Here is a 56,029-nt window from a genome sequence, read left to right on the forward strand (position 1 = left end):
CGTCGCCGTCGCGTGCCGCAGATGCGGCGAGGTGCTGCTGCCGTCCGAGACCTCGCAGATCAGCGCCCGGTCGTGGAGCAGCCGTACGCGCACCGGGTCGGCGCCGTACCGCACCGCGTTCGTGAGCAGTTCGCTGAGGACCAGCTCCGCCGTGAACGCCGCCTCCTCCAGCCCCCACTCCACCAGCTTCGCCGCCGCCGCGTTCCGCACCGGGGACACCGCCGACGGGTCCCGCGCCACCTCCCACTCCGCGATCCGCTCCCGGTCGAGCCGGCGGGTCCGCGCCACCAGGAGCGCGATGTCGTCGCGCGGCGACGACGAGAGGAGCGCCGTCAGGACGTCCGCGCAGGTCTGTTCCGGGCTCCGGTCCCGGTGGGCGAGCGCGGACCGGAGCAGCCCGTGCCCCGTGTCGAAGTCCCGCCCGCCGTCCTCCAGGAGCCCGTCGGTGAAGAGCACCAGCCTGCTCCCCTCCGGCAGCGGCAGCTCCGTCGTGGCGAACGGCGTCTCGCCCAGACCGAGCCCGAGCGGCAGCCCCGGCGACAGCCCGGGGAACTCCACCCGCCCGTCCGGGGCCACGAGGGCGGGCCCGGGGTGGCCCGCGCTCGCCATCGTGCACAGCCCCGACGCCGGGTCGTAGATCGCGTACAGACAGGTCGCGCCGGTGATCCCCTCCTCGCGCCGCCGCCCCTCACCGTCCGTCCCCTCCCCCTCCTCCCGGGCGTCGATCTGCCCCGTCAACTCGTCCAGGCGGGCCAGCAGTTCGTCCGGCGGCACGTCCAGGGTCGAGAAGTTGTGCACCGCCGTGCGCAGCCGCCCCATGGTGGCCGCCGCGTGCAGCCCGTGCCCCACCACGTCGCCCACCACCAGCGCCACCCGCGCGCCCGGCAGCGGGATCACGTCGAACCAGTCGCCGCCCACCCCGGCCTCCGCCGGGAGGTAGCGGTACGCGACCTCCACCGCGCTCTGCTCCGGCAGCGCCCGGGGCAGCAGGCTCCGCTGGAGCGACACCGCCATCGCGTGCTCCCGGGTGAACCGGCGCGCGTTGTCGATCGCGACCGCCGCCCGCGCCGCCAGCTCCTCCGCGAACGACAGGTCCTCCTCCCCGAACGGCTCCGCCGTGTCCGCCCGCCAGAAGTTCGCCATCCCCAGGACCACCCCCCGGGCCAGCAGCGGCACCGTGAGCAGCGAGTGCATCCCGTACGCCAGGGCCCGCGCGGCCCCCTCCGGGTCCTGCGCCCGCCAGCGCTCCGCCGCCGCCAGCTCCGGCTGCACCACCGCGTGCCCGGTGTCCAGGGCCGTCGTCATCGGGGTGCCGGGCGCGTCGAAGAGGATGGTGTCCCCGACCGGCTGGAGCGGCTGGTCCGACCGCACCCCGCTCAGCGCCGTCCGCCGCATCCCGGCAGTCGCGGCCACCGCCTCCGCCGCCTCGGGGGGCTCCTCCCCGCGCAGCACCGGCTCCAGGAGCTCCACCGTGGCGAAGTCCGCGAACCGGGGCACCGCCACCTCCGCCAGCTCCTCCGCCGTCCGTACGACCTCCAGCGTCGTCCCGATCCGGACCCCCGCCTCGTACAGCAGCTGGAGCCGGCCCCGGGCCACCGCCGCCCGGCCGGACAGCGCGGCCAGCTCGGTGGTGTCCCGCATCGTCATCACACAGCCGGCCCCGCCCGCCCCGGGGAGGGTGGGCCGCACGCTCACCGCGAGGAGCCGGTCGCCCGCCCGGTGCACCTCGTCGGTCGCCGTCCGCCCCGACTCCAGGAGTTCGACCGTGCGCGGCGCGAGACCCAGCTCCGACACGTGCCGCCGCTCGGCCTCCGGGCCGAGCCCGAGGAGCCGGCGCGCCTCGTCGTTGGCGAGCAGCAGCCGGTGGTCGGCGTCCACGATCAGGACCCCTTCCCGCACGGCGTGCAGCACCGCCTCGTGGTGCTCCTTCATCCGGGTCATCTCGGCCGGCCCGAGCCCGTGCGTCTGCCGCCGCAGCCGCCGGCTCACCAGCGCGGCCCCGCCCACGGCCACCACGAGGGCGCCGCCCGCCGCGCCCGCGAGCAGCGGCAGCCGGTCCCCCGCGGAGTGCGCGATGTTCCCCACCTCGATGCCGCTGGTCACCAGGCCGACGACACGGCCCCGGCCGTCCACCACGGGGACCACGGCCCGCGCCGCGTCGTTCGGCGCGCCCTCGAACAGCTCCGTGTACGACGCGCCGCGCACCGCCCGCGAGAGGTCGCCGGACGCCTTGCGGCCGATCAGCTCCGGCCGCGCGTCGGTGTACCGCACCCCGCCGGGGCTCAGGACCGAGACGAAGTCCACGCCCGCCGCCCGCCGGGTCGCCTCCGCCCGGCCCTGCAGCTCCGCCGTCGGATCGGACGACGTGAGGGCGGCTGCGGTGCCCGGGGCGTGCGCGAACGCCTCCGCGACCGCGAGCGAGCGCGCCCGGGCGTTCTGTTCGGCGTCCCGCCGCTCCTGCTGGAACATCACGGCGGCCGCCATCACGATCACCAGGAGCGCGATCAGCGCCTCCAGGGCGAACACCTGCCCGGCGACGCTCCGCAGCCCCGTGCCGCGCGTCTTCCCCCGCTCCCGGCGGGGACCGGTGCCGGAACCGTCCCGCCGCCCCCGCGCGGTCATCCCGTGCTCCGGGCGACCAGGAGCGCCACGTCGTCCGGCGCGCCCGGCCGCCGCAGCGCCCGCAGCAACTGGTCGCAGGTCTCCTCCAGGGGGCCGCGCGCCTCGTCGAGCAGGCCCACGAGCAGCGCGAGCCGGTCGTCGATCGCCTCGTCCCGGGTCTCGATCAGGCCGTCCGTGAAGAGCACCAGCCGGTCCCCGGGCCGGAACGGCACCCGGGCCGTGCGGAAGCTGCCGCCGCCCACCCCCAGCGGCACCCCCGTCGAGAGCCGCACCAACTCGGCGGGACCGTCCGCCGGGACCCGCACGGGCGGCAGGTGGCCCGCGTTCGCGATCCGGCACCGGCCCCGCACCGGGTCGTGCACGGCGAAGAGACAGGTCGCGATGTAGTGCTCCAGGCCCGCGGTGATGCGGTCCAGGTGCCGCAGGACCTGCGCGGGGGACAGGTCGAGGTCCGCGAACGCGCAGGTGGCCGTCCGCAGCCGGCCCATCGTGGCCGCCGCGTCGATCCCGCTGCCCATCACGTCCCCCACGACGAGCGCCGTCTTGTCGTCGGGCAGCGGGATCACGTCGTACCAGTCGCCGCCGACCTCGCTCGACGCCTGCGCCGGCTGGTAACGGGCCGCCACCTCCAGGCCCGCCCGCTCCGGCGGCACGCCCGGCAGCAGGCTGCGCTGGAGCGTCACCGCCGAGTTCCGCACGCTCTGGTACCACCGGGCGTTGTCGATGCTCACCGCCGCCCGCGCCGCCAGCTCCGTCGCCAGGAGCACGTCGTCCCCGTCGAACGGCAGCGGGTTGCGGTCCCGCTTGAGGTCCAGCGCGCCGAGGACCTCGCCGCGCGCGATCAGCGGCACCGCCAGGTACGAGTGGACCCCGGCCGCGGCCAGCATCTCCGCCGCCTCCGGGCTCCGTGCGATCCGGTCCAGGTCGTCCGGGCCGGCCCGCCCCACCAGGACCGGCAGGCCGGTGTGCACGCACCGGGTGACCAGCCGGTCCGCCCCGTACATCGCGACCTCCCCGGGCGGGTCGGCGGCCGGCAGCGCCTCCGTCGGGCCCGCCGCCTTCACCGCGAGCGCGCGGAACAGCTCGGGCCCCCGCTCCGGCGCGCCGGGCCTGCGCAGCGCCAGGACGGAGTCGAGGACGTCGACGGCGGCGACGTCCGCCAGCTCCGGCACGACCACCGACGCCAGCTCGTCGGCCGTCCGCTCCACCTCCAGGGTGGTGCCGACCCGGGCCGACGCCTCCGCGACGAGCGCGAGCCGCCGGCGCGCCCGGTCCGCCTCCGCGTCCGCCCGGTGCCGCTCGGTCACGTCGGTCACCGACGCCGCCACGCCCAGGATCCGGCGCTCGCCGCCTTCCAGGCGGTAGAGGGAGACCGACCAGACGTGGTCGCGGTCCGGGTCGGCCGGGGTCCGGCCCGTGAGGGAGAGGTCGAACAGCGGAGTGCCCGACGCCAGGACCGTGCGCATCGCCTCCTCCAGGGCCGGCGCGTCGAGCCCCGGCAGCACGTCGGAGAAGCGCCGTCCGGAGTGCAGCGCGGCGGCGATGCCGTTGATCCGCTCCAGGGCCGGGTTCACCAGGACGAAGCGCAGCTCGGTGTCGAGGACGGCGAGACCCGTGGGGGACTGGGAGACCAGCCGGTCGGAGAGGGCCAGCTCGGCCTCGGCCCGCTCGACGGCGGAGCGGTCGGCGGCGATCCCCAGGGCGTACAGGCCGCCCAGGTCGTCGGTGAGCCGCATGTTGCGGAACTCCACCGGCCGGACGGTGCCGTCCTTGTGCCGCACGGGAAAGGTGCCGGACCAGGACGCGCCGCCGGCCAGCACCTCGGCGAAGAGGCGCACCGCCTCCTCCCGGTGCTCCTCGTCCACGATCAGCCGGGCCACGTACCGGCCCAGGGCCTCGTCGGCGCCGAAACCGAACAGGGACTCCGCCTGCGGGCTCCACAGCACGATCCGGCCGCGCGCGTCCACGACGACGGCGGCCACTCCGAGCACGTCGAGCAGCCCCTCGCCGTCCAGGGGCACTCCGACCCGCCCCGCCGTCCCAGGGAAGGAACCGGCCGTCACCCTGCCCTCCTCCCGCCGCGCCCGTGCTTTCCTCCATGCTCCCCGCCCCCGGGCCGCCCCGCACCGCGAGCGGTGGGGCGCGGGGCGGACGACGGGGCGCGGCGGCGCGGTCCCCGCCGCCGGTCAGGCCGCCCCCTTCCGCCCCTCGTACCGCAGCGCGGCCCCCGTCACGACCGCGCCCAGTCCCTCCCACAGCCCCACGCCCAGGAAGCCCGACGGGGCGCGGCCGGTGACGACGGCGAGGGTGAAGACCGCGCAGGTGAGGAGGCGGAAGGGGACCGTCCAGCGGAAGAAGGGCTTCCAGTCCGCGAGCGCGGCCAGGACGTAGTAGACGCCCATGTTGAGCGCCGCCATCGAGGAGGCCGTCAGGAAGACCGGGGTGTGGTCGCCGTCCGCCCGCCCGCCGTCGGGCACCGGTTCGAAGCCCATGACCGTGAGCAGGACGTCCGGGGCGACCAGGCCCACCGCGCCGAGCGCGGCGGCCAGCACGCCGAAGACCGCCATGGTCCAGCCGGACAGGGAACGGGGCAGGCGCACGGTGGTCCTCCGCGGGATCGGGGCTCGGTTCGAAAACGCGCTCGGATGCGAGCGTGCCCCTGCATACCGTGAGAAGGGGGGCCTCGGCCAATCGGGCACCGGACCAACGGCCCCTCCGTACCCGCCACTTCGTCTCCCGGCGCGGCGCTCCGGGCTCCGCGCGCCCCTCCGTTCCCTCCTGCGCGTGCCTCCGCCTCCGCCGCGCGGGGGAGACGGCCCTCCGCCCCGTACGCGCTCCTCCCGTACGCGCTCCGCTCCCTTCCCGGGAGCCGGGCGGCCGGGGTACCGGTCCGTGGCCGCCGGTCCTGATTTCCCCTGTCCCGGGGCCCGTTGCCGCCCTAGGGTGGCGATCATGAACGAGACCGCGCCCTTCGCCCCGATCCTGACCCGCGCCGCCGACGCGGAGACCACCGCCGACCCGAGCAGCGTGATGACGCTGTTCGCCGACTCCGACGCCACCGGCGGCGGGCTCACCAGCTACCGCTCCTCGTTCGCGAAGGGGGCGGTCGGTGCCCCGGCGCATTTCCACACCCGGGCCTCGGAGATGTTCTTCGTGCTCGGCGGCTCCCTCCAGGTCCTCGTCGGCGAGGAGCTGACCGTCCTGGAGGAGGGGGACTTCCTCCTGGTCCCGCCGCACACCCCGCACGCCTTCGCCGCGGCGCCCGGCGCCGCGGCCGACGTGCTCTTCGTCTTCACGCCCGGCATGGCCCGCTTCGACTACCTGCGTCTTCTCGGCCGGGTCATGCGGGGCGAGGCGAGCCCCGAGGAGATCAAGGCGTCCTCGGAGCGGTACGACAACCACTACGTCGACAGCCCGGTCTGGCGGGCGGCCCTGGCCGAGCGCTGAGGTCCCCTCGGCCCCGGCTCCGGCTCCGGCCCCGGCCCCGGAACCGGCTTCCGGCGGCCTTCCGGGCCGGCCGCCCCGGGGCCCGGGGCGGCACCGCGGCGGGCCCCGGCCCGGCGGTCAGAGGCGCCGGGTCGCCAGGGCCAGCCGGTCCCGCGCGTCCAGGAGCGCGTCCCCGATCGAGCGCTCGTGGGCCGGGGTGAGCCGCGCCACCGGCACCGAGCAGCTGATCGCGTCCCGCGCCGGGGTCCGGTAGGGGATCGCGACCCCGAAGCAGCGCAGCCCCAGCGTGTTCTCCTCGCGGTCCACCGCGAAGCCCCGCTCGCGGACGGCGCCCAGCTCCTCGATCAGCTCCTCGCGGTCGGTGACCGTGTGTTCGGTCAGCGCCGGAAGGGTTTCCGGGAGCAGCTTGCGCACCTCCTCGTCCGTGTGGGTGGCGAGCAGGGCCTTGCCGAGGGACGTCGAGTGCGCGGGCAGCCGCCGTCCGACCCGGGTGAACGGCCGCAGGTAGTGCTGGGACGGGCGGGTCGCCAGGTAGACCACGCTGGTGCCGTCGAGCCGTGCCAGGTGGATGGTCTCGGTGGTCTCGTCCGCGAGCCGGTCCAGGACGGGCCGGGAGGCGGCCACCACCTCGTCGCCGTCGATGTACGAGGTGCCGACGAGCAGCGCCCGCACCCCGATGCCGTACCGGGTGCCGGTCGCGTCCGTCTCCACCCAGCCCAGCTCGACCAGGGTGCGCAGCAGCATGTACAGACTGGACTTGGGGTACCCGACGGCCTCCTGGACGGTGGCCAGCGCGTGCATGCCGGGACGCCCGGCGAAGTACTCCAGCAGCTCCACGGTCCGCACCGCGGACTTCACCTGCGCCCCGCCCGCGTCGGCAGTCGCCATGACCTTCCGCCCTTCTTCTCTCGCCCGGTCCCGGCCCCCGTCCGCCGTCCGGCGGTCGCACCGGCCGGACGACGCCCTTGTGGAGACGGGCGGACCGTCCCTAGAGTCCCGGAGACGCGTTCATCCACGGGAACGGCGTTCAGAATAGCGAACAGGGGTGTGGCGGTGGCGGAACCAGTGTGGAGTGTGGACCCCCGGACGGGGAAGCCGCGCGAGCGGGTGGCGGCGGAGGCCACGGCGGAGGAGGTCGACCGGGCCGTCCGGGCCGCGCACGGCAGCCGCGAGGCCCTCGCCGACCGCGCCGTACGGGCCGCCTTCCTCCGCGCCGCGGCCGGCCTCCTGGAGGAGGCGCGGGACCGGGTGATCGAGACCGCCGACGCCGAGACGGCCCTCGGGACCACCCGCCTCAGCGGCGAACTCGCGCGCACCACCGCCCAGTTGCGGTCGTTCGCCGACGTCGTGGACGAAGGGTCCTTCCTCGACGTCCGGATCGACCTCCCCGACCCCGGGGCGGTCCCGCCCCGGCCCGACCTGCGCCGCTGGAAGGTCCCGCTCGGCGTCGTCGCCGTCTACGCCGCCGGCAACTTCCCGCTCGCCTTCTCCGTCCCCGGCGGCGACACCGCGAGCGCCCTCGCGGCCGGCTGCCCCGTGGTGGTCAAGGCCCACCCCGGCCACCCCGCCACCTCCGCGCTCTGCGCCTCCCTGCTGCGCCGGGCCGCCGCCGGGGCCGGCCTCCCCGAGGACGTCGTGGTCCTCGTCCACGGCTTCGACGCGGGCGTCGCGCTGATCCGCCACCCGCTCGTCGCGGCGGCGGGCTTCACCGGATCGGTACGCGGCGGACGGGCGCTCTTCGACGCGGCCGCCGCCCGGCCCGTGCCCATCCCCTTCCACGGGGAACTCGGCTCCCTCAACCCGGTCGTGATCACCCCCGCCGCCGCCGAGGAGCGGGCCAAGGAGATCGGCGCCGGACTCGCCGGGTCCACCACCCTGGGCGCGGGCCAGTTCTGCACCAAGCCCGGCCTCGTCCTGGCCCCCCGGGGCGAGGTGGGCGACCGCTTCCTCGACGCCCTCGCCGAGGGCGTCGCCGCGACCGGACCGGCCGTGATGCTCGACCACCGGATACGGGACGCCTACGTGGCCGGGGTCGCGGAACGCGCCGCGCTCGCCGGGGTCGCCGCCCCCGTCGTCCCCGGCGCCCGCGACGGGCACGCCGTCGGCGCCGGCGTCCTCACCGTCGACGCCGCGCGGCTCACCGGGGACGGCCACCGCCTCCTCCTGGAGGAGTGCTTCGGCCCGGTCACCGTCGTCGCCCGCTACACGGACCGGGAGGAGGCCGCCGCCGTCCTGGGCCTGCTGCCGGGCAACCTCACGGCCACCCTGCACACCACCGGGACGGACGGGGACCCCGACCCCGACGCCGCCCCGCTGCTCGCCGCGCTCGTCCCGCTGGCCGGCCGCGTCCTCGTCAACGGCTGGCCCACCGGCGTCGCCGTCGCCGCCGCCCAGCACCACGGCGGCCCCTACCCGGCCACCACCTCCACCGCCACCTCGGTCGGCGCGACCGCGATCGAGCGCTGGCTGCGCCCGGTCACCTACCAGTCGACCCCCGGCCACCTCCTCCCGCCGGAACTCCGCGACGGCAACCCGCTGGGGCTGCCGAGGCGTTGACGGCGGCTCCGGCCGGGGCCGGGGCTCCGGTCCCGGTCCCGGTTTCGCGCCTTCCGGCTCCGGCCGGGACCGGACGGGGACGTCAGGCGCTCCTCAGCACCACGAGCCGCCGGGTCGCCCGCGTCATCGCCACGTACCGGTCCACCGCCCCCGCGATCCCGTCCCCGAACGCCTCCGGGTCGACGAGGACGACCAGGTCGAACTCCAGCCCCTTCGCCAGGGACGGGGTCAGCGACCGGACGCGGGACGTCGCGCGGAACGACGGGTCGCCGATGACGCAGGCGACCCCCTCCGCGTTCTCGGAGAGCCAGGCGCCGAGCACCGCGTCCCGCTCCGCGACGGTGCCGTACGTGACGGGGACACCGGTACGGCGGACGGACACCGGCACGTTGGCGTCCGGCAGCGCGGCCCGGACGACCGGTTCCGCCTCCGTCATGATCTCCTCCGGCGTCCGGTAGTTGACGCTCAGGGAGGCCACCTCGATCCGGTCGAGCCCCACCCGCTCCAGGCGCTCCCGCCACGACTCGGTGAACCCGTGCCGGGCCTGGGCCCGGTCCCCGACCACCGTGAAGCTCCGCGACGGACACCGCCGCAGCAGCATCCGCCACTCCGCGTCGGTCAGCTCCTGCGCCTCGTCCACGACGACGTGCGCGAACGGCCCGGCGAGCAGGTCCGGTTCGGCGGCGGGCAGCGCGCCCTCGTCGATCAGGCTGTCCTGGAGGTCCCGCCCGCGCAGCATCCCCATCGCGCCCTCGCTCTCGTCGATCACGACGTCCTGCAGCAGGCTCGCGGTGACCTCGGCCCTGCGCGCGCGTTCGGCGGCGACGGCGGCCTCGCGCCTCCGCTCGCGCAGGGACGCCTCCGGATCGCCGAGCCGCTGCCGGGCCGCGTCCAGGAGCGGCAGGTCGGAGACCGTCCACGCCCGCGCGTCCGCGCGCCTCAGCCGCCGCACCTCGTCCGGGCCGAGCCAGGGGGCGCACAGCCGCAGGTAGGCGGGGACCGTCCACAGGTCGCCGACCAGGTCGGCGGCCTCGACCAGCGGCCACGCGCCGTGCAGGGCGGCCGTCAGCTCCCGGTCCCGGCGCAGGGCCGCCAGGAACGCGTCCTCCGGCACGCCGTCCGCGTCGTCGCCGTGCCTGTCCCGCAGGATCCCGGCCAGCTCCTCCCAGATCTGCTCGCGGGCCTCGTTGTGCGGGGTCCCCGGCTCCGGCGCCTCGAACGCCCGCGCCCAGTCACGGGCGCTCAGCCGGACCTCGGACCAGGGGGTCGTGACCGTCATCCCCTCGGAGGGAGGCGTCTCGTAGAACCTCACGGCCGTCTCGATCGCCCCCACCATGGCCGCCGACGACTTCAGGGCGGCCACCTCCGGGTCGCTCTCCGGCACGGCTTCCGCCCCCTCCGCGACGAGGTCCCGCAGCGTGCAGGTCCGTACGCCCTCCTCGCCGAGACCGGGGAGCACGTCGGAGACGTAGTTCAGATAGGGCTGGTGCGGGCCGACGAACAGCACCCCGCCCCCGCGCCGGCCCAGCCGCGGGTCGGAGTGGAGCAGATAGGCGGAGCGGTGCAGGGCGACGACGGTCTTCCCGGTGCCGGGGCCGCCGTCGACCACCAGGGTGCCGCGCGACCCCGCCCGGACGACGGCGTCCTGGTCGGCCTGGATGGTGCCGAGCACGTCCCGCATCCGGGGCGACCGGTGGGCGCCCAGGCTCGCGATGAAGGCCGACTGGTCGTCGAGCGCGGCGTGCCCCTCCAGCCCCTCGGCGGTGAACACCTCGTCCCAGTAGTCGGTGATCCGGCCGCCGGTCCAGCGGTACCGGCGACGGCTGGCCAGACCCGCCGGGCGGGCGTGGGTGGCCGCGAAGAACGGCTCGGCCGCCGGGGAGCGCCAGTCGATCAGCAGCCGGCGCCCGGCGGCGTCGGTGAGCCCGAGCCGCCCGACGTACACGGGTTCCGAACCGTCCGCGCCGACGATCCGGCCGAGGCACAGGTCCAGCCCGAAGCGGCGCAGGGTGCGCAGGCGCGCGGTCAGCCGGTGGATCTCCGCGTCCCGCTCCATCGCCTCGCGCCCGATGCCGCCCGGCGCCTTCCGCAGGGCGTCGAGCCGCCCGGACAGCTCGCGCACGGACTGCTCCAGGCTCTCCGCGACGGCCGCGAAGTGCCGCTCGTCGGCGGCGATCAGTGCCGGGTCGGCCTTGGCGGAGAGCCGGTCGGGAAGGTCGAACGCGCTGGGCGCGGTGGTGGGGTGCGAGTGGACCGGTGAAGACGTGGGCACGTGGTGGATCTCCCGTTTCCGCAACTTCTGACCTGGGCGTTCCCGGTGCAGACCGGTGATTCTGCGGTACGGAGGGGGCCTTGCCGCAAGCCCCCCGGTGCGCTATAAGTTAAGAGTGGCGAGGGGTGGGTCTTCCCCCGGTGTACGCCCTTTCGCCGGTCCCGCGCGGTGAGCGACGGGGCCGGAACTCCCGGAACCGCCCTCCCCGTTCCCGCGTCCTGGACCTTCGTGATCAGACTCGCGACCGCAGCCGACCTCGACGCCGTCGTCGCCCTCCACACCGAGGCGCGCTCCACCTACTACCGGGGCCACCTCCCCGACGAGGAGTTCGCGGGCCCCGCCGAGCTGGCCCGCTCCCGGGCGGGCTGGGAGGCCGCCGTCGGGCGCGGTGCCGTGCTCTGCGCCGAGCACGACGGCGAGCTCGCGGGTGTCGCGGCCCACCGCGTGGACGACGGCGTCGCGGTCCTCTCCCAGCTGCACGTGGCCCCCGCCCGCTGGCGCCGGGGCGTCGGCACCCAGCTCCACGACGCCTGCGTCGCCGCCTGGCGCGCCGCCGGGGCGTCCCGGGCGCGCCTGGAGGTCTTCGACAGGAACGAGCGCGCCCGGGCCTTCTACGCGGCCCGGGGCTGGCTCCCGGACCCCGACGGCCCGCGCGACGGCGACCACCTCGGGCTCGTCCTCGCGCTGGCGCCGTAGCCGTCCCCGCCGCGGGGGCCTCGCGGTCGGCCGGTTCATTCCGGAGCGACCCGCTCCGGAATGAACCGGCCGACCGCGGCGTTGCCGGGACGGAACGACCCGTCCGCACCCCCCGGAGAGAGAACCCCCATGCGCGTCGAGATCTGGAGCGACATCACCTGTCCCTGGTGTTACGTGGGAAAGGCACGTTTCGAGAAGGGCCTCGCGGCCTTCGCGCACCGTGACGACGTCGAGGTGGTGCACCGCTCCTTCGAGCTCGACCCCCACCGCCCCAAGGACGACACCGCCCCCGTCCTGGAGATGCTGGCGAAGAAGTACGGCCGCACCCTGGACGAGGCCCGTGCCATGGAGGCGCACGTCGCGTCCAGCGCACGCTCCGAGGGGCTCGGTTACCGCACCGAGGGCCGGGACCACGGCAACACCTTCGACGTCCACCGGCTGCTCCACCTCGCCAAGGCGCGCGGCCGGCAGGGCGAACTCCTGGACCTGGCCTACCGCGCCAACTTCGCCGAGGAGCGCTCCGTCTTCGACGCGGAGACCCTGGTGGCGCTCGGCGTGGAGGCCGGGCTGGACGAGACCGAGGTCCGGTCCGTCCTCGCCGACGGGTCCGCCTACGCCGACGACGTGCGGCAGGACGAGCGCGAGGCCGCCGAACTCGGCGCGAGCGGCGTGCCGTTCTTCGTCCTCGACCGCCGCTACGGCGTCTCCGGCGGCCAGCCCGCCGAGGTCTTCACCCAGGCCCTCGAACAGGCGTGGCAGGGCCGCGCCCTCCAGCCGCTCGGCGGCGCGGAGGCCGACGCCTGCGGCCCGGACGGCTGCGAGGTTCCGCGCGCCTGACCCCGGGACGGCTCCGTGAACCGCTCCGGCCTGCGGAGATAAGAATTCCTTGGGGGATCGCCGCTGTCTCGCAGGATTGACGGGGGGTCGCGGAGAACCCAGGGTGGGGGCATGGATTCCCTCGACGTCTCCCTCGACCGGCCGCTCGGCGGCTCCGAGTTCGCGCCCAAGAAGACCTACCTCAACACCTCCACCTGCGGGCTGCTGCCCCGCCGTACCGTCGAGGCGGTCGTCCTCCTCGCCGAGGAGACCGCCGACGGGCGTCCCGACGGCTCCGGGAGCTTCGAGATCGTCGGCGAGGCCCGCGCGGCCTTCGCCCGGCTCGTCGGGGTCGCCCCCGAGCGCGTCGCCCTCGGCAGCTCGGTCGCGGTGCACTGCGGGATGATCGCCCAGTCGCTGCCCGCCGGGTCCGAGGTCCTCTTCCCCGAGGGCGACTTCTCGTCCGTCATCACCCCCTTCACGATCCGCGGCGACCTCAAGGTCCGCTTCGCGCCCCTGGAGCGGCTCGCCGAGTCCGTCCGCCCGGAGACCGCGCTCGTCGCCTTCTCCGCCGTGCAGTCGGCGGACGGGCGGACGGCCGACCTCGCGGCGGTACGGGCGGCGGCCGCCGCCCACGGCGCCCGGACGCTCCTGGACGCCACCCAGGCGGCGGGCTGGCTGCCGCTGCGCGCGGGGGAGTGGGACTACACGGTCGCCGGCGGCTACAAGTACCTGCTCTGCCCGCGCGGGGCGTCCTTCCTCACCGTCACCGAGGAGGCGCAGGACTCGCTCCTCCCGATCCACGCCAACTGGGTCAGCGGCGAGGAGCTGTGGGTGAACAGCTACGGCCCGCTCCGCGAACTCGCCCGCTCCGCACGCCGTTTCGACGAGCCCATGGCCTTCCTCCCGTACCACGGGGCCGCCCGTTCGCTCGCCCTCCTCGAAGAGGTCGGCGTCGAGCGGATCGAGGCCCACGCCAGGGGACTCGCGGCCCGCTTCCGCTCCGGCCTGACCGCTCTCGGCCACGCGCCGGTCGCGGACGACTCGGTGGTCGTCGCCGTCCCGGGCCTCGGGGACCGCGCGGACGCCCTGCGGGAGGCCGGCGTCCTCCTCTCGGTCCGCGCGGGCAACCTGCGGGCCTCCTTCCACCTGTACAACACGGCGGCGGACGTGGACCGCGCCCTGGACGTCCTGGCGGGCTGAGCCCCGGGACCCCGGGGCCCCGGCGGTTCGGCAGCCCGCCGGGGCGGACGGGTCCCGGCGGCGGGGTCCAGCGACGGCCGAACCCCGGTGGGCGGCCGGGCCGCGGTGCCGGCCGGGTCTCAGCGGCCCGCCGGGGTGGACGGGCAGGCGTCCGCTCCGCCCTCCCCGTCCGTCTCGTCCGCCTCCTCGCGCAGGTTCTCCGCGACGAGGCCGAGCAGGCGGGCCAGCTCCGCCCGGTCGGCCGGGGCGAGCCCGCCCAGCGAGAGCGACTCCAGGTCCCGCCAGGCGCCCTCGACCCCCGCGCGCAGCGCCTGCCCCTTCTCCGTCGCCTCGACCAGGACCGCGCGCCGGTCCGCCGGGTCCGGGCCCCGGCGGACGTGACCGGACTGTTCGAGGCGCTGGAGCGTCTTCGTCACCGTCGACGGGTCCAGGCCCAGGGACCGGATCAGCTCCGACTGGCGCACCGGACCGCAGTCCCACAGGCGCATCATCATCAGCTCCTGGCCCGGGTAGAGGCCGAGTTCGCGCAGGCGCCGGCCCATGGCGATCCGGTGCATCCGCGAGACCCGGGCCAGGGCGTGGCCGACCGGCCCGCAGCGCAGGGCGACGGCCGGGGGCGCGGTACAGACGGGGTCGGTTCCGGACACGGTGGCTCCTCGGTACGTGGTCGCCCCACATTACCTTGGCCGACCAATCAATGGGATACAGTGACGTCCGGACCAGATACTTGGCCGACCACATATGGGCTCACGGGACCCGTGAGGGCCCCGTGACGACCGTGCGGGAGCCGCGCGGTCGTCACGGAGTCCGACGCCCGGCCGACCGTGCCGGACGACGTCCGGTCGGCCTTCACCTCGCGCGAAGGGATCGTCATGACCACCGCCTTCGACCCGATCGACCTCGCCGGCACCCGGCTCGCCAACCGCATCGCCATGGCCCCCATGACCCGCAGCCGCGCCGAGGGCGCGAGCCGCACCCCCACCGCGCTCGTCGCGGAGTACTACGCCCAGCGCGCCTCCGCCGGCCTCATCGTCACCGAAGGCATCCAGCCCACCGCCGTCGGCCAGGGCTACCCCGACACCCCCGGCCTGCACAGCGCCGAGCAGATCGCCGCCTGGCGCCGGGTCACCGACGCCGTCCACGAGAAGGGCGGGAGGATCTTCGCTCAGCTGATGCACGCCGGCCGGATCAGCCACCCCGAGGTCCTCGGCGGCGGCCTCCACCCCGTCGCCCCCTCCGCCGTCGCCCCGGCCGGAAAGCTCTTCGCCGGCTCCGGGCTCATCGATTTCGTCACCCCGCGCGCCCTCACCGCCGCCGAGATACGGGAGACGGTCGCCGGCTTCGCCGCCGCCGCCCGCAACGCCGTCGAGGCGGGCTTCGACGGCGTCGAGATCCACGGTGCCAACGGCTACCTGATCCAGCAGTTCCTCGCCACGGGCTCCAACCGCCGCACCGACGAGTGGGGCGGCCCGGTCGGGAACCGCGTCCGCTTCGCCGCCGAGGTCGTCGAGGCCGTCGCCGCCGAGATCGGCCCCGAGCGCACCGGCCTGCGCGTCTCCCCGGCCAACACCTACAACGACATCGCCGAGACCGACACCGAGGACGTCTACCCGGCGCTCGTCGCCGCGATCGAACCGGTCGGCATCGCGTACCTGCACGTCACGGAGGCCGTGCCCGGGTTCCGCGAGCTGACCCTCGCCCTGCGCAAGGCGTTCTCCGGCGCCTTCGTCCTCAACCCGGCCACCGAGGGACCCACCGGCCCCGAGGCCCTCGCGCTCGTCGAGGACGGCACCGCCGACCTCGTCGCCTTCGGGGCGCTCTTCCTCGCCAACCCCGACCTGCCCGCCCGGCTGAAGGCCGGCGGCCCCTACAACACCCCGGACCCCGCCACCTTCTTCGGCGGCGACCACCGGGGTTACACGGACTACCCGGCGCTGTAGCCCGGTCCGGGCACGCGGAAGGGGGCGGGCTCCCGGCACCGGGACCCCGCCCCCTCCTGTCGTGCTGTCATGCTGTCGTGCGCGAATCGTGCGCGGACCGGTCCGGAGAGCCGCACGCGATCCCCCACGGGCTACGCCCAGGCGTCCGCGACCGCCCGGCGGGCGGCCTCCGGGTCCACCGCGCGGCCCGTCCCGCCGAGCGCCGCGCCCAGGGCGGCGAGCGAGGACCGCACGGCCTCCGGCGTCGCGTCCACCCCGTAGTGGTTGACCCGGATCATCTCCCCGGACAGCGCGCCGCCGCCCGCGATCAGCGGCAGCGACGGATCGGCCGCGAGCGCCTTCGCCACCAGCTCGGCGGCGTTCACGCCCGCCGGGGTGCGCAGCGTCGTCGCCACCGGGGCGGCGTCCCGCGCCTCGTACACGTACGGCTCCAGGCCGCCGCCGAGCGCGAGCGCGCCCGCGCGGGTCGCGGCCGCCGCCGAGGCGTGCCGCGCCATCAGCGCGTCCAGGCCCTCCGCCTCGATCCGCTCCAGGCACGCCTCCAGGGCCAGCATCTCCAGCTGCGCCGGCGCGTGCAGGAGCGTCTTCCGGCCGCCGTCGATCCAGCGCTCCTTCCAGTCCAGGAGGGAGAGGTACGAGCGGCGCGGCGCGGCCGGGTTGGCGGCGAACCGCTCCCAGGCCCGCGCGCTCACCGACACGGCGGACACGCCCGCCGGGCCGCCCATCGCCTTCTGGGCGCCGATGATGCACATGTCCACGCCCCAGGCGTCCGGCAACACCGGCTCCGCGCCGATCGACGCCACCGCGTCCAGGTAGAACAGCGCGCCGTGGGCCCGTACGACCTCGCCGATCTCCGCGACCGGGTTGGTGTTGCCCGTCGCGGCCTCCGCGTGCACCAGGGACACGAAGTCGATCTCCGGGTGCGCGGCGAGCGCCCGCTCCACCTGCTCCGCCGTCACCGCCGTGTGGAACGGCACCTCCAGGTCCACCACGGTCGCGCCGCAGTCCCGCAGCCAGTTGCCGAAGGTCTGCCCGTAGGGGCCGGTGACGACGTTCAGCGCGGTCGAACCGGCCCGCGCCCCGCTCCGGATGCACCCTTCGAGCGGCAGCAGCGCCTCGCCCTGGGTGATCACCACGTCCTGCTCCGTGGAGAGCAGCGCGGCCACCCGCCGCTCGATCGACGCGAAGTGCGCGGCGGTCAGCGGGGCCAGGTCCAGGAGCGGGTGTGTCACGGTCACGGCGGTGCCTTCTTCGGTTCGGTTCGGGTGCGGTGCGGCGCGGACGCCGCTACGGGCCCCGGTACCGGGGCGGGCGCGGTCCCGGCGCGGGAGAACTCCCGATCAGGGTACCCAGCGGCACCGGTCCGGCCCCCGGGCCCGCCCCCTTCCCCGCCCTCGTACAGTGCGGGCATGAGCGATCACGCGGTACTGCACGTGAAGGGGCGGGTGCTCGTCGGCCCCGAGGACGTCCGGGACGAACTGTGGTGCGTCGGCGGGCGGATCACCTTCGACCGGCCCGCCGCCGAGGCGGTGACCGTCGAGGGCTGGGTCCTGCCCGGACTGGTCGACGCCCACTGTCACGTCGGCCTCGACCGCCACGGCCCCGTCGACGCGGAGACGGGCGAGAAGCAGGTCCTCGCCGACCGGGACGCCGGGGCCCTGCTGATCCGGGACGCCGGTTCGCCCTCCGACACCCGCTGGATCGACGAGCGGGAGGACCTGCCGAAGGTCATCCGCGCGGGGCGGCACATCGCCCGCACCCGGCGCTACATCCGCAACTACGCCCACGAGATCGAGCCCGCCGACCTCGTCGCGTACGTCGGCCGGGAGGCCCGCAGGGGCGACGGGTGGGTCAAGCTCGTCGGCGACTGGATCGACCGCGAGGTCGGCGACCTGACGGCCTGCTGGCCGCGCGCCGAGGTGGAGGCGGCCATCGCGGAGGCGCACCGGCTCGGCGCCCGCGTCACCGCCCACTGCTTCGCGGAGGACTCGCTGCGGGACCTGGTGGAGGCGGGCATCGACTGCGTCGAGCACGCCACCGGGCTCACCGAGGACACCGTCCCGCTCTTCGCGGAGCGGGGGGTCGCCATCGTCCCCACCCTGGTCAACATCGCGACCTTCCCGCACCTCGCGGACGGGGGACAGGAGAAGTTCCCCCGCTGGTCGGCCCACATGCGCCGGCTGTACGAGCGCCGCTACGACACGGTCCGCTCCGCCTTCGACGCGGGCGTTCCGGTCTTCGTCGGCACCGACGCGGGCGGCTCCCTCGCCCACGGCCTGGTCGCGGAGGAGGTCGTGGAGCTGACCCGGGCCGGCATCCCGCCGCTCGACGCGCTCTCCGCCACCGCCTGGGGGGCCAGGTCCTGGCTGGGCCGTCCCTCCCTGGAGGAGGGCGCCCCCGCCGACCTCGTCGTCTACGGCGAGGACCCGCGCGCGGACGTCCGGGTCCTCGCGGCGCCGCGCCGGATCGTGGTCAACGGCCGGGTGGTGGGCTGAGCGGGGACGGGGTCGGTGGACGGGAGCGGAGGGCACCACCGGGAGACCCGGGCCCGCTCACGGCCCCGGCCCACCGTTCCCTGGGCGCGAAAGTCAGGTTAGGCTTACCTGAGTTAATCCACGGTAACCGAGGGGGAGGGGATCACGGTGGGTCACGGCTGGCAGGGCGCCGTCCTCAAGTTGATGCGCGGCAAGGACTTCACGTTCACCGTGACGGGGGCCGAGCAGGTCACCGGGGACTACCGGCGGCTGCACTTCACGGACGGCGGGCTGCTCGCCGCCGCCGGGGTCCACCCGACGATGTGGGTCCGCCTTTGGTTCGACGACGGGGGCAAGCCGCACCAGCGCGCCTACACCCTCGTCGACCCCGACGCGGAGGGCGGCACCTTCAGCCTGGAGTTCGCCCTCCACGACGGGGTCGCGAGCGACTGGGCCCGCACCTGCGCGGTCGGCGACACCGTGGAGGCCGCCCTCCAGGGCACCGGATTCGAGACCCCCGACCCGCTCCCGGAGCGGCTGCTCGTGGTCGGCGACGCGGCTTCCCTGCCCGCGATCAACTCCCTGCTCGACGCCTTCCCGGACCTCCCGGCCACCATCTGGTTCGAGACCCGGCACGCCTCCGACGAGGGGCTGCCGTTCCGGACCGACCTCGCGCGCCACGACCTGCGCCGGGTGCCGCGCGAGCGGGGCGGCGCCGGACTCGTCGCCCGCGTGAAGGCCGAGCTGCCCGCGCTCGCCGGCTCCGCCCCGTACGTCTGGATCGCCTGCGACACCTCGACCACCCGCGCGCTCGGCGGGTACGCGCGCAAGGAGCTGGCCCTGCCGAAGGAGCGCGTCCACGCCCTCGGGTACTGGCGGGACGGCTGACGCGCCGGGTTGACGATGTGCCGCCGGGCCGTCACCCGGAGCGGAACGGATCGTTCACACTCTCCCCGATCGCCCTCGCCGCCGCCCGTACTCGACCTCCTGTGCGAAACGGGAGGGGCGGACGAGGACGGTTGTGGGGAAAGGAATCGAAAACGAAGGCGGAAACCACCCTTTGGGGTGAACTCGCTTCAGGTGACCGCGAGTTCACTCTCCGTGCGTAAAGATTCCGGTGTCCCAAGCCGCCGGGACCGCGCCGCACCACCGTCCCCGTGGTGAGCGGCCGACGGCGCCGTGTCTTTCGTGGGGGTTCCACCACCTTGAACAGCACCACCTTCCGCATGCCCGCACGCCGTTCCGCGGCCGCCGCGGCCGTGGCCGCCCTGGCCGCCGGGCCCGTACTCCTCGCGGCCCCTCCGGCGCACGCCGCGGGCGGCGAAGGGCGCGCCACCGCCGTCGTCCTGCGGGCCGGCCTCGACGTCTCCCTCCTCGGCGAGGGGGTGACCGTGCCGGTGCGGGCCTCCCTCAACGAGGTCGAGGCGCCGGGGACCGCGAGCGGGACCGCGCTCTCGCTGAAGGTGCGGGGCGCCGAGGGCGGCCGGCCGGTCGATGTCCTCACCGCCGACGTCGCCACCTCCGGGGCGACCGCCGACGAGGAGGGGGCCGAGGGGCACGTGAACCTCGCCAAGGCGCGCGTGCACGTCCCCGGCCTCCCGCTGCTCTCCCTCGTCGAGGTCGAGAAGGTCGCCTCCAGGGCGCTCTGCGTGGTGGGCGCGGAGCCGGTCGCAGAATCGAACGTCCTCGGCCACGTGACCGTCCTCGGCCGGAAGACCACCCTCTCCACGGCCGGCCGGACCCGGGTCGCGGTCCCGGGCGTCGGCGAGGTCACCCTCGACCTCTCCCGCACCTCCACGACCTCCCGCACCGCCGCCGCGACCGCCCTCGAACTCAGGGTGCGGGTCGATCCCCTCGAACTGGGCGTCGCCCGGGTCGAAGGCACCGTGACGCTCGCCGGGGCGACCTGCGAGACGCCCGCCGGCGCGATGCCGACGGAGAAGCCCACGCAGCGGCCCACCGGACGGCCCTCCGAGCAACCCGCCGCGCCGCCCGCCGCCGGACCGGGCGACGGGGACGGCGGCAGGACCGGCAGCGGCGGCCCCGCCCCCGCCGGACACCTCGCCGAGACCGGGGGCGGCTCCGCCACCCCCTACGTCGCGGCCGGGGCGCTCGCCCTCGTCGTGGCCGGCGGCGGCGCTCTCGCGCTGACCCGTTCGCGCGCCCGCTCGCGCGGCTGACGGCCCGGGGGAGGCGGAGAGGCGGAAGGGGCCCGGGGAGGGCGACGGCGTCACCCTCCCCGGACCCCTCCGCGCGGTCGCGTACGGGGTCAGCCGCCCATCAACAGCGCCTGGTCGAGGGCCTGGAGGAAGCGGTTGGTCGTCGCCCGGTCCCGCACCGCGAGCCGCAGCCAGTTCCGGTCGAGGCCCGGGAACGTGTCGCCCCGGCGCGCCGCGAACCCCAGCGACCGCAGCCGGTCCCGCACGCCGTCCGCCCCGTCGATCCGGATCAGGACGAAGGGCCCCTCCGATCCCGCCACCGTCCGCACCTCGTCGAACTCCGCGAGTCCGGCCAGCAGATGGGCCCGCTCCACCCCGACCCGGTGCGCCGCGTGCTCGGCCTCCGCGAGCGCCGCCCGCGACATGCACGCCTCCGCCGCCACCAGGGCGGGCGTCGACACCGGCCAGAGCGGCTGCGCCCGCTCCAGGGCCACGACCGTCTCCGGCGCGGCGAGCACGTACCCGATCCGCAGCCCGGCCAGGCCCCAGGTCTTGGTGAGGCTCCGCAGCACCACGAGGCCCGGCACGTCGGTCCGCCCGGCCAGCGACTCCCGCTCGCCCGGCACCGCGTCCATGAACGCCTCGTCCACCACCAGGGTCCGGCCCGGACGGGCGAGCGCGGCGATCGAGGCGGCCGGATGCAGCACGGAGGTCGGGTTGGTGGGGTTGCCGATCACCACCAGGTCCGCGTCCTCCGGAACCGCCCCGGGGTCCAGCCGGAAACCGTCCTCCTCGCGCAGCAGCACCCGGCCGACCTCGTGCCCGGCGTCGCGCAGCGCCGCCTCCGGTTCGGTGAACTGCGGGTGCACCACCACCGGCCGCCGCGCCGGCAGCGCCCGCGCGAGCAGCACGAACGCCTCCGCCGCGCCGGCCGTCAGCAGCACGCGGTCCGGGGACAGGCCGTGCCGCTGGGCGACCGCCGCCCGCGCGCCCCGGCCGTCGGGGTAGGCGGCGAGGCCGGTCAGGGAGTCGGCGATGCGTCTGCGCAGCCACTCCGGAGGCGTGTTCGTCCGGACGTTGACCGCCAGATCGATGAGTTTCTCGTCCCTGACCTCGGCGTCACCGTGGTGGCGCAGGTCGTGGGCGTCGGTATGCGTGTGCATGTCCATGGCCGCCGTCACGTGGGGGGTGGGGATGGTGGGGGGTGAGCCGGGTTCGCCAGCGATGTACCCGTGAGCCGGGTGCAACAACCGCCCGCCCGGGGCCTCTTCGCCGTACCGGGGCGGGACGGGAGCGGCGAGGGCGCACGTGGCGCGCCGGGTTTTCCGCTTCGGCACGAGCAGGGCGGGCAGGACGAACCGCGCGGACGGTACGGACGGGACGGACCGATTGCCGAACGAAGCGCCCACACCCGTACGTGCGTTCGCCCTGTCATCCGTACCCGCACCCGTACCCGTACCCGTACCCGCACCCGCATCCGCGTCCGCACCCGGCGGCTCCGTACGCCTCTCCGTACGCGGCTCCGCCCCCGCCGCCAGCAGGGCCGCCGCCTCCGCCACCGACGCCGTGCCCGTCGCGGCCAGGGGCGACGCCGACGGATGCGGTACGGGAACGGCCGCCAGCTCCTCGGCCGTGTACCCCCGCACCGGTACGCCGAGCGCCGCCGCGGCCCCGACGATCCCGGGCTCCGCCGCCCGCGCGTCCAGCGTGGCGAGCGAACGGAGGTCCGCCCGCGTCAGCCCCGCCTCCCGCAGCACCTCCCCGGCCAGCGCGAGCACGTCGTCCGCCGGGGTGCCCGGCCGGACGCCCACACCGAGGTGCGCGGACGCCCCCCGATCCGATAGCAAGGCCCCATGGCTGTAGTCGTCGCGCTCGGCGCGTTCCTCATGACGCTCTTCGGCGGCTGGGTCGCCGGGCGCGTCACCGACCGCCGTCACCTCGTCCTCGGCCTCTCCGGCGGGCTCATGCTCGGCGTCGTCGGACTCGACCTCCTGCCCGAGGCCCTGGAGGCCGCGGGCGGCGAGGTCTTCGGCGTCCCCGAGGCCCTGCTGCTCTTCGTCGGCGGCTTCCTCTTCGCCCACGTGCTGGAACGTCTCCTCGCCGTGCGCCGCGCCGCGCACGGCGCCGGCGCCGGTGCGGGGACGGCGGGGAGCCACGGCGCCCGGGAGGCGGACGGGCGCGTGCCCCAGGTCGGCCTGACGGCCGCCGCCGCGATGGTCGGCCACAGCCTCATGGACGGCATCGCGCTCGGCGCCGCCTTCCAGGTCGGCGGCGGCATGGGCGCCACCGTCGCCCTCGCCGTCATCACCCACGACTTCGCGGACGGCTTCAACACGTACACGATCACGAGCCTCTACGGGAACGCGCGCCGCAAGGCCGTCGCGATGCTCGTCGCGGACGCCGTCGCCCCGCTCCTCGGCGCCGCCTCCACCCTGCTGTTCACCCTTCCGGAGGAACTTCTCGGCGGCTACCTCGGCTTCTTCGGCGGCGCCCTGCTCTACCTCGCCGCCGCCGAGATCCTGCCGGAGGCCCACCACGACCACCCCGCCCGTTCCACCCTGCTGTGCACGGTGGCGGGCGTCGGCTTCATCTGGCTCGTGGTGGGGGCCTCCGGCGGCTGACCTCACGCGACGGGACCGCCCGTGACAGGACCGTCCGTGACCAGACCGCCCGCGACGGACGCGCCCCCGGCGGACGCCTCCGCGCACCGCTCCACGAACCGCGCCGCCGCCCCGGGAGCGCCCGCCCAGTGGGTGTGCACGTAACTGGCGTGCACCCCTCCCCGCACGAAGCCCTCCACGCGCCGCTCCGGCTGCCGCAGCCCCCACGCGGCCCGCGGCCCGGCGCCCGGCTCGATCACGGTGCGGTGGAACTCGTGCCCCCGCATCCGCGCCCCGGCCGGCGCGAGGACGCTGTCGCTGACGGCCACGGCGTCCCGGTACCCGAGCGTGAGCCGCTCCGACATGCGCGCGTCGGCGTCGAGCACCCCGCACATGGGCCTGCCGTCGAGGGACCGCGCCAGGTAGAGCAGCCCGGCGCACTCGGCCGCGACCGGCGCCCCCGAGGCGGCGAGGCCGGCCACGGCCTTCCGCAGCGGCTCGTTGGCGGACAGCTCGCCCCCGTACACCTCGGGGAAGCCGCCCCCGATCACCAGCCCCGAGGTCCCCTCGGGCAGGGCCTCGTCCCGCAGCGGGTCGAAGGGGACGACCTCGGCCCCGGCGGCGGTCAGGAGCTCGGCGTGCTCGGCGTACGAGAAGGTGAACGCGGCCCCGCCGGCCACCGCGATCCGGGGCCGGCCCGCGACCGTGCGCCCCACGACCTCCGGCGACCACGCCTCCGCGGACAGTTCCGGAGCCGACCGCGCGAGCGCGAGCAGCGCCTCCATGTCGCACCCGGCGAGCACCTGTCCGGCCTGCGCCGCCACCGCCTCCAGGGCGGCGGCCTGCCGCTCGGCCACCGGCACGAGCCCCAGGTGCCGCGACGGCGTCGCCACGGCGGGCGCCCGCCGCAGCACGCCGAGCACCGGCACCCCGGACTCCCCGAGCGCCTCCCGCAGCAGGTGCTCGTGCCGGTCGGTCGCGACCTTGTTGAGGATCACGCCCCCGATCCGCACCTCCGGGTCCCAGGACGCGAACCCGTGCACGAGCGCCGCCACCGACCGGGACTGCGACGACGCGTCCACGACCAGCACCACCGGCGCCTTGAGGAGCTTCGCCACCTGCGCGGTGGACGCCAGCTCGCCCTGGTCGGCGGCCCCGTCGTACAGGCCCATGACCCCCTCGACCACGGCCAGGTCGCAGCCGCGCGACCCGTGCAGGAAGAGCGGCGCCACCAGGCCCGTGCCGCACATGTACGCGTCGAGGTTCCGCCCCGGGCGGCCCGTCGCCAGCGCGTGGTAGCCCGGATCGATGTAGTCCGGGCCGACCTTGTGCGGGGAGACGGCCAGGCCACGGCCCGCGAACGCGGCCATCAGACCGGTCGCGACCGTGGTCTTGCCCGCGCCCGAGGAGGGCGCGGCGACGACGAGACGTGCTACCACTCGATGCCCCGCTGGCCCTTCTGACCGGCGTCCATCGGGTGCTTGACCTTGGACATGTCGGTGACGAGGTCCGCGAAGTCCACCAGCTCCCGCGGCGCGTTGCGGCCGGTGATGACGACGTGCTGCTGCCCGGGACGGTTCCGCAGCACCTCCACGACCTCGTTCACGTCGATCCAGCCCCAGTGGAGCAGGTAGGCGAACTCGTCGAGGACGTAGAACTTGTACGTCTCCTCCGCGAGGTCCCGCTTGACCTGCTCCCAGCCCTCGCGCGCCTTGTCCTCGTGCGACTGCTCGCCCTCGGCGACCTCGCGCTGGATCCAGGACCAGCCCTCGCCCATCTTGTTCCAGGCGACCGTGCCGCCCTTGCCGGTCTCGCCGAGCGCCTTGAGGGCGTTCTCCTCGCCGACCCGCCACTTGGCGGACTTCACGAACTGGAACACCCCGATCGGCCAGCCCTGGTTCCAGGCGCGCAGCGCCATGCCGAAGGCGGCGGTCGACTTCCCCTTGCCGACGCCCGTGTGCACCATCACCAGCGCGCGGTTGCGGCGCTGGCGGGTGGTCAGACCGTCGTCGGGAACGACGGTCGGCTGTCCCTGCGGCATTAAGCGGCCCTCCTGGATGCCTGTCCGGTCCCTCCGGACCGTTCTGCCTGTACGTCCCTGACGAGGCCGGCGAGCGAGTCGGCGCGCAGCTCGTCCAGGGTCACGGCGGTACCGCCGAGTTCACGTGCGAGCCGCCCCGCGAGCCCCAGCCGCACGGGCCCGGTCTCGCAGTCCACGACGACCGACGCCGTGCCCTCGGCGGCGTGCAGCCGCGCCGCGCGGGCGGCGAGCGCCACCGGATCACCGGCCGCGCGCGCCCCGGTCGCCCGCCCGTCGGTCACCACGACGAGCAGCGGACGGCGCGAGGGGTCCCGCAGCCGTTCCACCCGCAGCACGTCGTGGGCCTTGAGCAGTCCGGCCGACAGGGGGGTGCGCCCGCCCGTCGGAAGCTGTTCGAGCCGCGCTGCGGCCGCGTCCACGGACGAGGTCGGCGGCAGCGCCAGCTCGGCGTCCTTCCCCCGGAACGTGATCAGGCCGACCTTGTCGCGCCGCTGGTAGGCGTCGAGGAGCAGCGAGAGCACCGCTCCCTTGACCGCGCTCATCCGCTGCCGGGCCGCCATCGAGCCGGAGGCGTCGACCGCGAAGAGCACGAGGTTGCCCTCGCGGCCCTCCCGGGTCGCCTGCCGCAGGTCGTCGCGCCGGACCACGAGCCCCGGCCCGGTCCGCCCGCGCGCCTTCTGGTGCGGGGCGGCGGCCTGCACGGTCGCCGCCAGGTGCAGCCTGGTCAGCGCGCCCCGGGGCCGGGTGGAGCCGGTCGTACGGCCGTACTCGGTACGGGCCCGGGAGCGGCGTCCGGCCGCGCCCTCGCCCAGACCGGGCACGCTCAGGACCTTCGTGCGGAAGGGCTCGGCGGCCCCGACGGCGGTCCGCTCGCCGGAACCGGCCCCCGCCCGCGGGGAAGCGGGCGCCTGCTCGGGTGCGGGAGCCTCCTCCGGCGCCGCCACGTCCTCGGACGCGGACCCGTCGCCCTGCGGCGGGACGCCGCCGTCCGGACCGCCCCCGCCGTCTCCCGGACCGCCGTTCCCCGGGCCGCCGTCTCCCGGACCGCCGCCCCCCGGGCCGTCCGGCTCCGGGTCGGGATCGGGGTCCTCGCCCTTGAACCGTTCCAGGGTCTCGTCGAGCTTGTCCTCGTCGAGTCCGGGCGCGTCGAAGGGCGAACGCCGGCGGCGGTGGGGAAGGGCCAGGAGCGCGGCCTGCCGCACGTCCTCGGAGGTCACCCCGGTCCGTCCGGCCCAGGCGGCGAGCGCGGTGGCCGTGCGGGCCATGACGATGTCGGCGCGCATGCCGTCCACCTCGAACGCGGCGCAGGTCGCGGCGATCTGGAGCAGCACCGCGTCCCCGAGCACCACCCGCGGCAGCAGCTCCCGCGCGGCGACGATCCGTTCGCGCAGCGCGCTCTCCTCACCGGCCCAGCGCGCGGCGAACGCGGCCGGGTCGTCCTCGAAGGCGAGCCGTCGCCGCACGACCTCCACCCGCTGCTCGGGCTCGCGGGAGGCGGCGACCTCCACGGTGAGCCCGAACCGGTCGAGCAGCTGCGGCCGCAGCTCGCCCTCCTCGGGGTTCATGGTCCCGACGAGCAGGAACCGCGCGGCGTGCCGCACGGAGACGCCCTCGCGCTCGACGTTCGAGAAGCCCATGGCGGCGGCGTCGAGCAGGAGGTCGATCAGGTGGTCGTGGAGGAGGTTGACCTCGTCCACGTACAGGATGCCCCGGTGGGCGTCGGCGAGCAGGCCCGGCTCGAACGCCTTCACGCCCTCCGCGAGGGCCTTCTCGATGTCGAGCGAGCCGACGAGGCGGTCCTCGGAGGCACCGACGGGCAGTTCGACCATCCGGGCGGGCCGCTCGGCCCCCGGACCCGCCTCGTGCGGCCCGTCCGGGCAGCCCGGATCGGGCGAGGCGGGGTCGCAGCTGAACCGGCAGCCGACGACGACCGGCACCTCGGGCAGCAGCTCGGCGAGCGCGCGAACGGCGGTGCTCTTCGCCGTCCCCTTCTCGCCCCGCACCAGTACGCCGCCCACGGCCGGGCTGACGGCCGTCAGCAGCAGCGCGAGCCGCAGGTCGTCCATGCCGACGACGGCGGTGAACGGATACCGGGTGCTCATCGGGTGGTCTCTCCTTCGGATCGCTGATGTTCGAACGACGGCACACGGCCGCCGGTGAGGGGCCGGCGGCGGCCTCCCGTGCTCACGGCGCCCCCGGCGGCACGAACGGCAGCCCCGCCGGGGCGCCCTCCTCGATCAGCCGCAGCAGCGCGTCCGTGTCCGCGTGCTCCTCGATCAGGTCACCGAGCCGGTCGAGCTGTTCCTCGCGCAGCGCGTCGAACGACGTGTCGGGGGCCGGGACGAACCGCCGCCCCGCCACCGCCGCGACCTCCCGCAGGAAGGCCCGCCGGAAGCCGTCGCTCTCCAGCGAGCCGTGCCAGTGGGTGCCCCACACGGAGCCGACCCGGCAGCCGTCCAGGAACGCCTCGCCGCCCCGCACGTCCGCGACGCCGTGGTGGATCTCGTACCCCTCCACCCGTTCGCCCAGCGCCTCGCCGACCGGCCGGGCCAGGATCTTCCCGGTCCCGAACCGCACCCGTACGGGAAGCAGTCCGAGCCCGTCCACCACACCGGCCCTCGACTCGACCTCGTCCTCGATCCGCTCGCCGAGGACCTGGAAGCCGCCGCAGACGCCGAGCACCGGCCGGCCCTCGGCCGCGCGCCGGGCCAGGGCGTCCGCGAGCCCGCGCTCCCGCAGCCAGGCGAGCGCCTTCACCGTGCCGCGCGTGCCCGGTACGACCACCAGGTCCGCGTCGGCCAGCTCCTCGGGACGGTCCACGAACCGGACGACCACGCCCGGCTCGGCCGCGAGCGCGTCCACGTCCGTGAAGTTCGACATCAGCGGTACCGCGCACACGGCGACCCGCAGCACGTCCGCGCCGACCGGCGGCGCCACCACCGACTCCCGGACGGCGCCCCGCAGCGACACGCGCAGGCCGTCCTCCTCGTCGATGCCGAGCCCGTGCGCGTACGGCAGGACGCCGAGGGTCCGGCGCCCGGTCAGGCCGTGCAGCATGTCGAGACCCGGTTCGAGCAGGCTCACGTCGCCCCGGAACTTGTTCACCAGGTATCCGGCGACGAGCGCCTGGTCCTCGGGGGACAGCAGCGCCGTCGTGCCGAAGAACTGGGCGAAGACCCCGCCCCGGTCGATGTCCCCGACCACCACCACGGGCAGCCGCGCGGCCCGCGCCACGCCCATGTTCACGATGTCGGTGCGCCGCAGGTTGATCTCGGCCGGACTGCCGGCGCCCTCGCAGATCACCGCGTCGTACGTGCTCCGCAGCTCCTCCAGGCACGCCATGACCGGCTCGAACAGGTCCTTCTGGCGCCCCCCGTGGTAGCCCCTGGCGCTCAGCTCGCCCACCGGCTTCCCCATCAGGACGACCTGGCTGGAGCGGTCGCCGCCCGGCTTGAGCAGCACCGGGTTCATCAGCGCGGTCGGCTCGACCCGGGCGGCCCGCGCCTGCATGGCCTGGGCCCGCCCGATCTCGGCGCCCTCGCGGGTGACGAAGGAGTTCAGGGACATGTTCTGCCCCTTGAACGGCGCCACCTTCAGGCCCCTGCGGACCAGCCAGCGGCAGATCCCGGCCGTCACGACGCTCTTGCCCGCGTCGGACGTGGTCCCGGCGACCAGAAGTCCCCCGCCCCTCATGCGTCCCCCCGCCTTCCGCGCTCGCGGCGCCCCACGGCGCCGGTGATCAGACGGCCGCCCGCGCAGACCACCAGGGCCAGCGCGGTCACCCGGCGCGAGAGCGCCACCGCCCGTTCGATGTCGGCCACCTCGACGGCCCGCCCCGCCCCGTTCAGGACCGGCCGGTGCTCGACCCGGCCGCCGTACGAGAGGGTGCCGCCGAGCCGTACGCCCAGCGCGCCCGCGAAGGACGCCTCGACCGGGCCCGCGTTGGGGCTCGGATGCTTCGGCGCGTCCGCCCGCCAGGCCCGTACGGCCCCGCGCGGGTTCCCGCCCGCGACGGCCGCGAGCACGGCCGTCAGCCGGGCCCCGGGCCAGCCGGCCAGGTCGTCCAGGCGGGCCGAGGCCCAGCCGAAGCGGCGGTACCGGGGGGATGTGTGGCCCACCATCGCGTCCAGGGTGTTGACGGCCCGGAAGCCGACGAGCCCCGGCACGCCCGCGACCGCCCCCCAGAAGAGGGCGCCGACCACGGCGTCCGAGGTGTTCTCGGCGACCGACTCGACGACCGCGCGGGCCGTCGCGGGCCCGTCCAGGGACTGCGGGTCGCGCCCGCACAGGTGCGGCAGCCGCTCGCGGGCCGCCTCCAGGTCCCCGGCGGCCAGCGCCCCGCCGATCGCGCGGGCCTCCCGGCCCAGGGTGGTTCCGCCGACGACGGCCCAGACGGAGGCGGCGGTCAGCGCCGCGGAGGCGGCCGGCCGGTCGCGCACGGCCCGGGCGGCGAGGGCGCCGAGCGCGACGGCGGAACCGGCGCAGACGGCGGCGTGCAGGGCGCCCCAGCCCCGGTGGTCGTGGTGGAGGCGCCGTTCGACGGCGGCGGCCGCGCGGCCGAAGGCGGCGACGGGGTGTCCGCGGCGGGGGTCGCCGAGGACCAGGTCGACGGCGAGACCCGCGGCCGCGCCGTACGCGAAGACGCCGGTGGCTCTGGAGCGGCCGGGCATGGTGCTGTGTCCTCACTCGGGGTCCGCGCCCCGGATCGACGTGACCGGCGGCGAGAGTTCCTGACTCCCGGCCCCCGGGGGGCCGGTCACAGTGGCGGGACCGCGCCGGATTCGCACCGGACTTCCTCTGCTGCCGCCGTAGGGCGTGTGCCGGAAGTGCCGCCCGCCCTCCGGGGCGGACGACGCCGTTCACGGCACACGCTCTCATGGCCCCGGCAGTCCACCACGCCCCGAGAACGGGCGTCAACTCCCCCTTGACCTGCGGCGGCGCACTGTGCGGAGTGCCACAGACACGGAAGCCGGGCGGCCCGCACCCGGAGGTGCGGACCGCCCGGCCGGCGGAGCGGGGACCGTCAGGCGACGATCAGGTGGATGCCGTAGGCCACGGCCGCCAGGCACAGTCCGAAGCAGGCGTAGGCACCTGCGCGGGCCGGGGCGGCGGAGTCCCCCCGGGCGGCGGCCTCCTCCTGCTTGGTGAGGCCGACGATGCCGAGGGAGAAGAGGCCCACCAGGGCGACGGTCGCCACGAGGCTGACTCCGAAGACGGAGCCGAGGGCTGCCCAGTCGATCTTCATGCGGTTCTTTCCTTAGACCTTCGCGGCCGGGGCCGGGGGAGCGGTCGGGTCGGTGGGGACCGGGGCGGGGATGGTCGCCCTGAGGTCCTCGTCCGTGACGGCGGTGAAGGAGCCGGCCGGCGGCGGGGTGACGGCCGCGACGGCGGTGGTCACGACGCCCGCGGGCTCCTCGGCGTACGGGTCGTCGGCCGTGACGTTGTGGTGGTCGACCGGCTTGCGGCGGGAGAGCGACCAGATCACGGCCGACCCGGCGATCAGCAGGACCGCGACGGCGGCGATGCCCCAGGGGCCCTGCTTGGTGAGGAACTCGGCACCGGCGCCGACCAGGCCCGCGGCGGGCAGGGTCAGGCCCCAGGCGACGAACATCCGGGTCGCGGTCGACCAGCGGACGACACCGCCCTTGCGGCCCAGGCCGGCGCCCATCACGGCACCCGAGCAGGACTGGGTGGTGGAGAGGGAGAAGCCGAGGTGCGAGGAGGCCAGGATGACCGTGGCGGCGCTGGTCTGGGCGGCGAAGCCCTGCTGCGGCCGGAGGTCGGTGAGGCCCTTGCCCATGGTGCGGATGATGCGCCAGCCGCCGAGGTAGGTGCCGAGCGCGATGGCGACGCCGGCGGAGACGACGACCCACAGGGGCGGGTTCGAGCCGGGGGCGACGACGCCCTGGGTGACCAGGGCCAGGGTGATGATGCCCATCGTCTTCTGGGCGTCGTTGGTGCCGTGGGCGAGGGAGACGAGACCGGCGGAGGCGATCTGGCCGGCCCGGTAGCCCTTGGCCGTGGCCTTCGCCCCGGGGTCGGCCTTGATCAGGTACGTCAGCCGGGTGGCGGCCATCGCGGCGAGGCCGGCGACGATCGGCGCGGCGACGGCCGGGATGAGGACCTTGGTGATGATGGTGGAGCCGTTCACGGCCGACCAGCCGGCCGACATGACCGCGGCGCCGATGAGACCGCCGAAGAGGGCGTGGGAGGAGCTGGACGGGAGTCCGAGCAGCCAGGTCAGCAGGTTCCACAGGATGGCGCCGACCAGCGCGGCGAAGATCACCTCTGTGCGGATGCCCTCTTCGTTGATGATCCCGCCGGAGATCGTCCTGGCGACCTCCACGGACAGGAACGCGCCGACGAGGTTCAGCGCGGCGGACATGGCCACCGCCGTCTTGGGCTTGAGCGCACCGGTCGAGATGGTCGTGGCCATCGCGTTGGCGGTGTCGTGGAAACCGTTCGTGAAATCGAACACGAGAGCTGTCACGACCACAATGGCGAGCAGCAGCGTGATGTGTTCCATTTACCCAGGCAATCGTTTGACGTCAGTGGCTCGTCGAACGTAAGCAACCTGGATGAACGGAAGATGAACTGGGGCGGGCGGCGTGGTGTCCCTATCCGGTGCCGGGGGATTCCGCTTGGGACCCGGGCCCGCCCGCGCGTCCCGGGGCGGCCCGCGTCTCCCCGGACGGCGGACGCGGCGGACCGCCCCGCGCCCGCCCCGGGGCCGTACGGGTCGGTCCCGGTCGCCCGCCCCGGGGCCGTACGGGTCGTCCCGGCCGCCCGCCCCGCACGTCGGGTGGCAGTCCGCCCCCACCCTGCGGACACTGGGAGCGTGCGCCCGGCTACAGCGACGGCAACGGCCGTCACCACCCTGATCGGTGTCGGCGCGGCCGCGGTGGCGGTCGGCCGGTACGCCAGCGACCTCGCCCTCAAGGTGCCGTCGGAGCGGCCCCTGCCCGGTGATCCGAGACTGACCGTGCACGCCACGACCCCCGACCGGATCACCCTCACCCGCAGCCTCGCCTCGCTGCGGCCCGGCACGTACGGCATGGAGGCCCCCGGCCTGCACGCCGTCCTCGGACCCGTCCTCGCCCACGCCCCGCACACCGCCGACACCGTCGTCCGGCGCCTGGAACGGGTCGAGCTCGGCACCCCCGGCCCCGGCGCCCGCGTCCGGCTCACCCCCGCGCTGCACCGGGGGACGCCGACGACCGCCCTCGGACTCGTCCACGAGGACGTGGAGATCCCGGGCGAACTCGGCCCCCTGCCCGCCTGGCTCGTGCCCGCCCCGCGCTCCGTCTGGGTGATCGCCCTGCACGGGCTCGGCGCCACCCGCGAGCACCCGCTGAACCTCGTCCCCTTCTACCACCGCCGCCAGATCCCCGTCCTCGTCCCCACCTACCGGGGGGACGAGGGGGCGCCCCCCGTCCCCGGCGGCCTCACCCATCTCGGCGACTCCGAGTGGCGCGACGTCGACGCCGCCCTCCGGTTCGCCGTCCGCCGGGGCGCCGCGAAGATCGTCCTGCACGGCTGGGGGACCGGGGCGTCGATGGCGCTGCGTGCCGCCGCCGAGTCGGGGGTGCGCGACCGGATCGCCGGCCTCGTCCTGGACTCCCCGGTCCTGGACTGGGAGGCCACCTTCCGCGCCCTCGCCGCGGCCCGCCACGTCCCCGGCCCCCTGGTCCCGTTCGCCGTCCGGGCCGCCATGGCCAGGACCGGCCCGCACGGCGACCGCCTCCGCGCCGCCTCGGTGCCGGGCGCCCTGCGCGCCCCGGTCCTCCTCTTCCACGGCCCCGAGGACACGATCGCCCCCTGGGAGCCGTCCGTCGACCTCGCGGCCCACCATCCCGGCACGATCGGTCTCCGGACCGTCCGGGACGCCCCGCACGCGGCGATGTGGAACCCCGACCCGTCCCGCTACGAGGAGTCCCTCCGCCGCTTCCTCACCCCCCTGCTCTGAGGCCCGCCCGCCCCGGGACCGTTCCCGGTCCCGGGGCGGGCCGGAGGCCCGTCCCCGCCCCGTCTCCGACGGGCCGGAGGATTCCGATTGGGCTTTCGGGCCGTCAGCGGGAAGACTGCCCCCGTGACGTCTCGAAAGCCCGATGAACCATTGGCGCGCAACTCCAGACTCCGACTCGTCCGTCCGCGGGCGCTGGCCACCGCCCGACGGGCCGTGACGACCCGGCGCACCCGGCCGGCGCCGCGGCCGCCCGAGGGCACCCCGCCCCGCGCGGAGCTCGCCCGACAGGCCCGGCACGTCCTCGCCGACGCCGTACGGATCGCCCGCTGGGCCGCCGCCGAGTGCGGAACCGCACCGGCCGCCGGCCCCGGGACGGCCTCCCGCACCCGCCCCGGAACCGGGACGCCCCTCCGCACCGGTCCCGGAGCCGTCCCCGTCCAGGAGCGGGCCGCCGCCGCGCTGGACCTGACGCCCGGACAGGTCCGGGCGGGCTGGGACCGCGCCCGGCTCGCCGGACTCGTCGAACTCCACGGCGACACCGCCCGCCCCGGCTGGCGGCTGCGGGCGTGGGACCGCGACGACTCCGCCGTCCTGCGCGGCTGGGTCGCCCTCTTCGACGCCTGGTCCCTGGTGCACCCGGCCCCCGAGGGGGTCGCCCCGGGCGCCGTCGCCGAGGTCGTCGAGGCCCTCCCGCAGGTCCTCTCGCTGCTCCAGCTCTCCCAGGGCCCGGTCCTCGTCCCGGCCCTCCTCGACCTCCTCGGCCAGCGGGTCGTGGAGCTGCGCGGGGAGCGCTGCGAGGTCCCGGCCCCCGAACAGGCCCCGGAGATCTCCGCGCAGGCGGACAACGACGGCCTTCCCGCCCTCCTCGACTGGGCCCTGGAGGGCCTGGCCGCCGTCGGCGCCCTCACCCTGGACTCCGGCGCGGACGGACGTCACGCCACCCTGACCCCGCTCGGCAACTGGGCGGTCTGGGTCAAGCTGGAGCAGATCTGCGTCGCCGCGCAGAGCCCCGCGGGCAACATCGAGCGGTCCGCCGAGGACATGCTCCGCGGCTGCGCCCGGCTCACCCCGGGCCCGGCCCGCGACGAGTACCGCGCCTGGCTCGCGGCCCGCACCCTCTCCAGCGCCGTGAGCGAACTCCTCGCCGTCGCCCGGGGCGAGGACGCCCTGCTGCGCGGCCTCGCCTTCGAGGCGCTCCGGGTCGTCGGGGCCCCCGCCGAGGCCGAGGTGCGGGCCACCGTCGCCGAGCCCTCGCTGCGCCCGTACGCGCTGCTCTGGCTCGCCGAGTACGAGGGGGCCGATCCCGACGAGGCCCAGGAGGTGCTGACCCGCGAGGAGGCGACCTGGCTCTGGGTGGACACCGCCGCGGCCGTGGCCGACCACGGGGAGAGCGCGCTGCTCGTCCGCCACCTCGACGCCGCCGTGCAGGGCACCGTCCCCGCGCTGCTCGACGAGGTCAGGGCGGTCGGCCACCCCCGTACCGTCCAGGTCCTGGTCGCCCTCGCCGCCGCCCACCCGGACCCGGCCCTGGCCAAGGCGGTCCGCCGGGCCGCCTTCCAGGTCCACACCGGGGGAGCGTGAGGCGCGACGGGGGACGGGGGGAACGGAACGGGCCCGGCGCGCGGTCGCCCCGCCGCGCCGGACCCGGGCGCCCCGCTCAGCGGAAGGTGTCGCAACGGGCCATGTCGCCGCTCTCGTAGCCCGTGTAGAACCACCGCTGCCGCTGCGCCGCCGAACCGTGGGTCCAGCTCTCCGGCGTCACCCGGCCCTGGAACTTCTCCTGGATGCGGTCGTCGCCCACCGCGGCCGCCGCGTTCAGGCCGTCCTGGATGTCCTGGTCGGTGAGCTTCGTCAGCAGGGGCCTGCCCGTCTTCTCGTCGGGCGTGGTCGTCGCGTGCCGCGCCCACACGCCCGCGTAGCAGTCGGCCTGGAGTTCGACCCGTACGGAGTTGGAGTTCTCGCCGGTCCGGCCGTCCTGGGCCCTGTCCAGGGTGCCCATCAGGTTCTGGACGTGGTGGCCGTACTCGTGCGCCACCACGTACGCCTGGGCGAAGGGGCCGCCGCTCGCCCCGAACTTGGTGCGCAGCTCGTCGAAGAAGTCCAGGTCCAGGTAGACCTGCCGGTCACCGGGGCAGTAGAACGGGCCCACCGCCGAGGTCGCGGTGCCGCACGCGGTCCCGACCCGCTGGGTGAACAGTTCGGTGGGGGCCGTGGTGTAGCGGCCGCCCCGGCGCGGGTACTCGCCCCGCCAGTAGTCCTGCACGCTGTTGACGACCGCCACGATCCGGCAGTCCTCGCGCGCGTTGGCGTCGGAGCCCTTCCGGCAGGTCCGGTTCACCTGCGCCGCCGAGGAGGAGGTCGCGGCCGGCTGGTCGCCGCCGTCGGAGAGTCCCAGCTGGTCCGGGCCCACGCCGAAGAACAGCCCCAGGACCAGCGCGACGAGGCCGACGATGCCGCCGCCGATGGTCGCCCCGCCGCCCGGGATGCGGCTGCCCCTGACGTCGTTGACCTCCGAGGTGTCCAGATCGGCGTCGTCGTCGAACTGCACGGCCCACCACCCTCCACGTGTCCGCGGGACGGTCACCGTCCCGCGCCGAGTATCGGACGCCCTTCTACCCGCCGCCCCTCCTGCGATGCGCCGGCGGGTGCCCGGGAGGACGCCGGGCGCGCCCCCGGGCCCCGCGGGGCTGCCCGCACGGCCGAAAACCAGTTGCAGGAGCCCGTTAGACTGGCCGTATGGCCATTCTCCCCGTGCATTAGCGGCGTCGAAGCCCTCCACCCCGTCCTTCCGCCGTTCCCCACCGCTCTGGAGTCTGTCCGTGATCACCGCTTCCGGCATCGAGCTGCGCGCCGGTGCCCGTGTCCTCATCGAGTCCGCTTCCTTCCGCGTCGCCAAGGGCGACCGCATCGGCCTGGTCGGCCGCAACGGAGCGGGCAAGACCACCCTCACCAAGTGCCTCGCGGGCGAGGGGCAGCCCGCCGCCGGCACCATCACCCGCTCCGGTGAGGTCGGCTATCTGCCGCAGGACCCGCGCACCGGCGATCTCGACGTCCTGGCCCGCGACCGCATCCTCTCCGCCCGCGGCCTCGACACCCTGCTCAAGAAGATGCGGATGAACGAGGAGCGCATCGCCACCGGCTCCGGAGCCACCCGCGAGAAGGCCCTGCGCCAGTACGAGCGCCAGGAGACCGAGTTCCTCACCAAGGGCGGGTACGCGGCCGAGGCCGAGGCGTCCACCATCGCCGCCGCCCTCGGCCTGCCCGACCGGGTCGTCGGCCAGCCGCTGCACACCCTCTCCGGCGGTCAGCGCCGCCGCGTCGAGCTCGCCCGCATCCTCTTCTCGGACGCCGACACGCTCCTCCTGGACGAGCCGACGAACCACCTCGACGCCGACTCCATCGTCTGGCTGCGGGACTACCTGAAGACCTACCGGGGCGGCTTCATCGTCATCTCCCACGACGTCGACCTGGTCGAGACCGTCGTCAACAAGGTCTTCTACCTGGACGCCAACCGCTCCACGATCGACGTCTACAACATGGGCTGGAAGCTCTACCAGCAGCAGCGCGAGGCCGACGAGAAGCGCCGCAAGCGCGAGCGCCAGAACGCCGAGAAGAAGGCCGCCGCCCTCAACTCGCAGGCCGACAAGATGCGCGCCAAGGCGACCAAGACGGTCGCCGCGCAGAACATGGCCAAGCGCGCGGAGCGGCTCCTCTCCGGTCTGGAGGCGGTCCGCGCCTCGGACAAGGTCGCCAAGCTCCGCTTCCCCGAGCCCGCGCCCTGCGGCAAGACCCCGCTGACGGCCGAGGGGCTCTCCAAGTCGTACGGCTCCCTGGAGATCTTCACCGACGTGAGCCTGGCGATCGACAAGGGCTCGCGCGTCGTCATCCTCGGCCTCAACGGCGCCGGCAAGACGACCCTGCTGCGCCTCCTCGGCGGCGTCGAGCGGCCCGACACCGGCCAGGTCACCCCGGGCCACGGCCTGAAGCTCGGCTACTACGCGCAGGAGCACGAGACGCTCGACCCCGAGCGGACCGTCCTGGAGAACATGCGCTCGGCCGCGCCCGACCTGGACCTGGTGGAGGTGCGCAAGACGCTCGGCTCCTTCCTCTTCTCCGGCGACGACGTCGACAAGCCGGCCGGGGTGCTCTCCGGCGGCGAGAAGACCCGGCTCGCCCTGGCGACCCTGGTCGTCTCCTCGGCGAACGTGCTGCTCCTGGACGAGCCCACCAACAACCTGGACCCGGCCAGCCGCGAGGAGATCCTCGGCGCGCTGCGCACGTACAAGGGCGCCGTCGTCCTCGTCACCCACGACGAGGGCGCCGTCGAGGCGCTCGACCCGGAGCGGATCATCCTGCTCCCGGACGGCGTCGAGGACCTGTGGGGCGCGGACTACGCGGACCTGGTGGCCCTGGCCTGATCCCCCGGGCTCCGTGCGGCGGCCCCTCCCCGGGCCCCCGACGGGGCCTCCGGGGCCGGGAACGATCACCCGGGGCTGGATCATTCGGCTCATGGGCGGTCCTTCATCTGAGTGAGGACGTCTCGTACCCATCGGCGCGGTGCTCCGCCGGAACCTTCCGGCGGGCCCGCGCCGTACGTGTCCCCCCGGCCCCGCGCTGACCTGGCACTTCTCGTCGCCCCCGGGACGAAAGGGCCCGCGCGATCATGTGGAACGTGAGCTTCCGGTCGTGGTGATGCCGTACTCGTCCGCCGACGAAGCGGCACGGACCTCGTCGAATGGGTGGCCAGGACGGACGTGAGGGGTGATCATGAGAAGTCCAGAGCGCACTTCCCATGAGGAGGCACGGGTGGCCGAGACTCTGAAGAAGGGCAGCCGGGTGACCGGCGCCGCGCGCGACAAGCTCGCGGCAGACCTGAAGAAGAAGTACGACTCCGGTGCGAGCATCCGGGCGCTGGCCGAGGAAACCGGCCGCTCCTACGGATTCGTCCACCGGATGCTCAGCGAGTCCGGAGTCACGCTGCGGGGACGCGGCGGAGCGACACGGGGCAAGAAGGCGGCCTCGGCCTGACGCCGGGGCGGTCCGGCCGGGCCACCGGGTCTTCCGGTGGCCACCCGGTCGGCCCCGCCCCCGGCCGGGTGGTTACTGTGCAGTCACTTAGTACCTGACGCAGTGCTGCACCGGAACCGGAGGCGCTCCATGACCACGCTCGACGACTCTGAACCCGTACGCGAATCCGTACTCGACAAGGACGGTGTGCGGCTCACCGTCGAGGACGCCGTTGCCACGGTGACCCTGACCAATCCGGCGAAGCGCAACGCTCAGTCTCCCGCTCTGTGGCGGGCGTTGACGGAAGCCGGACGGTCGCTGCCGGGCAGCGTGCGGGTCGTCGTCCTGCGCGGGGAGGGCAAGTCCTTCTCCGCCGGACTCGACCGGCAGGCGTTCACGCCCGAGGGCTTCGACGGCGAGCCGTCCTTCCTCGACATGGCCCGGGGTTCCGACGAGGACCTCGACGCGGTCATCGCCGAGTACCAGGAGGCGTTCACCTGGTGGCGCCGGAGCGACCTCGTGTCGATCGCGGCCGTCCAGGGGCACGCCATCGGCGCGGGCTTCCAGCTCGCCCTCGCCTGCGACCTGCGGGTCGTCGCCGAGGACGTGCAGTTCGCCATGCGCGAGACCGGTCTGGGCCTCGTCCCGGACCTCACCGGGACGCACCCGCTCGTCTCGCTCGTGGGCTACGCCCGTGCCCTGGAGATCTGCGTCACCGGCCGCTTCGTGCACGCCGACGAGGCCGAGCGCATCGGCCTCGCCAACCTGGCCGTGCCCGCCGGCGACCTCGACGCGGCCGTACGGGACCTCTCCGCCGCCCTGCTCGCGGCGCCCCGCGACGCGGTCAACGAGACCAAGGCGCTCCTGCAGGGCGTCTCCGGACGCTCCTACGAGGAGCAGCGCGCCGCCGAGCGCGCCGCCCAGGGACGCCGCCTGCGCGACCTCGCCGGCCTCGGCGACTGACACCGGGCGCCCGGTGGGCGCGGCCCGCGTCCGGGCCGCGCACCCGTTCAGCGCAGTTCCGACACCAGCACCGTGACCGCGGCCGCCCCTTCGGCGGCCGCGGTCGCGGCGCTCCGGGCGGCACGGGCCACGTCCAGGGGGCGGCGGCCCGCCGTCACGGCCAGCTCCACCCGCACTCCGTCCCCACCCCGCCGCACGGGCGGGCCCAGCACGTCCGTCACGCCCGCCACGCCCTCGACCCGCAGGACCGCCAGGGCCACCGGGTCGTCCGTCGCGGGTGAGGGCCGGCCCGGCGGGGGAGCGGCCCGCTCCTCCTCCGGCGGCGCGTCGAGCAGATCCGTCACCCGCAGGTCCACGGCGGTCACCGCGAGCCCGATCTCTTCCACCGCCGATCCGCGCAGGGCCGCCCGCAGCTCCTCGGTCAGCTCCGGCAGCGGCCGGCCCACCACCGCCCCGAAGTCCGCGGTGATCCGCAGCGCCCCCGGCGGCAGGCCGCCCGGCGGCACCGGAAGCGGCTCCGGCCCCTGTTCCCCGTCGGGGTCGGGCCCGACCCGGAGCGTGCCGGGCACCACCCCCCGTACCGTCGCGGCGGCCCGGTCGAGGACCCGCCGTACCGCGCGTTCCGTGATCCAGGCGCCGTCCTCCGCCGTTCCCAGCGGAAGCAGCCTGCCCGGTGCGAGACGGTCCCGGACCACCGCCGTCCAACTCTCAGCCGTCGTCATTCCCTCAGATTGCCGCATTCGGTGAGCAAAACGGGGAAACCGCCCTTAACGTGATCGAAGAACCCCGAAATAACCCAGAAGGGGCGAAACTAATGACGGACACCACTCACTCCGGCGGCTCCTCGTCCGACGAGACGCGCCGCTCTCCCTTGGTGAAGCGCAGTGGCTCCGCCGCCACCCGGGGCAAGACGACCATCGCCGACGGCGTGGTGGAGAAGATCGCCGGGCTCGCGGCGCGCGACGTCGACGGCGTCCACGACATGGGCAGCGGCTTCTCCCGCACCTTCGGCGCCGTGCGCGACAAGGTCCCCGGCGGCAGCAGCAAGTCGAACGTCACCCGCGGGGTGAAGGCCGAGGTCGGCGAGGTGCAGACCGCGCTCGACCTGGAGATCGTGATCGAGTACGGCTACGCCATCTCCGACGTCGCGGGCGGTGTCCGTGAGAACGTCATCAACGCCGTGGAACGGATGACCGGCCTGGAGGTCGTGGAGGTCAACATCGCCGTCAGCGACGTGAAACTGCCCGACGACGACGATGACGACGACGGGGACGACGAGGACCAGCGCCGTCTCCAGTGACAACCTCCGGCGGCCGCCCCGGGCGGCCGCCGGACCCCGGTGATCAGGGCCAGGAAAGGGACTCGTACATGAGCATGACGGTGGCCGGCCTGTTGGCCGGCATGGCTCTCGGCTTCGCCGGGTACTTCGGCGGCTTCGGAGCGTTTCTGCTGATCGCGGCCCTCGGGGCGATCGGCTTCGTGGCCGGTCGTTTCCTCGACGGAGACCTCGAACCCGGCGACCTGTTCCGGGCACGCGAACGCGGCGACCGGCGGCGGTGACGCGAGGTGGCGACGGAGCTGGCAGCGGCCCCGGCGGCGGACGCGGCACGGGACCCGGTCCGTGACCGGGGAGCGACCGACATCGCCGACCGGGTCGTCGCGAAGATCGCGGCACGGGCGGCCCGGGAGGCGCTGGGCGGCGTCCCGGAGGGCGGCTCGAAGCCCCACGCCTCGGTCGACGTCCACCGGAACGCCGCCCGGATCGCGATCGACCTCGAACTCGACTACCCCTCCGACATCGGCCGCCGGTGCGGCGCCGTCCGGGGCCGGGTCCGCAGCCGGGTGGAACACCTCGTGGGCATGGAGGTCCACGAGGTGGCCGTCCGCGTGGAACGCCTCCACTCCGCGCTCACCCGCGACGACTCACCGAGGGGCCGCCTCTCATGACCACCACCCAGGAACGGGCCGCCTCCCCCGCCCGGGAGGAAGAGCCCGACACCGCCCCCGTGGCCCGCGCCCGCCGCTTCTGGTCGGTGCGGCGCGTTCCGGCGGCCCTGCTCGCGGCCGTCGTCCTCGGCGGGGCGGGACTCCTCCTCTACGACGTGGCGGCCGTACGGGCCGACCACTCCGCCATGGCCTGGCGCAAGGAGACGGCCGACGGCCTCGCGACCCGGCCGCTCGACTCGGGGTGGGTCCTCGCGGGCGCGTCCGTCGCCGCGCTCCTCGGCCTCTGGCTGCTGCTCCTGGCCCTCACCCCCGGGCTGCGGTCCGTCCTCCCGATGCGCCGCGAGCACACCGACGTACGGGCCGGACTCGACCGCGACGCCGCCGCCCTCGCCCTGCGGGACCGCGCCATGGAGGTCTCCGGCGTCCGCTCCGCCCGGGTGCGCGTCCGCCGCTCCCGGGCCACCGTCCGGGCGGTCTCGCACTTCCGGGACCTCGACGAGGTCCGCACCGACCTGGAGCGGGCGGTCGGCGCGGGCATCCGCGACCTCGGCCTCGCCCGCCCGCCCGCGCCGAAGGTACGGGTGACCCGGCCGCCCGAGAAGGGATGAGCCGATGACCTCCCGGGACATGACGCCGACACTCCAGGAAAGGACCGCCAGGTGACCGTCGTCCTCCGCCGGGTCAACCGCGTCCTGCTCGGCCTCGCCGGGCTGATCCTCGTCCTCCTCGGCGGTTCCGTCCTCGCGGCCGCCGCCGGCCTCTCCGTACCGTCCTGGTGGCCCTGGTCGGGCCCCTCCGACGTCCTGCTCACCACCGCCGACCGGCAGCGCTGGCGGGACGAGGGCTGGTGGTGGCCGGTGGTCATCGCCGTCCTCGGCGTGATCGTCCTGCTCGCCCTCTGGTGGCTGATCGCCCAGTTCCGCCGGGCCAGGCTCTCCGAGGTCGTCGTCGACAGCGGCGACGGCGAGGAGGCGAACCTGCGCGGCCGGGCCCTGGAGGACGTCCTGGAGGCGGACACCGCCGACCAGGACGGCGTGGCCCGCGCCCGGTTCTCCCTCACCGGCCGCCGGGACGCCCCCCGCGCCCGGGTACGGCTGCGGCTCGAACCGCACGCCTCGCCGGGCGACGTGCTCACCACCCTCAGCTCCCGGACCCTCGCCCACGCCCGCACCGCGACGGGCCTGTCGTCCCTGCCCACCGAGGCGCGCCTGCGCGCGGTGAAGCACCGGGCCCGCCGGGTCGCCTGAGGACGGAACGGCGGGCCGACCGGTTCAGAAGCCGCCGCGGGCCCCGCCGTCCACCGGCAGCATCAGGCCCGTCAGGTACGAGGCGGCCGGCGACAGCAGGAACGCCGCCGTCCGCCCGAACTCCTCCGGCGTGCCGTACCGGCGCAACGGCACCGCGGCCTCGTTCGCCGCGCGGGCCGCGTCCGCGTCCCCGGAGAGCGCGTCGAGCGAGCGCACCCGGTCCGTGTCGATCCGGCCCGGCAGCAGCCCGACGACCCGGACCCCGCGCGGCCCCAGGTCGTTGGCGAGGGACTTGGCGAACCCCGCGAGCCCCGGACGCAGCCCGTTGGAGAGGGCCAGACCGGGGATCGGCTCGTGCACCGACCCGGACAGGACGAAGCCGATCACCCCGCCCTCGCCCAGCGTCCCGGCCGCCGCGCGGGCCAGCCGGACCGCCCCCAGGAAGACGGTGTCGAAGGCGGCGGTCCACTGCTCGTCGGTGTTGTCCGCCGCGAAGCCGGGCGCCGGGCCGCCGACGCTGATCAGGATGCCGTCGAAGCCGCCGAACCGGGACCTGGCCTCCGCGATCAGCCGGGCCGGGGTCCCCGGGTCGGCGTTGTCGGCGGCGATCCCGGCCGCGTCCGGACCCAGCGCGTCCACCGCCTCGGCGACCGTCTTCTCCTCGCGCCCGGTGACCAGCACCTTGGCGCCCTCGGCGAGCAACGCCTCCGCCGAGGCCCGGCCGAGCCCCCGCGTCGCGCCGGTCACCACGTACACACGGTCCTTCAGTCCCAGATCCATGGCCCTATCCTGCCGGGTCCCCGTCCTCCCCGGCCAGCGCGAACGCCGTGCCCACCAGGCCGATGTGGCTGAACGCCTGCGGGAAGTTGCCGAGCTGGCGGCCGGTCGCCGGGTCGTACTCCTCCGCGAGGAGGCCCACGTCGTTGCGGAGCCGGACGAGCCGGTCGAACAGCTCGCGCGCCTCCCCGGCCCGCCCGGTCAGCCGCAGCGCGTCCGCCAGCCAGAACGAGCAGACCAGGAAGGTGCCCTCCTGCCCCGGCAGGCCGTCCACCGACGTCGAGTCGGCGCTGTACCGGCGCACGTAGCCGTCGTGCGTCAGCTCCGCCCTGATCGCGTCCACCGTGCCCACCACCCGGGGGTCCTCCGGCGGCAGGAAGCCGACCTGGGGGATGAGCAGGGTGGCGGCGTCCAGCTCCCGCGAACCGTACGACTGGGTGAAGGTGTTCCGCACCGGGTCGTACGCCCTGTCGCACACCTGGGCGTGGATGTCGTCCCGCATGGCCCGCCACCGCGCCGCGTCCCCCGGCAGCGAGGGATCGGCCTCCAGGGTGCGCACGGCCCGGTCGGCGGCCACCCAGGCCATCACCTTGGAGTGGGTGAAGTGGCGGCGCGGCCCGCGCACCTCCCACAGCCCCTCGTCGGGCTCCCGCCAGGTCGACTCCAGGAACCCCAGCAGGCTCAGCTGGAGGTTCCAGGCGTGCCGCTCCGCCGGGATGCCGGCCTCCCGCGCGCGGTTGAGCGAGTCCATGACCTCGCCGTACACGTCGAGCTGGAACTGGTCCACGGCCGCGTTCCCGGTCCGTACCGGCGCCGAGCCGGCGTACCCCCGCAGCCACGGCAGGGTCGTCTCGGGCAGCCGTCTCTCCCCGGCCGGGCCGTACATGATCTGGAGGTCGGCCGGGTCGCCCGCGACCGAGCGCAGCAGCCAGTCCCGCCAGGCGGCCGCCTCCTCCACGTAGCCCGCGGCGAGCAGCGCGCCGAGGGTGAGGGAGGAGTCGCGCAGCCAGCAGGAGCGGTAGTCCCAGTTCCGCACGCCGCCGACCTCCTCCGGCAGGGAGGTGGTGGGGGCGGCGACGATCCCGCCGGTGGGGGCGTACGTGAGCGCCTTGAGGGTGATCAGGGAGCGCAGCACCGCCTCCCGGTGGGGGCCCCGGTAGGTGCAGCGCGCCGACCACTCCCGCCAGTCCGCGAGCGACTGCTCCAGGGCCTCGAAGGGGTCGACCAGGTCGGGGCGCGGCTGGTGCGAGGGGTGCCAGGTCAGGACGAAGGCCACCTTCTCCCCGGCGGCGACGGTGAAGGCGGAGCAGGTGGAGAACTGCTGGCCCCAGGTCTTCACGTGCGGCTCGCTGCGCAGCCAGACCGCGTCCGGTCCCGCGACCGCCACCCGGTGCCCGTCGGACCGGCGCATCCAGGGCACGACCGAGCCGTAGTCGAAGCGGAGCCGCAGGACGGAGCCCATCTCGACGCGGCCGCTGACGCCCTCCACGATCCGCATCACGTCGGGGTACGCGTCCCGCTGCGGCATGAAGTCGAGGACCTTGACGGTGCCGGTGCGGGTCTTCCAGAAGGTCTCCAGGACGAGGGTGTCCCCGGCGTACCGGCGGGAGGCGCAGGTGGTGGCGCCCTTGGGGGCGATCCGCCAGTGCCCGTTCTCCTCGTCGCCGAGGACGGCGGCGAAGCAGGCGCCCGAATCGAACCGCGGCAGACACAGCCAGTCGATCGATCCGTCGCGGCCGACGAGGGCGGCGGTCTGGAGGTCCCCGATGAGGGCGTAGTCGTCGATGCGTTGCGTCACGCTCGGGCTTTTCCCGAATGCGACGGCGGTCAATCAGCGGGGCGACGGCGATCGGCCGCGGCGACGGCGGCGCCGCCCGGCGGACGGGCCGGGCGGCGGGCGGACGGCGGGGCGGCGCGCCGCCCCGGTCAGCGGGACGCGACGGGACGGGATCCGGCGGTGTCCGGCGCGGGCGCTCCGGAGGGCTCCGGCGGCCCGGAGGGGTCCGGGGCTCCCGAGGGCTCCGGCGGCCCGGCGGCGCCCGGGGCGGCCGCCTGCTCGCGGTCGCGCTTCTCCCGGCGGACCAGGATCACCCAGCCGACGGGCACCCCGGCCGCGAAGAGCCACCACTGCACGGCGTACGCCATGTGGGCGCCGATCGAGTCGTGGTCGGGCGCGGGGACGGGTTCGATGGTGCCGCCGGCCGGGGCGGGCGCGATCTGCTCGACGTAGCCGCCCAGGACCTCGCGGCCGGTCAGCTCGGCCTGCTGCCGGCTGTTGATCAGCATGACCTGCCGCTCGGGCAGGCCCTTCAGGTCCTTGATGCCGCTGGCACCGGTGGTCTCGTCCGCCTTGAGGCGGCCGGTGACCGTGACCTCGCCCCGGGGGGGCGGCGGCACCGGGGGGTAGGAGCGCTGGTCGGCGGCGGCCGGCACCCAGCCGCGGTTGACCAGGAGGACCCGGCCGTCCCGCAGGACCAGCGGGGTCAGGACGTGCACGCCCACCCGGTCGTCGGCGGAGGTGCGACGGCGGACGACCACCTCGTGGGCGGTGTCGAAGGTGCCGGTGGCGGTGACCGGACGCCAGTAGTCGGCGCGCGGGACGGTGTGTCCGGGGGCGGTGAGCTCCTCGACCGGGACGGGCTTCGCCGCGATGCTGTCCGCGATCAGGGCGTTCTGGGCGGTCCGGCGTTCGTGCCGGTGGAACTGCCAGAAGCCCAGCTCGATCATCGTCGGGACGAGGACGAGAGCCACGAGGGTGAGGATCACCCACTGCCGGGACAACAGGAAGCGGTACACCCCATGAACGGTACAACTCCGCCCACGGGGTGCACGCGCGGGGGTTCGGCCCCGTCGGGAGGCCGTTTCCGGAAACGTTTCCTCAGACCTTGTCGACGATGCCCGCCTTCCCCTCCGCGCGGGCGCAGTGGCCGCCGCAGTACCAACTGCCCTCGACCTCGACGCCCTGTCCGATGATCTGGACGCGGCAGTGCTCGCAGATGGGCGCCATGCGGTGGATGGCGCAGGCGAAGCAGTCGAAGACGTGGACCGCGCCCTGGGCGTGGACCTCGAAGGACATGCCGTAATCGTTTCCGCAGACCTCACAACGTGCCATGCGCCACAGGGTGCGGTCCCCGGCGGGCGGACGCGGTCCGGCGCGCCCGCCGGGCCGCGCACGTCACCCGTCTGCCGGGGCCACGTCGCGCAGGAGCTGGGTGTAGGCGGCCTCGTCCACGACGGGCGTGCCGAAGGACCTGGCCTTGAGGGTCTTGGAGGTGGCGGAGTCCGGATCGTTGGTGACCAGCAGGCTCGTCAGCCGGGAGACGCTGCCGGACACGTGGAGGCCCGCCTCGACGGTGCGGTCCTCCAGGAGTTCGCGGTCGATGGAGGTGTCCCCGGAGAACGCCACCCGCATGCCCTGCTTGAGCGGCTTGTCCGCCTCGTACCGGCCGGGGTTGGGGTACGGGCAGGCCGGCCGCTTCCGAGAGGGGCGCCAGCCGTTCGCCCGGGAGGAGGGGTACGGGGACGGGGCCGCCGGGGAGGCGTTCCACTCCGTCAGCGGACGGCACTCCAGGAGCGGCAGCCGTACGCCCCGCTCGGCCGCCGCGTGGAGGCTCGGCCGGAACGCCTCGGCGAGCACCCGGGCGTCGTCGAGGGCGTGGTGCGCGCGCTGCTGCACGACGCCGAAGTGCGCGGCGAGCGACTCCAGCTTGTGGTTGGGCAGCGGCAGCGACAGCTCCTTGGCGAGGGCGATCGTGCACAGGCGCTGCCGCACGGGGGCGGTGGACCGGGCCCGCGCGTACTCCCGGGCGATCATCTGCCAGTCGAAGATCGCGTTGTGCGCGACCAGGACCCGCCCGTCGAGCCGGGCCGCGAACTCGGCCGCGACCTCCGCGAAGAGCGGCGCGCCCTCCAGGGCGTCGCTGGTCAGCCCGTGGATCCACACCGGACCGGGGTCGCGCTCGGGGTTGACGAGGGTGTACCAGTGGTCCTCGACGTTCCCCCGGGCGTCCAGCCGGTAGACGGCAGCCGACACTATCCGGTCGTCGCGGGCGAGGCCGGTGGTCTCCACGTCGACGACCGCGTACCCCTGTGGGTAGGCGGCCGGCCACGCTGCTGCTGTCGTGAGGTCGTCGGGCATGGTCATTGAGGATACGGGCCGGGACCGACACTTCTCTCCCCGGTGCCCCGCGGACCCCCTTCCCCCGGAGGGCGGCGGCCCGGATTCCCCTTGTCGGAAGGTGCCAAAGCCCGCTGACAACCCGTCTCGCATACTTGTTGGTAACAACGTCTAGCCGCGCCCCGGCCCCCGCCTCTACCGTCGACGGCATGCCGAACCTGCCCGATGTCGTGCTCTGGTCCATACCGGCGTTCGTCCTGCTCACCGTCGTGGAGATGATCAGCCACCGCCTCCACCCCGACGAGGAGGCCGCCGGGTACGAGGCCAAGGACGCCGCCACCAGCATCGGCATGGGCCTGGGGAGCCTGGCCTTCGACGCCCTGTGGAAGATCCCCGTGGTCGCGATCTACACCGCCGTCTACGAGCTGACCCCGCTCCGCGTCCCCGTCCTCTGGTGGACGATCCCGCTCATGCTGCTCGCGCAGGACTTCCTCTACTACTGGCAGCACCGCGGGCACCACGTCGTCCGCGTTCTCTGGGCCTGCCACGTCGTCCACCACAGCAGCCGCAGGTTCAACCTCACCACCGCCCTGCGCCAGCCGTGGACCAGCGTGACCTCCTGGCCGTTCTACCTGCCGATGATCGCCCTCGGCGTGCACCCGGCGGCCGTCGCCTTCTGCTACTCGGTCAACCTCGTCTACCAGTTCTGGATCCACACCGAACGCGTCGGCACGCTGCCCCGGCCCTTCGAGTACGTCCTCAACACCCCCTCCCACCACCGCGTCCACCACGCCTCCCAGGGCGGCTACCTGGACCGGAACTTCGGCGGCATCCTGATCGTCTGGGACCGGATGTTCGGCTCCTGGGTCGGCGAGACCGAACGGCCCGTCTACGGCCTCACCAAGAACATCGAGACCTACAACCCGCTCCGGGTCGCCACCCACGAGTACGCGGCGATCGCCCGCGACCTGCGGGCCGCGAGCGACTGGCGCGAGCGGGCCGGGAGGCTCTTCCGGGGCCCCGGCTGGCAGCCCGGGACGCCCCCGGCGTCCGCGTCCGGCCCGGCCGCCGCCGACCCGGTCGCGGCGGGTCCCGCCGCCGGCCCCGCCCCCGCCGGGCCCGCCGCGTGAACGCCCCCGCCGCGCCGCGGACCGCGCCGCCCGACGCGCGCGCGACCCCCCTCTCCCGCGCGCTGCTCGCCGCCCTCGGGCTCGCGGCCGCCGTCGACCTGGTCTCCCTGCTCGCCGGTGCCGGGCCCGGCCACCAGATCGCCAAGCCGCTCCTGATGCCCCTGCTCGCCGCGTACGCCGCCACCCGGGGCGCCCCGAAGCTCCTGCTCGCCGCACTCCTGTTCGGCTGGGGCGGCGACGTGTTCCTGCTCTTCGGCGCCGACTGGGCCTTCCTCGCCGGCATGGGCTCCTTCGCCGCCGGGCACGTCTGCTACCTGGCCCTCTTCGGCCGCCGGCGCACGTCCCCGGCGCTCGGCACCCTGTACGCGGCCGCCTTCGGCGGCACCGTCGCGCTCCTCTGGCCCGACCTCCCGGCCGGGCTTCGGATCCCGGTCGCCGGGTACGCGCTGCTGCTCACGGCCACGGCCTGGCGCGCGAGCGCCCTCGGGCCCCTCGCCGGCCTCGGCGGCGCCCTCTTCCTGCTGTCCGACACCCTCATCGCCACCGGCGTCGCCGCGTGGCCGCAGCCGCCGGCGCCCGACTTCTGGATCATGCTGACCTACATCGCCGCCCAGTGCCTCCTGACCACGGGAGTCCTCCGCGCGTCCCGGAGCGGAAGGTAGGGGCCCCGGGGCCCCGCCCGTCCCCCCGGTCGGCCGTCCCCCCACCCGTCCCCCCGGTCGGCCGCGCGCCCGGCCTCCGGACGGACGGCGCCCCTCCCGGGAGACCTCCTACCGCCACACCGGCGCGTCCGCCCCCGGCAGCCCCGGCGGACGCGACCAGCCCGCCGGGCCGCCCTCGTACGCGACGGGCGACAGCGCGTGCCGCAGCCGCCCGAGCGGGCCCTCCGACTCGGCGAGGTACCGCTCGGGGTCGTACGCGGGCAGCGCGTGCGTCAGCCAGTGGCCCGTCCGCGCGAGGGCGACCCGGACCAGCCGGGTGCCGCCGTCCCGGTCCTGCTCGGTCAGCGTCCGCAGGACCGCCGCCGCCAGGAGGTAACCGGTGCCGTGGTCGAGCGCCTGCGCGGGCAGCGCGCCCGGCTCCTCCGCCGAGCCCTCCACGACGGCGATCCCGGTCGCCGCCTGCACCAGGGAGTCGAAGCCGCGCCGCCCGCCCCACGGCCCCTCCTCGCCCCAGGCCGAGACCCGGGCCGTGACGAGCCCCGGGCGGTGGAGGCCGAAGCGGTCGAGGGCGCCCGGCCGGTAGCCGGTCACCAGCACGTCGGCCGCGTCGAGGAGCGCGTCGAAGGTGCGCCGGTCCGCGGGGCGGTCCAGGTCGAGGGCGGCCGTCCGCTTGCCGGCGTTCGCGTCCGCGTGCTGGTCGGGCAGCTCCGGACGGCCCGGCGGATCGATCCGCAGCACGTCCGCGCCGAGCAGCGCAAGCGTCCGGGTCGCGACCGGCCCGGCGAGCACCCGGGTCAGGTCCAGGACCCGGAGCGGCCCCGAACGGCGCCGGGGCGGCGCCTCGTCGAGGCGCTCCCGGGTCAGCAGCGGCCGCGCCGCCACCTCCCGGCCCTGCGGGTGCGCCGCCCACTCCCCGGGCGTGCGCACGGCGACGGCCAGGCCCCCGGCCCCGTACACCGCCGTCTCGACCTCGTCGGCCCTTTGCCCGCCGATCGCCGCCGCCACGTCCTCGACCGTCCCGGACGGCACGCCGAGGGCGGCGAGCAGCGCCGCCCGGTGGTGCGGGTAGTTGGCGTGGGTGCGGACCCAGCCGTCGGCCGCCCGCCAGAACCGCGAGAGGGGCGCGAAGTTCACCGGCGCCCGCCCGTCGATCCGCAGGTGACGCTCGCTCACGAAGGCCGTGGCCACGGCTCCGTCGTCCACCCGGACCGGTCCGGGCAGCCCCGCCCGCTCGACCGCCGCGAGCCCGGCCACCGCGACCGAGGCCCGCGCCAGGTCCATCACCGGCAGCCGGGCCGGCAGCAGACCCGGGGGCCCCGTGAACGAGACCCGGTCGACCGGGGCGGGGTCACCGCCGAGCGCCGACCACAACAGCTCCGTACCGGTGCGCGCCGTGTGCGCCGTGGTGTCCATGCCCGCACTATGGCAGCCGGTGCCACGCGAAAGGGCCCCGGTGTGGCGTACCACACCGGGGCCCGATGGCCGTCGTTACCAGCGGACGGCGTCGAGCGCGTCGATCAGACCGGCCCCGTAGAAGCCGTTCTTGTTCTTGCCGCCCTCGCAGACGGCGTCGATCTTCCCGTCGCCCTCGATGTCGTACGGGTCGGTGCACGCGCGCTTGTCGGCCTGCGCGTACAGCAGCGCCTTGAGCGCCGCCGGGCTCGCGTGCGGGTGCCTCGACTTGATGAGCGCCAGGACGCCCGCCGCGTGCGGCGAGGCCATCGACGTGCCCGCCTTGTAGTTGTAGCCGCCGTTGACCGTGGTCGACAGGATGCGGCCGTTGACCGCCGGGGCGTCCGGGGTCTGGTACTCGGTGCGGTCGCCGCCGGGGGCGGCGACGTCGATCACGCCGAGGCCGTAGTTGGAGTAGGACGCCTTCAGGTCCTTGGCGCCGGTCGCGGAGACCGTGACGACGCCCGGCAGCATCGCCGGGTAGTCGAAGCACTTCTTCGGGTCGATGACCCGGTCGCCCGGCGTGGAGTCGTTCGGGCTGCTGTTGTCGAGGATCGAGTCGGCCGCCAGGTCGAACTTGGAGTTGCCGGCCGCCGCGACGTTGACCGTGCCCCTGCGCTCCGCGTAGCGGGTGGCGCGGGTGACGGCCTCGATGAGGGCCTTCTGGTCCGCGTCGTCCTTGCACGCGAACATCCACGGGTCGGTGTAGTAGCTGTTGTTCGTGATGTCGATGCCGTGCTCGGCCGCCCACACGAAGCCGCAGACCACGGCCTCCGTGTAGAAGAAGCCGTCCGGGGTGGACACCTTGATGCCGGCGAGCTTCACGCCCGGCGCGACACCGGTGACGCCGATGCCGTTCTTGGCGGCGGCGATCGTGCCGGCGACGTGCGTGCCGTGGTCGCTCTCGCCCGGGTTCGGACGCCACGAGCCGGCGGTGGTGTCCGGCTTGCCGGACACGCAGTTGGCGGACTTCGCGGCGTTGAAGTTCGGCGCCAGGTCCGGGTGGGTGTCGTCCACGCCCGTGTCGATGACGCCGACGGTCACGCGCTTGCTGCCGAGCGTCCGCTGGTGCGCCTTGTCGGCCTTGATGGCCGGGAGGTCCCACTGCAGGGGCTCGAGGGCGTCCTGCTCGTCCGTGGCACGGGCCGCGGCGGCCTTGGCCTCGGCCTGGGTCAGCGTCTGCGAGCCCTCGTCGACGGAGTCGTCGGTCTGCACGGACAGCGGAGCGGTACGGGTCGCGCCGGCCGACACCACGCCGCGCGCCGTGCGGATCGTCTTCGCGAACTCGGGGTTCTGCGAGTGGACGACCACCACGCCTATCTGGTCGTACGAGACGACGATCGTGCCGCCCGCGGCGGCTATCGCCTTCTTCACCGACCTGGCGGCCGAGCGGCCCCCGTCGACGTTCACGACGTACGACAGGGTCGGCCCGTTCGACGCCACCGTGGCGGCCGCCGGGGCGTCGCTCAGTTCCGCGGCGGTGGCGGCGCCGGAGGGAAGGAAGCCGAGCGAGGCCGTGAGCGCGAGGCCGACGGGCAGAGCGAGAGCTCGGCCGCGCCTCGATCCCAGATGAGCCATGGGTTCTCCACATCATCCGTATGTACTGGTCGCGCGCGGGTTTACGCGCGATCAGGTGCATGACGAGTGAAGCTATCGCCGTCTTCCTTCCTCATCAATGAGTTGAGAAGACTTCATGAAGATCTGCCCGAGAAAATCCTCGGAGTGAACCGCTTCGCTTCCCCCTCCGTGCCGTTGTGCAGGGGAGGGCTCCCCGGAGCCCCGGCTCCCGCACGCCGGTGAAGCCCCCTCCGAGCAAGCCGTCCGTCCCGCGTCACGAGGAGAGTCCGTGGCTACCGAAGCACCGCCGCCCGCCCCCCACGGCACGGAGACCGAGCAGGGTCCCGCGTCACCCACCACGGAACAGTTCATCCAGGTGCAGGAGGGCGCGGAGTTCGGCGAACTGCGCCGCGCCCACCGGTCGTTCGCCTTCCCCCTCACCCTCGCCTTCATCGCCTGGTACCTGCTGTACGTGCTGCTCTCCAACTACGCGGGCGGCTTCATGGGGACCAGGCTCTTCGGCAACGTCAACGTGGCGCTCGTCCTGGGCCTCGGCCAGTTCCTCACCACGTTCCTCATCGCCTGGTTCTACTCGCGGCACGCGGCGAACAAGCTCGACCCCCGGGCCGAGGCCATCAAGTCCCGTATGGAGGGCGACGCATGAGCACCCCCGTCCTGTTCGCGGCGGGCAACGCCACCAGCGAACACCGGCCCCTGATCATCGCCCTGTTCGGCGCCTTCGTGATCGCGACCCTCGTCATCACCGTGTGGGCCGGCCGGCAGACCCGCAGCGCCGCCGACTTCTACGCCGGCGGACGCCAGTTCACCGGCTTCCAGAACGGCCTGGCGATCTCCGGCGACTACATGTCCGCCGCGTCCTTCCTCGGCATCGCCGGGGCCATCGCCCTCTTCGGCTACGACGGCTTCCTCTACTCGATCGGCTTCCTCGTCGCCTGGCTCGTCGCCCTGCTCCTGGTCGCCGAACCGCTGCGCAACTCCGGCCGGTTCACCATGGGCGACGTCCTCGCCTACCGGATGCGCCAGCGCCCGGTCCGCACCGCCGCCGGCACCTCCACCATCGTCGTCTCGATCTTCTACCTGCTCGCGCAGATGGCCGGGGCGGGCGTCCTCGTCTCGCTGCTGCTCGGCATCACCAGCGACGGCGGCAAGATCGCGATCGTCGCCCTCGTCGGCGTCCTGATGATCGTGTACGTCACCATCGGCGGCATGAAGGGCACCACCTGGGTGCAGATGGTCAAGGCCGTCCTGCTCATCGCGGGCACGCTCCTGATCACCTTCCTCATCCTGCTGAAGTTCCACTTCAACCTGTCGGAGCTGCTCGGCGCGGCCGCCACCAACAGCGGCAAGGGCCAGGCGTTCCTGGAGCCCGGACTCAAGTACGGCGCCAGCGCGACCTCGAAGCTCGACTTCCTCTCGCTCGGCATCGCGCTCGTCCTCGGCACCGCCGGCCTGCCCCACATCCTGATCCGCTTCTACACCGTCCCGACCGCCCAGGCCGCCCGCAAGTCGGTCAACTGGGCCATCGGCATCATCGGCGCCTTCTACCTGATGACGATCGTCCTGGGCTTCGGCGCCGCCGCCCTGCTCAAGAACAGCGACATCGTCGCCTCCAACAAGGCGGGCAACACGGCCGCCCCGCTCGCGGCCCTGGAGGTCGGCGGCGGAGCCGGTTCCACCGGAGGCGCGATCCTCCTCGCCGTGATCTCGGCCGTCGCCTTCGCGACCATCCTCGCCGTCGTCGCCGGACTGACCCTGGCCTCCTCGTCGTCCTTCGCCCACGACATCTACGCCAACGTCATCCGGCGCGGAAAGGCCACGGAGAAGGAGGAGATGCGGGCCGCCCGCTGGGCGACGGTCCTCATCGGCGTCGTCTCCATCGCGCTCGGCGCCCTCGCCCGCGACCTCAACGTCGCCGGACTGGTCGCCCTCGCCTTCGCGGTCGCCGCCTCCGCCAACCTGCCGACGATCCTCTACTCGCTCTTCTGGAAGCGGTTCACCACCCGGGGGGCCCTCTGGTCCATCTACGGCGGTCTGGTCTCCGCCGTCGTCCTGGTCCTGTTCTCGCCCGTCGTCTCCGGCAAGCCGACCTCGATGTTCAAGGGCGTCGACTTCTACTGGTTCCCGCTGGAGAACCCCGGCCTCGTCTCCATCCCGCTCGGCTTCCTGCTCGGCTGGCTCGGCTCGGTCCTCTCCAAGGAGGAACCGGACAAGGGCAAGTACGCGGAGCTGGAGGTCAAGTCCCTCACCGGCGTCGGAGCGCACTGAACCGTATACGGTCCGCCCCGTACGGAGGGCCGCGTCGTAGAGTTCTACGACGCGGCCCCGCCGGTCCTCGTGACAAACGGTCCTGCCCGACACCGGGCCGCTCGCGTAGGCTCGGAAGAGGCGATCGAAACCAACCGATCCACAGACGGGGAGGGGGCCCAGCGTGCTCATCGACACCTTCGGCCGGGTCGCCACCGACCTGCGCGTCTCGCTCACGGACCGGTGCAACCTGCGCTGCACCTACTGCATGCCGGAAGAGGGCCTCCAGTGGCTCGCCAAGCCGGACCTCCTCACGGACGACGAGATCGTCCGGCTCGTCCGCGTCGCCGTCACCGGCCTCGGCGTCACCGAGGTCCGCTTCACTGGCGGCGAACCGCTGCTCCGCCCCGGCCTCACCGGGATCGTCGAGCGCTGCGCGGCCCTGGAGCCCCGCCCCCGGACGTCCCTCACCACCAACGGCATCGGGCTCAAGCGCACCGCCGCCGCGCTGAAGGCCGCCGGCCTCGACCGGGTCAACGTCTCCCTCGACACCCTGCGCCCCGACGTCTTCAAGACCCTCACCCGCCGCGACCGGCACCGGGACGTCCTCGACGGCATGGCCGCCGCCCGCGACGCCGGCCTCGTCCCGGTCAAGGTCAACGCCGTCCTGATGCCCGGACTGAACGACGACGAGGCGCCCGACCTCCTCGCCTGGGCGATCGGGGAGGGGTACGAGCTCCGCTTCATCGAGCAGATGCCGCTCGACGCCCAGCACGGCTGGAAGCGCGACGGCATGATCACCGCCGGGGACATCCTGGAGTCCCTGCGCACCCGCTTCACCCTCGCCCAGGAAGGCGCCGACGAGCGCGGCTCGGCCCCCGCCGAGCGCTGGACCGTCGACGGCGGGCCGCACACGGTCGGCGTCATCGCCTCCGTCACCCGTCCGTTCTGCCGCGCCTGCGACCGGACCCGGCTCACCGCCGACGGACAGGTCCGCACCTGCCTCTTCGCCACCGAGGAGACCGACCTGCGGGCCGCGCTCCGCTCGGGCGCGGAGGACGCCGAGATCGCGGAGATCTGGAAGAGGGCCATGTGGGGCAAGAAGGCCGGCTCCGGCCTCGACGCCCCGGACTTCCTCCAGCCCGACCGCCCGATGTCGGCGATCGGCGGCTGAGGCGCCCGAACTCGTTTACCCCCGGCCCGGACCCGTCCGCCCCCGGCCCGGACCCGTCCGCCCCCGGCCCGGGGGTGGCTCCGGACCGCCGGACAGGGCTCAGGACCCGCCCGGCGGGCCCGCGGACTCCCAGTCGGCCAGCGGGACGACGTCCTTCAGGAAGCCCCGTACGCCCAGGAACCCGGAGAGGTGCTCGCGGTGCTCGTCGCACGCGAGCCAGGTCTTGCGCCGCTCGGGCGCGTGCAGCTTGGGGTTGTTCCACGCGAGCACCCAGACGGCGTCGGCGCGGCAGCCCTTGGCGGAACAGATCGGCTTCTCTTCGCTCACCCGGTCATTGTCCGGCAAAGGCGATGCCGGGCAGCCACGGGGGGAGCTGCCCGGCATCGGTCTCTCGCTCCGACGGGGGATGCGGAGCGCGTAGGAAGTATGTCACGGCACCCCGGGTCGGGTGCACGGGAACCTCAGGATTGATTTGAGCTTTTCTTGAGGTTTCCGGCCGTCGACCGTGATCAGTTCCGGCCGTACGGGCGGGCCTGGTCCGGGTCCGTGTCCACCGCCGCCCCGCCGGCGCCGAGCGCGGGCCGCACCGGGGCCGGCACGAACGTGGACGGGAGGGAGGGCGCCGTCTCGCGTCCCGCGTTGGCGATCACCACGGCGACGTACGGCAGGAGGATGCCCAGGGCGAGCGCCACGAAGGCCACGTGCCGCTCGACGTTCCAGAGGACCGCGGCGGCGATCACGGAGAGCGTCCGGACCGTCATCGAGATGACGTACCTCCGCTGCCGCCCCCGGACGTCGTCGGCGAGCCCCTGCCGGGCCCCGGTGATCCGGAAGACCTCGGTTTCGCCACGCTTCGGCATCGCCGCTCACCACCCGCCGGTCGCGCCGGACCCACCCCGGTCCGGTCCTCGTTCCACCGTACGCCCGCCCTCCGGCGCG

General features: G+C 75.0%; 51 protein-coding genes and 1 riboswitch (1 of these 52 only partly in view). Of the genes, 25 read left to right on the plus strand and 26 right to left on the minus strand.

The window, feature by feature from the left end; translation table 11 throughout:
• The 3 genes from ACFYZY_RS10355 to ACFYZY_RS10365 all read right to left on the minus strand — a co-directional run.
• Positions 1 to 2,622, minus strand: the 5' portion of a protein-coding gene (locus tag ACFYZY_RS10355) for a SpoIIE family protein phosphatase (protein ID WP_388691812.1). The gene continues 171 nt to the left of window position 1, outside the view; 2,622 of the gene's 2,793 nt are visible here — the first part of the coding sequence; it begins with the start codon at positions 2,620 to 2,622; its stop codon lies beyond the left edge, outside the window.
• Positions 2,619 to 4,685 (minus strand): SpoIIE family protein phosphatase, encoded by a 2,067-nt coding sequence (locus ACFYZY_RS10360; RefSeq protein WP_388691815.1) that lies wholly within the window; start codon positions 4,683 to 4,685, stop codon positions 2,619 to 2,621. The genes ACFYZY_RS10355 and ACFYZY_RS10360 overlap by 4 nt, the downstream gene beginning before the upstream one ends.
• Before the next feature lie 123 nt (positions 4,686 to 4,808).
• Positions 4,809 to 5,189 (minus strand): hypothetical protein, encoded by a 381-nt coding sequence (locus ACFYZY_RS10365; RefSeq protein ID WP_388691967.1) that lies wholly within the window; start codon positions 5,187 to 5,189, stop codon positions 4,809 to 4,811.
• A 385-nt stretch (positions 5,190 to 5,574) separates the two neighbouring features.
• Here ACFYZY_RS10365 and ACFYZY_RS10370 point away from each other — a divergent pair, with 385 nt between their 5' ends.
• A complete protein-coding gene (locus ACFYZY_RS10370; RefSeq protein ID WP_388691817.1) occupies positions 5,575 to 6,069 on the plus strand; it encodes a cupin domain-containing protein in 495 nt (164 codons plus the stop codon).
• Positions 6,070 to 6,186: 117 nt separating this feature from the next.
• Here the strand turns inward: ACFYZY_RS10370 and ACFYZY_RS10375 are convergent, their stop codons facing one another.
• Positions 6,187 to 6,957 (minus strand): IclR family transcriptional regulator, encoded by a 771-nt coding sequence (locus ACFYZY_RS10375; RefSeq protein WP_388691820.1) that lies wholly within the window; start codon positions 6,955 to 6,957, stop codon positions 6,187 to 6,189.
• Positions 6,958 to 7,143: 186 nt separating this feature from the next.
• Here ACFYZY_RS10375 and ACFYZY_RS10380 point away from each other — a divergent pair, with 186 nt between their 5' ends.
• Complete coding sequence (locus ACFYZY_RS10380; RefSeq protein WP_388691822.1) at positions 7,144 to 8,625, plus strand: aldehyde dehydrogenase (NADP(+)); 1,482 nt, start codon at positions 7,144 to 7,146, stop codon at positions 8,623 to 8,625.
• 82 nt (positions 8,626 to 8,707) lie between these two features.
• Here the strand turns inward: ACFYZY_RS10380 and helR are convergent, their stop codons facing one another.
• A complete protein-coding gene (helR, locus tag ACFYZY_RS10385) occupies positions 8,708 to 10,897 on the minus strand; it encodes an RNA polymerase recycling motor ATPase HelR (RefSeq protein WP_388691825.1) in 2,190 nt (729 codons plus the stop codon).
• A 228-nt stretch (positions 10,898 to 11,125) separates the two neighbouring features.
• Here helR and ACFYZY_RS10390 point away from each other — a divergent pair, with 228 nt between their 5' ends.
• From ACFYZY_RS10390 to ACFYZY_RS10400, 3 genes are all read left to right on the plus strand, one after another.
• Positions 11,126 to 11,593: a GNAT family N-acetyltransferase gene (locus ACFYZY_RS10390; protein ID WP_388691828.1), complete on the plus strand. Its 468-nt coding sequence runs from the start codon at positions 11,126 to 11,128 to the stop codon at positions 11,591 to 11,593.
• Positions 11,594 to 11,722: 129 nt separating this feature from the next.
• A complete protein-coding gene (locus tag ACFYZY_RS10395) occupies positions 11,723 to 12,430 on the plus strand; it encodes a DsbA family oxidoreductase (protein WP_388691831.1) in 708 nt (235 codons plus the stop codon).
• 111 nt (positions 12,431 to 12,541) lie between these two features.
• The gene (locus tag ACFYZY_RS10400) at positions 12,542 to 13,612 is read left to right on the plus strand and encodes an aminotransferase class V-fold PLP-dependent enzyme (protein WP_388691834.1); all 1,071 of its coding nucleotides are present in this window, start codon (positions 12,542 to 12,544) and stop codon (positions 13,610 to 13,612) included.
• 119 nt (positions 13,613 to 13,731) lie between these two features.
• Here ACFYZY_RS10400 and ACFYZY_RS10405 read toward each other — a convergent pair whose 3' ends face one another.
• Positions 13,732 to 14,259 (minus strand): MarR family winged helix-turn-helix transcriptional regulator, encoded by a 528-nt coding sequence (locus ACFYZY_RS10405; RefSeq protein ID WP_388691836.1) that lies wholly within the window; start codon positions 14,257 to 14,259, stop codon positions 13,732 to 13,734.
• Between the two features lie 225 nt (positions 14,260 to 14,484).
• Between ACFYZY_RS10405 and ACFYZY_RS10410 the strand changes: the two genes are divergently transcribed.
• Positions 14,485 to 15,552: an alkene reductase gene (locus ACFYZY_RS10410; RefSeq protein ID WP_388691839.1), complete on the plus strand. Its 1,068-nt coding sequence runs from the start codon at positions 14,485 to 14,487 to the stop codon at positions 15,550 to 15,552.
• Between the two features lie 131 nt (positions 15,553 to 15,683).
• Here ACFYZY_RS10410 and ACFYZY_RS10415 read toward each other — a convergent pair whose 3' ends face one another.
• The gene (locus ACFYZY_RS10415) at positions 15,684 to 16,784 is read right to left on the minus strand and encodes a pyridoxal-phosphate-dependent aminotransferase family protein (RefSeq protein WP_388691970.1); all 1,101 of its coding nucleotides are present in this window, start codon (positions 16,782 to 16,784) and stop codon (positions 15,684 to 15,686) included.
• 177 nt (positions 16,785 to 16,961) lie between these two features.
• On the opposite strand from ACFYZY_RS10415, the gene ACFYZY_RS10420 reads away from it, so the two are divergent.
• From ACFYZY_RS10420 to ACFYZY_RS10430, 3 genes are all read left to right on the plus strand, one after another.
• Positions 16,962 to 18,047 (plus strand): amidohydrolase family protein, encoded by a 1,086-nt coding sequence (locus ACFYZY_RS10420; RefSeq protein ID WP_388691841.1) that lies wholly within the window; start codon positions 16,962 to 16,964, stop codon positions 18,045 to 18,047.
• A gap of 147 nt (positions 18,048 to 18,194) precedes the next feature.
• Positions 18,195 to 18,914 carry a siderophore-interacting protein gene (locus ACFYZY_RS10425; protein WP_388691844.1) on the plus strand — a complete coding sequence of 240 codons (720 nt, stop codon included), beginning with the start codon at positions 18,195 to 18,197 and terminating at the stop codon, positions 18,912 to 18,914.
• Between the two features lie 317 nt (positions 18,915 to 19,231).
• Positions 19,232 to 20,206, plus strand: coding sequence for an SCO1860 family LAETG-anchored protein (locus ACFYZY_RS10430; protein ID WP_388691846.1), 975 nt, complete (start codon positions 19,232 to 19,234; stop codon positions 20,204 to 20,206).
• An 89-nt stretch (positions 20,207 to 20,295) separates the two neighbouring features.
• Here the strand turns inward: ACFYZY_RS10430 and cobC are convergent, their stop codons facing one another.
• Positions 20,296 to 22,032: an Rv2231c family pyridoxal phosphate-dependent protein CobC gene (gene cobC / locus ACFYZY_RS10435; protein ID WP_388691849.1), complete on the minus strand. Its 1,737-nt coding sequence runs from the start codon at positions 22,030 to 22,032 to the stop codon at positions 20,296 to 20,298.
• Between the two features lie 6 nt (positions 22,033 to 22,038).
• Here cobC and ACFYZY_RS10440 point away from each other — a divergent pair, with 6 nt between their 5' ends.
• Positions 22,039 to 22,806, plus strand: a complete 768-nt coding sequence (locus ACFYZY_RS10440; protein ID WP_388691852.1) for a ZIP family metal transporter — start codon at positions 22,039 to 22,041, stop codon at positions 22,804 to 22,806.
• Between the two features lie 2 nt (positions 22,807 to 22,808).
• On the opposite strand, the gene ACFYZY_RS10445 is transcribed toward ACFYZY_RS10440, so the two are convergent.
• The 7 genes from ACFYZY_RS10445 to ACFYZY_RS10475 all read right to left on the minus strand — a co-directional run bounded on the left by ACFYZY_RS10445 (position 22,809) and on the right by ACFYZY_RS10475 (position 31,352).
• Complete coding sequence (locus ACFYZY_RS10445) at positions 22,809 to 24,224, minus strand: cobyrinate a,c-diamide synthase (RefSeq protein WP_388691855.1); 1,416 nt, start codon at positions 24,222 to 24,224, stop codon at positions 22,809 to 22,811.
• Positions 24,218 to 24,826: a cob(I)yrinic acid a,c-diamide adenosyltransferase gene (cobO, locus tag ACFYZY_RS10450; protein ID WP_388691858.1), complete on the minus strand. Its 609-nt coding sequence runs from the start codon at positions 24,824 to 24,826 to the stop codon at positions 24,218 to 24,220. The genes ACFYZY_RS10445 and cobO overlap by 7 nt, the downstream gene beginning before the upstream one ends.
• Entirely contained in the window at positions 24,826 to 26,928 is a 2,103-nt protein-coding gene (locus tag ACFYZY_RS10455) for a putative cobaltochelatase (RefSeq protein WP_388691861.1), read from the minus strand. Before ACFYZY_RS10455 ends, cobO begins: the two co-directional genes overlap by 1 nt.
• Before the next feature lie 82 nt (positions 26,929 to 27,010).
• The gene (locus ACFYZY_RS10460) at positions 27,011 to 28,519 is read right to left on the minus strand and encodes a cobyric acid synthase (RefSeq protein ID WP_388691864.1); all 1,509 of its coding nucleotides are present in this window, start codon (positions 28,517 to 28,519) and stop codon (positions 27,011 to 27,013) included.
• Positions 28,516 to 29,496 carry a cobalamin biosynthesis protein gene (locus ACFYZY_RS10465; RefSeq protein WP_388691867.1) on the minus strand — a complete coding sequence of 327 codons (981 nt, stop codon included), beginning with the start codon at positions 29,494 to 29,496 and terminating at the stop codon, positions 28,516 to 28,518. Before ACFYZY_RS10465 ends, ACFYZY_RS10460 begins: the two co-directional genes overlap by 4 nt.
• A 54-nt stretch (positions 29,497 to 29,550) precedes the next feature.
• A riboswitch (cobalamin riboswitch) is annotated at positions 29,551 to 29,625 on the minus strand.
• Between the two features lie 224 nt (positions 29,626 to 29,849).
• Positions 29,850 to 30,071 carry a hypothetical protein gene (locus ACFYZY_RS10470; protein WP_388691870.1) on the minus strand — a complete coding sequence of 74 codons (222 nt, stop codon included), beginning with the start codon at positions 30,069 to 30,071 and terminating at the stop codon, positions 29,850 to 29,852.
• Between the two features lie 12 nt (positions 30,072 to 30,083).
• On the minus strand, positions 30,084 to 31,352 hold the full coding sequence (locus tag ACFYZY_RS10475; RefSeq protein WP_388691872.1) for an anion permease: 1,269 nt from the start codon (positions 31,350 to 31,352) through the stop codon (positions 30,084 to 30,086).
• Between the two features lie 312 nt (positions 31,353 to 31,664).
• Between ACFYZY_RS10475 and ACFYZY_RS10480 the strand changes: the two genes are divergently transcribed.
• Complete coding sequence (locus ACFYZY_RS10480; protein ID WP_388691875.1) at positions 31,665 to 32,792, plus strand: alpha/beta hydrolase; 1,128 nt, start codon at positions 31,665 to 31,667, stop codon at positions 32,790 to 32,792.
• A gap of 123 nt (positions 32,793 to 32,915) precedes the next feature.
• Positions 32,916 to 34,373 (plus strand): hypothetical protein, encoded by a 1,458-nt coding sequence (locus ACFYZY_RS10485; protein WP_388691877.1) that lies wholly within the window; start codon positions 32,916 to 32,918, stop codon positions 34,371 to 34,373.
• 76 nt (positions 34,374 to 34,449) lie between these two features.
• On the opposite strand, the gene ACFYZY_RS10490 is transcribed toward ACFYZY_RS10485, so the two are convergent.
• The gene (locus ACFYZY_RS10490; protein ID WP_388691880.1) at positions 34,450 to 35,340 is read right to left on the minus strand and encodes a neutral zinc metallopeptidase; all 891 of its coding nucleotides are present in this window, start codon (positions 35,338 to 35,340) and stop codon (positions 34,450 to 34,452) included.
• A 271-nt stretch (positions 35,341 to 35,611) separates the two neighbouring features.
• Here ACFYZY_RS10490 and ACFYZY_RS10495 point away from each other — a divergent pair, with 271 nt between their 5' ends.
• The 3 genes from ACFYZY_RS10495 (at position 35,612) to ACFYZY_RS10505 (ending at position 38,762) form a co-directional block, all read left to right on the plus strand.
• A complete protein-coding gene (locus ACFYZY_RS10495; protein WP_388691883.1) occupies positions 35,612 to 37,210 on the plus strand; it encodes an ABC-F family ATP-binding cassette domain-containing protein in 1,599 nt (532 codons plus the stop codon).
• A 388-nt stretch (positions 37,211 to 37,598) separates the two neighbouring features.
• Positions 37,599 to 37,820: a helix-turn-helix domain-containing protein gene (locus tag ACFYZY_RS10500; protein ID WP_006123601.1), complete on the plus strand. Its 222-nt coding sequence runs from the start codon at positions 37,599 to 37,601 to the stop codon at positions 37,818 to 37,820.
• A 129-nt stretch (positions 37,821 to 37,949) separates the two neighbouring features.
• Positions 37,950 to 38,762 carry an enoyl-CoA hydratase/isomerase family protein gene (locus ACFYZY_RS10505; RefSeq protein WP_388691886.1) on the plus strand — a complete coding sequence of 271 codons (813 nt, stop codon included), beginning with the start codon at positions 37,950 to 37,952 and terminating at the stop codon, positions 38,760 to 38,762.
• 47 nt (positions 38,763 to 38,809) lie between these two features.
• Here ACFYZY_RS10505 and ACFYZY_RS10510 read toward each other — a convergent pair whose 3' ends face one another.
• Positions 38,810 to 39,484, minus strand: a complete 675-nt coding sequence (locus ACFYZY_RS10510) for a hypothetical protein (RefSeq protein WP_388691888.1) — start codon at positions 39,482 to 39,484, stop codon at positions 38,810 to 38,812.
• A 92-nt stretch (positions 39,485 to 39,576) separates the two neighbouring features.
• Between ACFYZY_RS10510 and ACFYZY_RS10515 the strand changes: the two genes are divergently transcribed.
• The 5 genes from ACFYZY_RS10515 (at position 39,577) to amaP (ending at position 41,956) form a co-directional block, all read left to right on the plus strand.
• Positions 39,577 to 40,062, plus strand: a complete 486-nt coding sequence (locus tag ACFYZY_RS10515; protein WP_388691891.1) for an Asp23/Gls24 family envelope stress response protein — start codon at positions 39,577 to 39,579, stop codon at positions 40,060 to 40,062.
• A gap of 68 nt (positions 40,063 to 40,130) precedes the next feature.
• Entirely contained in the window at positions 40,131 to 40,322 is a 192-nt protein-coding gene (locus ACFYZY_RS10520; protein WP_388691894.1) for a hypothetical protein, read from the plus strand.
• Between the two features lie 6 nt (positions 40,323 to 40,328).
• On the plus strand, positions 40,329 to 40,709 hold the full coding sequence (locus tag ACFYZY_RS10525; RefSeq protein WP_388691897.1) for an Asp23/Gls24 family envelope stress response protein: 381 nt from the start codon (positions 40,329 to 40,331) through the stop codon (positions 40,707 to 40,709).
• Entirely contained in the window at positions 40,706 to 41,317 is a 612-nt protein-coding gene (locus ACFYZY_RS10530) for a DUF6286 domain-containing protein (protein WP_388691900.1), read from the plus strand. The genes ACFYZY_RS10525 and ACFYZY_RS10530 overlap by 4 nt, the downstream gene beginning before the upstream one ends.
• A gap of 51 nt (positions 41,318 to 41,368) precedes the next feature.
• The gene (gene amaP / locus ACFYZY_RS10535; RefSeq protein WP_388691903.1) at positions 41,369 to 41,956 is read left to right on the plus strand and encodes an alkaline shock response membrane anchor protein AmaP; all 588 of its coding nucleotides are present in this window, start codon (positions 41,369 to 41,371) and stop codon (positions 41,954 to 41,956) included.
• Positions 41,957 to 41,980: 24 nt separating this feature from the next.
• Here the strand turns inward: amaP and ACFYZY_RS10540 are convergent, their stop codons facing one another.
• The 5 genes from ACFYZY_RS10540 to ACFYZY_RS10560 form a co-directional block, all read right to left on the minus strand.
• Complete coding sequence (locus ACFYZY_RS10540) at positions 41,981 to 42,736, minus strand: SDR family oxidoreductase (protein ID WP_388691906.1); 756 nt, start codon at positions 42,734 to 42,736, stop codon at positions 41,981 to 41,983.
• Positions 42,737 to 42,740: 4 nt separating this feature from the next.
• Entirely contained in the window at positions 42,741 to 44,531 is a 1,791-nt protein-coding gene (locus ACFYZY_RS10545) for a glycoside hydrolase family 15 protein (protein ID WP_388691909.1), read from the minus strand.
• A gap of 128 nt (positions 44,532 to 44,659) precedes the next feature.
• A complete protein-coding gene (locus ACFYZY_RS10550) occupies positions 44,660 to 45,529 on the minus strand; it encodes an SURF1 family protein (RefSeq protein WP_388691912.1) in 870 nt (289 codons plus the stop codon).
• A gap of 82 nt (positions 45,530 to 45,611) precedes the next feature.
• Entirely contained in the window at positions 45,612 to 45,845 is a 234-nt protein-coding gene (locus tag ACFYZY_RS10555; protein WP_388691915.1) for a hypothetical protein, read from the minus strand.
• A gap of 63 nt (positions 45,846 to 45,908) precedes the next feature.
• Complete coding sequence (locus ACFYZY_RS10560) at positions 45,909 to 46,877, minus strand: DEDDh family exonuclease (RefSeq protein WP_388691918.1); 969 nt, start codon at positions 46,875 to 46,877, stop codon at positions 45,909 to 45,911.
• 182 nt (positions 46,878 to 47,059) lie between these two features.
• On the opposite strand from ACFYZY_RS10560, the gene ACFYZY_RS10565 reads away from it, so the two are divergent.
• The gene (locus ACFYZY_RS10565) at positions 47,060 to 47,980 is read left to right on the plus strand and encodes a sterol desaturase family protein (protein ID WP_388691921.1); all 921 of its coding nucleotides are present in this window, start codon (positions 47,060 to 47,062) and stop codon (positions 47,978 to 47,980) included.
• A complete protein-coding gene (locus tag ACFYZY_RS10570; RefSeq protein WP_388691923.1) occupies positions 47,977 to 48,642 on the plus strand; it encodes a lysoplasmalogenase in 666 nt (221 codons plus the stop codon). Before ACFYZY_RS10565 ends, ACFYZY_RS10570 begins: the two co-directional genes overlap by 4 nt.
• Positions 48,643 to 48,750: 108 nt before the next feature.
• Here the strand turns inward: ACFYZY_RS10570 and ACFYZY_RS10575 are convergent, their stop codons facing one another.
• Together ACFYZY_RS10575 and ACFYZY_RS10580 are read right to left on the minus strand one after the other, a co-directional pair.
• Positions 48,751 to 50,055 (minus strand): CoA transferase, encoded by a 1,305-nt coding sequence (locus ACFYZY_RS10575; RefSeq protein WP_388691926.1) that lies wholly within the window; start codon positions 50,053 to 50,055, stop codon positions 48,751 to 48,753.
• 75 nt (positions 50,056 to 50,130) lie between these two features.
• The gene (locus ACFYZY_RS10580; RefSeq protein WP_388691929.1) at positions 50,131 to 51,672 is read right to left on the minus strand and encodes a S8 family serine peptidase; all 1,542 of its coding nucleotides are present in this window, start codon (positions 51,670 to 51,672) and stop codon (positions 50,131 to 50,133) included.
• A gap of 268 nt (positions 51,673 to 51,940) precedes the next feature.
• Between ACFYZY_RS10580 and ACFYZY_RS10585 the strand changes: the two genes are divergently transcribed.
• The 3 genes from ACFYZY_RS10585 to moaA all read left to right on the plus strand — a co-directional run bounded on the left by ACFYZY_RS10585 (position 51,941) and on the right by moaA (position 55,090).
• Positions 51,941 to 52,315 (plus strand): DUF485 domain-containing protein, encoded by a 375-nt coding sequence (locus ACFYZY_RS10585; RefSeq protein WP_388691932.1) that lies wholly within the window; start codon positions 51,941 to 51,943, stop codon positions 52,313 to 52,315.
• The gene (locus ACFYZY_RS10590; RefSeq protein WP_388691934.1) at positions 52,312 to 53,937 is read left to right on the plus strand and encodes a cation acetate symporter; all 1,626 of its coding nucleotides are present in this window, start codon (positions 52,312 to 52,314) and stop codon (positions 53,935 to 53,937) included. Before ACFYZY_RS10585 ends, ACFYZY_RS10590 begins: the two co-directional genes overlap by 4 nt.
• A gap of 163 nt (positions 53,938 to 54,100) precedes the next feature.
• The gene (gene moaA / locus ACFYZY_RS10595; RefSeq protein ID WP_388691937.1) at positions 54,101 to 55,090 is read left to right on the plus strand and encodes a GTP 3',8-cyclase MoaA; all 990 of its coding nucleotides are present in this window, start codon (positions 54,101 to 54,103) and stop codon (positions 55,088 to 55,090) included.
• Between the two features lie 99 nt (positions 55,091 to 55,189).
• Here the strand turns inward: moaA and ACFYZY_RS10600 are convergent, their stop codons facing one another.
• Positions 55,190 to 55,417 carry a hypothetical protein gene (locus tag ACFYZY_RS10600; RefSeq protein ID WP_388691939.1) on the minus strand — a complete coding sequence of 76 codons (228 nt, stop codon included), beginning with the start codon at positions 55,415 to 55,417 and terminating at the stop codon, positions 55,190 to 55,192.
• 182 nt (positions 55,418 to 55,599) lie between these two features.
• Positions 55,600 to 55,950 carry a DUF3099 domain-containing protein gene (locus ACFYZY_RS10605; RefSeq protein WP_388691941.1) on the minus strand — a complete coding sequence of 117 codons (351 nt, stop codon included), beginning with the start codon at positions 55,948 to 55,950 and terminating at the stop codon, positions 55,600 to 55,602.
• Positions 55,951 to 56,029: the final 79 nt, after the last annotated feature.

The sequence above is a fragment of the Streptomyces sp. NPDC001744 genome (genome assembly GCF_042892575.1).
Lineage (GTDB): Bacteria > Actinomycetota > Actinomycetes > Streptomycetales > Streptomycetaceae > Streptomyces.

What these genes read in the sequence shown, in the direction of transcription:
- ACFYZY_RS10370 (WP_388691817.1), top strand. Translation starts at nt 5,575, where the DNA reads ATGAACGAGACCGCGCCCTTCGCCCCGATCCTGACCCGCGCCGCCGAC.
- ACFYZY_RS10565 (WP_388691921.1), top strand. Translation starts at nt 47,060, where the DNA reads ATGCCGAACCTGCCCGATGTCGTGCTCTGGTCCATACCGGCGTTCGTC.
- ACFYZY_RS10530 (WP_388691900.1), top strand. Translation starts at nt 40,706, where the DNA reads ATGACCACCACCCAGGAACGGGCCGCCTCCCCCGCCCGGGAGGAAGAG.
- ACFYZY_RS10375 (WP_388691820.1), bottom strand. Translation starts at nt 6,957, where the DNA reads ATGGCGACTGCCGACGCGGGCGGGGCGCAGGTGAAGTCCGCGGTGCGG.
- cobO (WP_388691858.1), bottom strand. Translation starts at nt 24,826, where the DNA reads ATGCCGCAGGGACAGCCGACCGTCGTTCCCGACGACGGTCTGACCACC.
- ACFYZY_RS10460 (WP_388691864.1), bottom strand. Translation starts at nt 28,519, where the DNA reads ATGAGGGGCGGGGGACTTCTGGTCGCCGGGACCACGTCCGACGCGGGC.
- ACFYZY_RS10520 (WP_388691894.1), top strand. Translation starts at nt 40,131, where the DNA reads ATGAGCATGACGGTGGCCGGCCTGTTGGCCGGCATGGCTCTCGGCTTC.
- ACFYZY_RS10440 (WP_388691852.1), top strand. Translation starts at nt 22,039, where the DNA reads ATGGCTGTAGTCGTCGCGCTCGGCGCGTTCCTCATGACGCTCTTCGGC.
- ACFYZY_RS10475 (WP_388691872.1), bottom strand. Translation starts at nt 31,352, where the DNA reads ATGGAACACATCACGCTGCTGCTCGCCATTGTGGTCGTGACAGCTCTC.
- ACFYZY_RS10395 (WP_388691831.1), top strand. Translation starts at nt 11,723, where the DNA reads ATGCGCGTCGAGATCTGGAGCGACATCACCTGTCCCTGGTGTTACGTG.
- ACFYZY_RS10510 (WP_388691888.1), bottom strand. Translation starts at nt 39,484, where the DNA reads ATGACGACGGCTGAGAGTTGGACGGCGGTGGTCCGGGACCGTCTCGCA.
- ACFYZY_RS10410 (WP_388691839.1), top strand. Translation starts at nt 14,485, where the DNA reads ATGACCACCGCCTTCGACCCGATCGACCTCGCCGGCACCCGGCTCGCC.
- ACFYZY_RS10420 (WP_388691841.1), top strand. Translation starts at nt 16,962, where the DNA reads ATGAGCGATCACGCGGTACTGCACGTGAAGGGGCGGGTGCTCGTCGGC.
- ACFYZY_RS10605 (WP_388691941.1), bottom strand. Translation starts at nt 55,950, where the DNA reads ATGCCGAAGCGTGGCGAAACCGAGGTCTTCCGGATCACCGGGGCCCGG.
- ACFYZY_RS10465 (WP_388691867.1), bottom strand. Translation starts at nt 29,496, where the DNA reads ATGCCCGGCCGCTCCAGAGCCACCGGCGTCTTCGCGTACGGCGCGGCC.
- ACFYZY_RS10505 (WP_388691886.1), top strand. Translation starts at nt 37,950, where the DNA reads ATGACCACGCTCGACGACTCTGAACCCGTACGCGAATCCGTACTCGAC.
- ACFYZY_RS10400 (WP_388691834.1), top strand. Translation starts at nt 12,542, where the DNA reads ATGGATTCCCTCGACGTCTCCCTCGACCGGCCGCTCGGCGGCTCCGAG.
- ACFYZY_RS10515 (WP_388691891.1), top strand. Translation starts at nt 39,577, where the DNA reads ATGACGGACACCACTCACTCCGGCGGCTCCTCGTCCGACGAGACGCGC.
- ACFYZY_RS10560 (WP_388691918.1), bottom strand. Translation starts at nt 46,877, where the DNA reads ATGACCATGCCCGACGACCTCACGACAGCAGCAGCGTGGCCGGCCGCC.
- ACFYZY_RS10365 (WP_388691967.1), bottom strand. Translation starts at nt 5,189, where the DNA reads ATGGCGGTCTTCGGCGTGCTGGCCGCCGCGCTCGGCGCGGTGGGCCTG.
- ACFYZY_RS10590 (WP_388691934.1), top strand. Translation starts at nt 52,312, where the DNA reads ATGAGCACCCCCGTCCTGTTCGCGGCGGGCAACGCCACCAGCGAACAC.
- ACFYZY_RS10455 (WP_388691861.1), bottom strand. Translation starts at nt 26,928, where the DNA reads ATGAGCACCCGGTATCCGTTCACCGCCGTCGTCGGCATGGACGACCTG.
- ACFYZY_RS10540 (WP_388691906.1), bottom strand. Translation starts at nt 42,736, where the DNA reads ATGGATCTGGGACTGAAGGACCGTGTGTACGTGGTGACCGGCGCGACG.
- ACFYZY_RS10575 (WP_388691926.1), bottom strand. Translation starts at nt 50,055, where the DNA reads ATGGACACCACGGCGCACACGGCGCGCACCGGTACGGAGCTGTTGTGG.
- ACFYZY_RS10580 (WP_388691929.1), bottom strand. Translation starts at nt 51,672, where the DNA reads ATGGCTCATCTGGGATCGAGGCGCGGCCGAGCTCTCGCTCTGCCCGTC.
- ACFYZY_RS10470 (WP_388691870.1), bottom strand. Translation starts at nt 30,071, where the DNA reads ATGAAGATCGACTGGGCAGCCCTCGGCTCCGTCTTCGGAGTCAGCCTC.
- ACFYZY_RS10555 (WP_388691915.1), bottom strand. Translation starts at nt 45,845, where the DNA reads ATGGCACGTTGTGAGGTCTGCGGAAACGATTACGGCATGTCCTTCGAG.